A 55,844-nucleotide genomic window follows, 5' to 3' on the forward strand; every position below is an offset into this window, starting at 1 on the left:
ACACTCTGTTTGTCATGCAGTTTTCAAGGTTCAACTATATCTGAAATGCATTTTTGCAATTCATTTAAAAACCTTTCATTTTAGACTTGACTTTTAATAGTTAGTCTTTCGCGGCGCAGTGCGTCATCATGTTGACCGTGTTTGCTCCGGTGCTATTATCCGCTGCCGGAGCGCATTTTTTCGTTGCGGCAGACCCCCAGCAGAGAGCCGGGGAACTGGTGGTAATAGCGGCAGGAGCCGCAGTCAATACTCAACGGGTCATCATCCACCATTTCCGCATGGGGGCAGGCGTCCTCAAAAGTCAAAAGAACAGGACGGCCTGACGGGGTATGACCGGGCTGTTTGCAGTAGTCCTCCACCTCTCTTTGGAGATGGTCGTCCCAATATACGGGGACTTTAATCACTTCGCCCTCAAATTCATAGCGATTGACCTTGCTCATATCCGCCTCCCACATTTCCCGCACTTTCCGTTTTGGCGGTGATAAATGCCCGCAGGGAAGCGCGCATTGCGTTTAACTGTAACTGCAAATATTCCTCGTCCTCAAACAGCGCGTAATGCACGCAGGCGCGGACAAACAGATAGGTCATGCCCTGGATAAAATCAGCGGGCATCCCCAGCTTGCCGGAAAGCAGCTCGGCATATTTGCGGTAACGGATATTCACGCCGCTGAAAAACGTCTTGCCGTGTTCCCGGTATTTTGGGCTTGCATACACCTGATACATGAAGCGGTACTTTGCCCCATGGAGTTTTGCGGTGAGATAGGGAATCTCCCGCAGGAAACGCTCAATGTCCGCAAAGCTCGTCGGAGCATTTGCCATAAAGTCATCCTCCACCTTTGCCATACAATGGGCGGTGGCCTCGATGATGATACCGTCCTTACTGCCGAAGTAATACAGCAGGTTTCCGCCAGCATTTTCAGGCTGGTGTTTTCAAGCCCGTTTTCGCAGAAAACATCAAAGCAGGTTTCCAGAAATGCGATGCGCCGTTCTGGAATCCCTCTGTCATTCAACGCAGATCACCTCCCATTTGCTTGATTGACCGGGCGGTAAATCCTGCGTGAAAAAAATTTTGCGCCGCCCGCAGAACAACGCAAAAAAGGCGTACCCCACCCGTATAAAAACGGGCGGAATACGCCTTGAAAAATATGCAGTTCTTCTCTTGACAGAAAAAAAGGGCAGACTTACACTATGCTTGCTTGCTTGCTTGCTTGCTTGCTTGCTTGCTTGCTTGCTTGCTTGCTTGCTTAGTCATTTTCCCGCCTTTCATTTCCATTGTCAAGACCTCTTTCCGCAAAATTATACACGAATATCTTACCACAAAATCCGCTGTTTTTCAAGCAGTCAAAGCAAAATTCTGTAAATGCGCGCTCCACAGTTTTTGCGCCATTTTCGGGGCTTGCACGAAACGGCAAGCAGGGCAGGTGTGCCCACACCTGCTATTTTTGCGTGGCCGGGGGCCCCGCAAAAATGCTTGTTGGGGAGCTCCCCAAACCCGCCGGACTTCTGGACACTTTGTCCAGAAGTCCTTGTTGTCTGCGGCCCCGGCGCTATCGCTCCTGGGCCTTGTTCCGCTCGTCCGTGTGGCCGAGCAGACAGTCGATGTTCCCCTTGACCGCCACGGCCTCCCGCATATCCGCCTGGGCCTTGCGGTATTCCGCATAGAGGGCTTTTTTCTTTTCCGCCAGCTCCCGCCGCTGCTTTTTCAGCGCGTCCATCTTCGGGAGCTTTGCCCCGCCCAGCAGGTCGCTCATAGCGGCCTTTGCCGCCCGGTAGTCAGAAAGCTCCGCCTCATGCTGGGCCAGATATTTTTTAGAATACCGGGCCGCCTTGTAGCCGTCAAACACGGGGCGCGTCTTTGCGTACTGCACCACCGCCCCCATGAGCTGGGCTGTGTGGGAGAGCGCCGCCTCGGTGTCCCGCAGCTCCCCTGCCAGCTTGTGAGCCAGATCCACCGCCGCCTCGGTGCTGGCCGACAGCGCCGCATAGTCCGTCAGCCCATGCTCCCGGAGATACAGGAGCGCGGCGGCCATCTGCTTTAGGTTATAGACCTTGCCCCACCGCTCGTAGGCCGGGCCCTTGCCCTGGGCCAGACGGTTTTGAATGTCGATGATGAGATCGACACGCCGGGGTGAGGACGGGCCCTCCTGGGGCAGCTCCGGGATCGAACGCTCCCCGGCGATCACCGCCCGGATGTCCTCCGGGTCAAAGCCGGGGCCCAGGGTGGACGAGCGCAGGCGGGTGGGCTTATCCTGCCCAGGGGCAAGAAAGGAAATGACACCGCCCCGACCACGCTTCACCGCAAAGCCGGACTCCTCCATAAGCCGCAGGAACGCCGCAAAGTCGGCGGGGCGTTTCCCCAGGGCTTCCACGATAGCCAGCCGCACGCGCTGTTTGGCCGAGGGCGGGCGCTCCCCGATCCATTGTCCATAGTGGAGAAAGCGGCCCTTGCTGTGGAGCTTCGGGTCTTGAATCACCGACAGGTCATGCTCCAGGCATACCCGGTCAGAGAGCCGCCGCAGGGCTGCCGCCGATCTGAAAAAATCCCGGAATTTCCCGGTATAGTCCAGAGTGGTGGAATTGTAATAAATATGATTGTGGATGTGCTGGCGGTCTGTGTGGGTGGCGACAAAAAAGGCGTGCTTTCCCTTTGTCCAGCGCATGGCCGTTTCATAGCCCACCCGGTTTGCCTCCTCCGGGGTGATCTCCCCAGGGCGAAAGGACTGCCGGATCTGATAGCACAGCACATCCGCATCCCGCCGCTGTTCCCGGCCCGTGACAGCCTTGTACTTTGCCTTTGCCAGAAGAAACTCGGCGTCGGCGGTACGGTGGTCGCACTCATAGGCGGAAATCAATTCGCCGCCCTGGGTTTTCTCCGGGTTCTGTCCGTAGTCAAAACGGTCTTTCAGCGATTGGGCAACGGTTTCCCCCTTGCTGATATGATGGGTCATTAACCGCGTTGTGGCCGTATGCTCACCTCCTCCCCATAAACGAAAATCGGACGGTTGGGATTTTCCCAGCCGCCCGGCACTTCTGGACAAAGTGTCCAGAGGTCATCAGCTCACCATAAAATCCTGCAAGGCGTATTTTGCCCCGTACAGACGATCCAGCAGCCAAAGCCCGATGGCCGGGAGCCCAAAGGGGGAAACAAGGAACGCCAGCACCAGAGCCGCAATACACCCGGTATGCAGCCCTGCGAAAAAGGCGCAGGCCGCCAGCAGGACGAAAACCGTACACGCCAGCCAGCACACCGCCCCCGCTATGCAGGAGAGGAACGAGAGCACCGCCACGACGAGCATCAGCGCCAGAACAACGGGAGCCGCGATGATTTTCAAAATGATACGCATGGTTCATACCTCCTACAAAAGTTTGATACTTGCCTCTATATGTATATTATAACTCCGCAGGAGGGGGCCAACAAGGATGACTCCGGCCCGGCGCTTACCGGCCTATATTCTGATTTCCCGCACCTCCCGTCCTATGGAGTGAGCATACCGCATGGTGAACAATGTCCCGCCGCGCTCCCGCCCGTCATACACGGCGATCACCCGCTGGGACTCCCCGGCCATGTAACGGTTGCGCTGCATAAAGCATGAGGGGGCATATTCCTGACACACCACCTTAACGCCCTTGCAGGCCCGCAGCAGTTTTTGAAACTGCTGATTTTTTGTTTTTAAGCGGCCCGCATAGGGGATAGCCGCCTCCAGGAACAGCTCCGGGCGGCGCTCCATCTGTTCCACCACGATAGCCGCAAACATGAGATCGACCCCCTCGGCAAAACCGGAAATAAACCGGGTATAGCCCTCCGCAATCGCTTCTTCCACTTCACGCCGGAACTCCTGCTCCACATAGGCGATCCGCGCCTCTGGAATATCCCGGTGCCCTGTAACACAACAAGTTTTTTCAGCCATAAAAAGCCTCTCCTTTCTGCAATATTTAAGCCTGTGCACACCCCAAAGATAAAGGATTTAATATCGTATGTCAAGGAACACACAGGATGGCATATCGTATTTTCCGGGTAAGCACGATATACAATAATGCGAGAAGGGAGGGTTGTTCCCGTGTACGAGGAATTTACTCAAAACCGTATCGCACAGTTGCGGATGCAAAAGAATGTTTCGGCCCGTGATATGTCGTTGTCGCTGGGCCAGAACAACAGCTATATCAATCAGATCGAGAACAAGAAAGCCCTGCCGTCTTTACAGGGTTTGTTCTATATCTGTGAATACTTTGGTATCACGCCACAGCAATTTTTTGATGATGGCAGCGCCTATCCCGTTCAGCTTGCCGATCTGGTTGAGGATATGAAAAAGCTGGACGCCGCCTCGCTGGAGCATATCGCGGCGATTGTGAACGAAATGGTAGGCAATAAATAATCTCATGTGCGATGCAAGAAAGCAGGGACAAAACGGAGAGCAGCCCTCCGTCTTGTCCCCATTTTTTTGCGCCCACTTCTGGACAAAGTGTCCAGAAGCCGGGGCAGCCGGGGAGCTTGGCGCTCCCCGGCAAGGGTTAAAGCTCCACCACCGCCGACAGCTTTTTGAGCAGATCGGACAGCGGTTCCCACAGGGTTTCATAGTCCCGCTGCAACGCCTTGATCTCCTCCGGGTAAATACCGCCGTAGGTGTTGGCCTGGATCGCCACCTGATTTAGATTGTTAGAGCACCGCCGCTGGAGCGATACCAGCTCCCGCACGTCGGAAAGGTCAACATGGAGCACATAGCCGTTGAGGGCCATTTTCCGCACATAGGCCCCCAGGTTGTGGACGCCCGCCTCGGCCATGCGCTCCCGGATCAGCGCCAGCTCCTCCTCGGACACCATGACGTGCAGGTGGATGGGGCGGCGGCGCTTCTTCTTGTTCACCGCTCCTCACGCTCCCGGCTCCGATAGGGGCGGGGCGGCTCCTTTACTTTGTCCAGCGGCTTTTCCTGTTCCGGGGGCGGGGCCTGGTTATTCAGTACCCCGTCCAGCATATTGTAGTTGTGCTCGGTGGCGATCTCCGCGCTTTTCATAGGGTTATATTTTTCTTCCATAGAATCCTCCTTGTCCTAAATAGCCCGTCACCTCTGGACAAAGTGTCCAGAAGTGACGGTTTAAGATGTGGAAAGCATTGGGGCAAAACGGGGGCAGGCCATATCAAACTACGGCCTACCCCGAAAGCGGCCCCGGAAAGCCTTGTAATATGGGCATTTTCCGGGGCCTAATTTTCCACACATCACCTCCGTTTTTTTCGCATATACTCCCGCTTTTGCCGCCGCAGGGCGATCCGGGCACAGGACTCGGAGCAGTAGGCCAACCGCCCATCCATAGGGACGGGCCCGCCGCAGATGGGGCAGGGCTTAAATTCCGGCCTGGGCCCCTCGGTCAAAAGGGCGGCCTCCAACGCCGGATTGAGGGGCAGGACGGCCTCCCGGAAATAGCGGCAGTAAGCGCCCGTCCAACATTTGCCGAACATATAGCACTCACACTCCAGGGGCAGGCATCCATATTCCTTGTCATAGTTGGCGCACCATTTTGTCACCAGAGTGCGGATTTTCTTTTTTTCCTCGCGTGTCAGTTCACGGGACACGGCTTCACCTCCCGCCAGAGGTTTTCAAAAGTTCCCGGTAACAGGACACACAGCCGATCCCCCGCCAGTAGGGACACCCGGAACACCGGGAGCCCCTGGGCGCTTTCGGGACAGAAGGAGCCATGGGCCGCGGGCGCTGCTTCATCATTTTTTCATAGGGGCTGTTTGTGAAATTCATTCCTCGTCCTCCTCGCTGTTTTCTTCGTCCTCGTCCCAGGGCGGGCCATCGTCCTCATAGTCCTCCTCGCCGTAGTCATCCTCCGGCTCGCCAGCCTGCTGTTGTTTGGGGCGCAGCACCTTGAAATAAAACGCCGCTCCGCCGCCCACCAGGGCCACGGCCAGCACCGCCAGGAGCATCCCCGCGTTGCCGCCCGTTTCCGGCTCGGCCTCCTCCGGGGCGGGCTCCTCGGTTTCTGTGGGCTCCGGCTCAATGCCCACGCACTTGCTTATATTGACAGAGCAGACAGCACAATCCGTATTGACGGCCCCCGCCGCGCATTTTTCAGAGCAGGAGCACACCGCTTGTTCCACCCCGGCAGCCTCCGCCGCAGCCAGCAGGTCGGCCTCGTCCACCACATTCAGAAAATAGGTTTCGTATTGCTCGCCCTCTTCGTCCACGGGCTTATCATAGTCAATGACGATATAGAACGTGTTGCCGCCGCTGGTCTGGACGGTAATGAACTGCTTGTTGGTGTGCTCGTCATAGAGCAGATCGCGGGTCACAAGGTTGCCCTCTTCGGAAAAGCCCTCGCCGGGCTCAATGGTGGGCTCCGGGGCGGGAGTTTCCTCTGTCATGGTGGGATCGCCGTAGTCCGCGCCCTCGCCGCCGTCCGCGTAAGCATACGCCGGGACGCTAAAACCGCATAAAAGAACGACGGCGCAAAGCGCCGCCGTCAAAGACTTCCATCGTTTCATATTCAATTTTCCTCCTTTTCCGCAGGCTCCGACTTCTGGACACTTTGTCCAGAGGTGCCGCCGTCCCGGAGCCGCTGGAGTACCAGGGGCAGCTCCTCCAGGGAAACGCTCATGCCCCGCACAATGTCCACGATCTCCTCGTTTTCCGCCTCCCGGTGCTTTTGTTCCAGCTCTTTCAGCCGGGCCTGCTGTTCGCTGATTTTGACCTTGACCTTATCAATCTCGGCCTGGATTTTTTGGCTCTTGCTTGCCGCCATAGAATACCTCCAATCATGGTAAACGCCCGTAGGCGTAAAAATGAGATTGCCAGTAGCTTGTGTTCAGGTTCGCGTAACTGATGGGATCACCACAATGGATCATCATATTGTCCCCAACATAAATCCCACAATGGGACACGCCCGCCGTGTCATAGGTGCCGACAAAGAACACCAGATCGCCGGGGCGAGGTGCGCTGGTGGGGGTGCAGATGTTATAGAGCCCCTGGGCTCCCAGGCGGCCTACATTCCAGCCGGAATGATTGATCACCCAGGACACAAAGCCGGAGCAGTCAAAAGACGTGGCCGGAGAGCTGCCGCCCCACACATAGGGATAGCCCAGGTATTTCTCCGCCTCGCCCAAAATGGCCGCAAAGGTTTCATCGTCCAGATATTCCTTCGGCACGTCATAGTCAGCGGGCGGGTTTGTGATGTATTTTCCCACATAGGCTGACTCCGGGAACAGATCGGGTCTGTTCCCCAGGGTGGACATATAGAGGGAGTACCGGGCCATCTGTTCCTCGCCCATTATTTCCAGGGGCAGATGGGAAAGGTTTTTGTTTTCCAGCGTGACATAGCAGATGTAGTAATTGTAGGGCACCTCCACTGTGTAGGAATTGCCCTCACTGTCCGTCCGGCTTTCTGTCCGATACCGAACCTCCACCACCACATCCTCGGTGAGAATGTACTGGCGGTCAAAGAGGGTTTCCAGGGTGCCCTGTACCTCGTCCACCGTCCACGCCCCCTCATGGAGCACCGACAGAATGGAGATCAGCACATAGGGATCGTGCTCAATTTCGTCCAGGTCAAAATGGTACTCGTCATAGTCGTGGGTGCTTTCGTAGCTGTCCAGATAGTTTTGCAGCTCGGCCTCCATGCCGGAATAGGCCGCCTCCGCCGCCAGCATTTCCTCGTCCTGGGACGGGTAGGTGGTCGCTCCCACTGCACCCGCCCCAGCGTTGCCAAGCGTCACCAGAGAGGACGAACAGGACTGCATCATAAAGAGCAGGAGCACACAGGCCAGGGCCAACAGCACCCCCACGGGATGCCGCTTCACAAAGCCCGCGATCTTTACCCCGGCCTTTTCCGTGGCGGCGGCGGTCTTTTTGGCGGCGCTTGCCGCTCCCGTCTTTGCCGCCTCCCGCGCCCGCTTTTGATACTGCTTTTTCAGGCGGTGCTTGCGCCACATCTGGGAAACAGAATTGCCGGACATTTCCGGGTGCTCCTGGGCGGCCATGCGGAAGTGATAGTCCGCCGTAGCCTTAACATACTTGGACTCGGCCCGCTGGACAGCCTTTGCCGGGTGCTGCCGGATTTTCTTTTGCACAAACCGTTTGCCATGCCGCAGGCCGGACTCACCCACCAGCTCGGAGCGGTGGGCCCCCTCGGTGCCGACGTTCTCCTGCTCCACTTCAAAAATTTTCCCGTGTACGAAGCCATGGACGGCCCCGCCAGCGGCCCGGCCTATCCGCCGCACCGGGCCGGGCTTTTTGGGGGGCTTCTGTTTTGCCAGCTTATCCTTTGCCCGTTCCAGCTTTTCCCTGCGCTTTTCCATGCGGAGCTTGGACGCAGCGGCCTGCTCCTGTTTGCTTTTCTGCCGGAACTTTGACTTATGGACACTTTGTCCAGAAGTGCCGCTGTCCGCAGCCCCGGCACCCCCTGGGGAGCCGCCCCCAGCAGCCCCGCCGGGATCGGCGGCGCTCTCCCAGGAGCCGGGGCGCTCCCTGGGCTCCTGTTTGGGCTTATTCGGTTTTCGCTTCATTCTTCAAATCCTCCGGGCGGGTAGTCAGCAGGTTATAAATCTCACCTTTGGGGAACCGATCCACAAAGGGGATGGTCACATCTCCATAGAACAGCAGGCCCTCGCCGGAATTGCTGTGGGTAATGTAGGAGAGCTGGTGCTCCGAAATGCCGAGCTGCTTTGCCAGAATTGCCCGGTCACTTTGGGCCTGGGACAGCAGGATCATAAAATCCGTGTTGTCCAGAATGGCCTCGATCTCCCGGCTGGCCAAAAGGTCTTTGACGTTCTGCGTCAGGGCCGAGGGGACGCAACCCTTTTTGCGGAGCATCTTCCACACGGCCACAAAGTAGCTGGCGGTAAGCGCGTCCCGGAGCAGAATATGAAACTCGTCAAAATAGCACCAGGTAGAAATGCCGTTATGGAAGTTCACATTGACCGCCGAAGTGACAAAATCGTTGGTGATGTGCATGGCAATCTTCCGCAGGTTTTCCCCCAGCCCTTTCAACACGATACACACCACACGGGCGGTCAAGTCCACGTTGGTGGGGTGGTTAAAGAGGTTGAGGGAGCCGGTGCAGTAGAGCTCCAGGGCGGTTGCCACACGGCGGGCCTCCGGCTCCGGCTGCTTCAAAAGCTCCTCGTACAAGTCCTGGAGCAAGGGCGGCTTGCCGTCCCCGATCCCCAGGGCCATATCCCGGTAAATGAGCCGCACACAGCGGTCAATCACGGTTTTTTCGATGGGCTGCAAGCCGTCCTTGCCGCCTACCACCAGCTCACACAGGGACAACAAAAAATCCGCTTTCATGGAAAGCGGGCTTTCGTCCTCGTCCAGATCAAGCTGGATGTCCATGGGGTTGATATGGCTGGGAGAGCCGGGGGCGATCTCGATCACCTGCCCGCCCAGCCGCCGCACCAGCGGCGCATATTCGCCCATGGGATCGACAATCAGAATCCGATCCTTGGGAATGGTGAGGAACACGTTTAAGAGCTCCCGTTTTGCCGCAAAGGATTTTCCCGATCCGGTTGAGCCAAGATACAGACCGTTGGCTGATTTCAGCTTTTTGCGGTCAGCCATGATGACGTTATGGGAAAGGGCGTTCATGCCGTAGTAGAGGGACGGCCCGGCCATGCGGAGTTCCCGGGTCATAAAGGGAATGAAGATGGCCGTGGAGCTGGTTGTCATGCCCCGCTGGATCTCCACCTCGTTATAGCCCAGGGCCAGGGAAGAAACGAAGCCCTGCTCCTGCTGCCAATCCAGCCGCTTCAAGGCACAGTTATATTTCTGCGCGATACCGCCCACGGTAAACACATCGTTTTCCAGCCGCTGCCGGGTGGGGGCAAGGTTTACTACCGTAAAGGTCAGCAGGAACATCCGCTCATTGCGGGACTGGAGATCAGCCAGGAGCTCCGCCGCGTCCTTGCTGAATGTGATGAGGTCAGGCGGGAGAATGTCGGGATCGTACCCGGCCCGTACCGCCTTTCGCTGTTCCTCCACTTTCATTTTGCCGATGTCGGAGAGTTTTCCCTTGACGGTCTTGATGGCTTTGAGCTGATCCACCGTCTGAACGTGCATGGTGACAGTCAGCTCCGCATCCAGCTCCAGAATTTCCGCCAGCAGCTTATCCGAGAGCTCGGACGCCAAAATCTGCAAATAGGACGCAGCGCCCCAATACTGGCCCACACGGAACGTCCGGGACTGCCGGAAGTCGAAGCTGTCCGGGGCGATATAGTCCTTTGTGCCCATGCCCGTTTTGGGAATGTCCTGCCAGGAGAAACGGAACGGCTCCCGGCTGCCGGGGTGCATCTGCCCATGGAGCAGGGCCAGCCGCGCCTGCCCATCCATAGCCTCCGAGGGCACCCCCAGCCGTTTCAGATTGCCGGTCACATCGGCCTCCACCCGTTCCAGGCGGGGCCGGGCCTCCGCGATCCCCTCGGCGGGCAGGCCGAATGTGATATACTTGGAACGCTCAATGCCGTTGTTGCTTTTGGCGATCTGATTTTTCAGCATCCCGGTAAACTCGGCCCGGACGCTGTTGAAATTGTCCTGGGCCGGGGGGATGTTCACCCGGTACTTACTCCGGGAACGGGAACGCCGGTTAATAAAGGAAAGCTGGAACGGCAACGAGGTATCAAAGTAGTTGAGGAATGAGCTCCAGCCTCCGAAAATGGCCGTCTGATCCTCGGTAGAAGCCACGGAATAATTGATGTCCTCGTATTCCACCGTCTTTGTGTAGAGCCCACCGGGGAGCTGGCACACCCCGTCCGGGTGCATCACCAGATAGGGGATCGTCTGCTGGGCAGACAACGCAGCTTTCCGTTTAGCGGCCTTTCCGGGGCCGCGCTTTTGGTCTTTTGCCGTTTTCAATCGCATCCTCCTTTCCCGCAGCGCCTCGCTGGGTAAACGGGGCGTAAATATTCTGCGTCTGATAGGGCCTGATCCCAGGCCGCAGGAAACGGGCCCGGATAATGTTTCCCACCACCTTTTCCAGCGGGAGCCCGTCTTTTTCATACATCGCCAGCAAAAACGCCGGGAGCGCCACGGCCATCATCAGGAACATGGCCCCGGTATTGCCGATGGTGCTCCGGGCCAGCAGATAGGTGGGGACGCCCACCGCCGCCGCGATCCCGAAGCACACAAGCTGGCGTTTCGTCAGGTTAAAGGCCAGTTTTGTCTTGACCTTTGACAAATCGTTTGGGACATTTACATAGGGAATTTTGCTCACTTCCTTTCCAGCCCGGCCACTTCTGGACAAAGTGTCCAGAAGTCCGGGGTATCTCAGCGCAGCACTTCCGCGATCCCTGCCATAATGTACTCCGCACAGGGTAAGGCGATGGCGTTGCCCAGGGCTTTATAGCGGCTGGCGGCGCTGATCTCTTTGCCGTCCGCGCCGTATTTTGTCCAGCCCTCCGGCAAGCCCATCAGCCGCTCACACTCCAATTCTGTGGGAAAACGCACACAGCCGCCTGCCGGATCGTCCTCATACCAAAAGGCAAAGGGCGTTACTGTTCCAGCCAGCAGGGTGGGAAAAGGGTCAGTTGGCAGTCCAAAGCTGTTTCGGAACGCGGTGTGCTGCCCGCCTTTTGCGGCTCCCCGCATACGGAATCCTTGAAAGGGTCGGACGATGGGTATTCGCCCCCCTGCTTCAAGAAAAGGGCCTCGATCTCCGCCGGGGGCGGGCACCCGGCTTTCTCCGCCAGACGGAGAAAGTGGCTGCATTGACCGGGGCTTAAACAATATTTCGAGAGCACGTCGCCCTCTAAAATCTGCCACGAGAAAGACGCGCTGCCGCCGGGCCAGCCGGGGCCTTGCCCAGTGTTGGGCATCCATGAGCCGCCATGCGAGATCGGGACATCCCCCTCGCACCATTCCGGCGTTTGCCCATCTTCCCGAAGCAGGCATTGGAATTTCGGCGTCTGTGAAAGCGGATAACACGGCTCTAAAGTCCATCCGGTCATTTGAAGAAAACGCTCCCATGACGTTTTCCCAAATAGTGATAACTGGATATAGATCATTGGTGGCCTTTCTCATTTCTTGAATGATACGGATTGCGTGAAAGAACAGGCCGGATTTGGCCCCATCCAGCCCCTCCCGCCTGCCGATCTGTGAAAGATTTTGGCAGGGTGAGCCAAAGGTCAGCACATGGACAGGCGGGACGGCCCCGCCGTCCAGTTTGGTGATGTCCCCCAAGTGGGCCATGTCCGGGAAGTGCCGCCGGGTGATGGAGATAGGGGCAGCCTCGATCTCGCTGGCCCACAGTGGGCGGATACCGCACCGCGACGCTGCCAGGGGGAAAACGCCGATCCCATCGAACAGGCTCCCCAGAGTAATCGCGCTCACAGGCCCACCTCTGGACACTTTGTCCAGAAGTCCGGGACGGTGCTTTCCACCTCGTTCCCCCACACATCCCAGCCAGGCGGGGACTGCCGGGCGAACAGCTCCACCCTGGGCACATCGCCCATGAGGGCAACGATCTTATCACGGGCCTCGTCCGGCTTTTTGCTGTGGGCTTCAATGGGGGAAATGATAAATTGATGGATATTCGCCGCCTGCCGTTTCGGGTGTCCTCGCGTTGCCAGCAGGCAGATCTCCGCGTTTCCCCTCGTCCAAAAGCCCAGGCCATAGAACCAACTGTCGGCCTTTCGGTTTTTCTTGAGCCACACAAACGCCACGCTTTTGTAGGTAAAGCCCCACGCCTGGATCAGCCGCAGGGCTTCCGGGAGCTGCGGGAATGTGGCCCACAAAAAAAGCGCGCTGTTCGGGGCCGCAAGATCGGCCACAGGCAACGCGCAAAGCTCGTCGATCCCCATGGTGGGATAATGGTTTTCCGCCGCCCCCTGTACCTTTTTTGCGGAATACCGCCAGGGCGGGTCGGCGTAAATGATAGAATACTTCTCGATAGTTACACTCCTTTCTCCCCGGCCTCCACCGCCGCCTGCGCCAGACGGACGCGCTCTGTGGCGGCGGCATAGTAGGCCGGGACAGTTTCAAAACAAATAAAGCGGCGGCCTGTATTGAGGGCGGCAACCGCTGTTGTGGCAGAGCCCGCGCAGATGTCCGCCACCACCTCGCCGGGCCGGGTATAGGTCTTGATGAAATACTCGCACAGCTCCACCGGCTTTTGCGTGGGGTGGACGGTGCGCTGGACGGCTGGAAAGGCCAGCACGTTTCCGGGAAAGCGCAGGCCGTCCTCCGAGCCGCTGCCGGAACGGGTGAACTTTCCGTAGTTGGTGCTGTTCCCGTTATTGCCCGCAATTTTCTTGTAGGGCTTGCCCTGCTCAAACTGCGGATTGTAAAGCGGGAGCTTCTGATAAAACACCAGAATATTCTCCGTCTTTTTCAGCGGAGCGCGGCGGGCATTGAGAAAGCCTGTGCAGCGGCTTTTGTACCATATCCACTCATAGCGGAGCATTGGGAGATTGGACGCGCCCAGCACCTTGTCATAGGGGCATTGTGCAAAGAACAGCACGGCGCCGTCCGGCTTGACAGCCCACTTGACCGCCTCCCACAGCTCCGGGAGCGGTAGGGGTACATCCCAAAAGTTCCGTGTGGTGCCGTAGGGCGGATCGGTCAAGAGCATATCCACCGAATGACGGGGCAGGGAGCGCAGGCCCTCGATGCCATCCATAAGGAACAGGCCCTCCGGGAGCTCCGGGGACTTCTGGACACTTTGTCCAGAGGTGCCCTTATCGGTCATCCCTGGCCTCCTTGCCCTTTACCGGGGCGGGCCGGGCGGCGTTTTCACGGGCGGCCTGCGCCCGCCCCTCGGCTAACTGCTGGGCTATCGTTTTTGCAGCGACCCTGCCGCCCAGCAATTCACGCTTTTGCAAAACGTCCTCCGTTTCTGCCATAAAGCGGTACACATCCGCCTCGGTAAATTCCTCCGGGGCTTTTCCATTCCACAGGGCCGTTCCATCCGGCCCATATCTTCTCGGCATATAACACCCCTTTCTCAATGTGCGTTAAAGATACTGCGGGCAATCGAGCCCGTTTTGAACAACATAAAGCAGAGCAGGACGGTATATCCTACAATGCCCCAAATCGCGCCGATGGGGTCGCCGCTTGTGGCAATCCCCTGAATCAGCACCGCATAAATGGCAACACACACCAGAATGAGCAGCCCCTGGAAGCCCACGGCAAACAGGGAGCGCAGATAATTCTGGCCCATTTGCCCAACCTCCCGATGGGAGATCGTCGCCATGGGGATGGGAGCCAAACTGGTGAGCAAATATATTTCCAGCATTCTGCCATACACCAACACAAAAATGACAATGCCCAGCGCCCACATGGTAACGCCGATAAGCGAGGATTGGAGCCACAGGCCCAAAAGCGGCCCTAAATCCATCCCCTCCAGGGTGGTTTCCAGCTCTGTCAGCATATCCGGCGTGATGTCCGTAGAGCCCTGGATGAGCCCGCCCGCCTGGGCGATCACCGTCTGCGACACGTCAAAAACGGCCATCACAATGTTAAAGGTGTTGGACAGAATGAGGATGGCACAAGCGGTTTTGAACATCCATTTATAGATATTCGCCACGTCAAACTCGTGCATATTGTTTTTTTCCAATAGCATCTGTATCAGCTCATAGGTGGCAACAAAGGTCAGCACCAGACCGGCTATCGGTAAGATCACCGTTTCGGAAAGCTGGCGTATAAGGGAGAAAACCCCGGCGTTCCACGCCGCCGGGGTAGTCCCCACTTGTACCGCGATCTCCCCGACCTGGGCGTTGACGTAATCGGTGAGCCCCTCAAGGTTCCCCATGATCCCGCCAATCAGCAGCTCCTTGAGCCAGTCTGTGAGCCAGTCGGTGAGAAAATCCATAAGCCACTACCTTAAAACAGGCCGGACAGCAGAGGGATCAGGGTAGTGCCCAGCAGGATGATGCCGCCGCCCGCCATGAGCTGTTTTATCCCCAATTAGGTGTAAAACTCTGCTCGATGGCGGGCGGCGGCGTACAAAAAATCTATATGGTATTTTTAAGAGAACCGTCCCGGCGGGACAGGTCAGGCAGTGACCTGTTCCACCTCTGGGATGGGTTTGAGATTAAAATGAATTTCGATAGAAATGTGTCTTGTTTTATCTTCGTCAATGCGCTCATGCACGACGATTTCTTTGATTAAGCGGTTGAGGGTGGCTGCGTCCAGCTCTGTGATGTTGGCGTATTCCTGAATGGCTTCCACCCATTGTTTTGCGTCATTGGCAAGCTGGACTTCATCGGACAGCCGCTTTCTGCCCTCGGACACTTTTGTTTTAAGCTCCGTCTGCTCGGTCTGTGTCTTTTCCAGCATGGTGTTGAAATTCTGCTCACTGATACGCCCTGCAATCATATCCTCATAAAGCCGCATGACCATTTTGTCCAGAACCTCAATCCGTTCCTCGTCCCTTGTAAGGGAGCGTTCCATTGCTTCCCGCTGTTCCCGCTGCTCGGCTTCACAGGTATTGGTCAGGCGGTTTGCAACCGCTTCCCCATCCATCAGGGCGGCTCTGGCACATTCCCGGATTTTCCGCAGCACATGGCTGTAAAGGGTATCATAATCAATCCGGTGCTGGGTGCAGTGGTTCTTCCCAAAGGCATTGTAGGTCTTGCAGGAGTAAATCCGCTGGGGATGTTTGGCGTTTGTGTAGCGTATCGTCAGTGACTTCCCACACTCGCCGCATTTTATCAGTCCGGCAAACAGGCTGATTTCATTGGTCTGTCCCGGACGCTGGCGGGATTTCAGCTTGTTCTGCACAATGTCAAAGCTCATGCGGTCAATCAGCGGTTCATGCTGTCCCTCCACCACAATCCAGTCCTCCGGTTTCTTTTCCCCAATCGTGCCGATTTTGAAGCGGTAGTCCTTTTTCTGGGAAGCAATCGCCCCGGTGTAGACGGGATTCATCAAAAGGTCTTTGATAACGGAGAAGTCCCACATATACCGCCCGTTTTCCGGGTCTTTCTTTTCCCATTTGGTGCGGGTATTGCGAAGCCCCCGTTCCCGATTCCACCATGTGGGGCAGGGGATTTTTTCTTCCTCCAGCCGTCTGCGGATATAGTTCGGACCATGACCGTTTAGGGCATATCCGAAAATCAACCGCACAATTGGGGCGGTTTCCTCGTCAATGAGCAGATGGTTTTTGTCCTCCGGGTCTTTCCGATACCCAAACGGGGCAAGACACCCGGTAAACTGTCCTTTCTGCGCTTTCAGAAGATAAGAGGAATGGACTTTCTTGGAAATATCCTTGCTGTACATCTCGTTCAGGATATTCTTGAATGGGGCAATGTCGTTGTTATCCCGCAGGGTGTCGATACCGTCATTCATGGCGATATAGCGGACACCGTTTCTTGGGAAAAAGTCCTCAATCAAATGCCCGGTTTGCAGATAGTTACGCCCCAGTCGGCTGAGGTCTTTCGTGATAACAAGGTTGATTTGCCTGCGCTCAATGGCTCTCAACATTCTCTGTAAATCAGGACGCTCCATATTAAGACCTGTGAAGCCATCGTCCTGATAGACTGCCACAACCTCCCATCCCTGCTTTTCGCAGTATTTTTCCAGCATATCACGCTGGTTTGCGATACTGGCACTTTCGCCTTGCAGGTCATCGTCCTTTGACAGCCTGCAATAGACCGCTGCACGATAGCCCCCAGCAAGTGCATTTCCGATTGTTCTATATTCCATTTCGTTCATCATAGCCATTTACCCACACAATCCAGACGGTATCTGGCTCTTTTGAACCTCATCTTCATTATACCTCAAATCTTTCTTTTTAGCAAGATATTCTTTTGTATTTGATTTACCGTATTTCTGAGAAATCAGGCTGACGAACACATCGGTTGCGTCCAGCTCCCCGTCAAACACTGTTGTAACATGAATCTCTGTTTTGTTTTTTGCCATAGGCAGTTATCCTCCATACATGAAAATAGCCAGACAGAGGGTGTCGGCAACGAAGTCCGGCAACAGGCTTCAAAAGACCTTGCAAACAATCTCAATCTGGCGGTGGTTACTATTTATACTTTTCTTTTATTTTTCTGTTGTTTTGGTTGTCATAGGGGAGAAAATCCCGGAAATAAGGGATTTTCCCCGGCAACCGGCTCGGCAACGGGATAGCAATAGGGGGTGCAACGGGCTGTCATTTTCAGAATGGAAGCTCCATCTGTTCTGTGACCTCCACAAAACCGTCCATCGTTTTTTCAGACGGGTTGCCGGAATCCGTTGCCGGGTTTTCACGCTCCCAGCCCTTTTGTCTGCCATATTCGGAAAACATTCTTGGGTTTTGGAAGTACCGCCAGCGGTCAATGCACTGGTTCATAATCTCGTTGATTTCCCGGATTTCCCATTGCTTCGGCTCGTCAAAAGCATGGTTCAAGGCTTCCTTGTAGAGCTGCTTGGAGCAGACCATGCTCCCGGTGTACTTATCAAGATACGCCTGTATCATTCCGGCTTTGGTGTCCTCCGGCATAAAATCCCGCTGGTGTTCTTTGAGATACCGCTGCATGGCAGGGCTGAAAGCCAGCTTGAACCTGCCGCTTCGGTAAATCTCCATCGCTTCTGCCCACATCTGCTCGATATAGGCTCTGGAAGCGGCTTCGTCCTCCAAAATGTGAACCTCGGCTTGCTCCGGGTACACCATGACGGGGATAAAGCGGCGGTTGCCGGAACGGTCAAGGGGCAGGAAGTCAAGGGCATTGGAAGTGCCGCCAAACACGCACTGACGGGGGCGGTCTGCCGGGTGGGTTTCATAAGGTATCTTGTAGACCTCTTTCTGTCGGCTTAAAAATGACTTGATTTCCTCAATGCTCTTGGCGTTGGCGGTTGCCATCATTTCCGACATTTCGATAATCCAGTGACCTTGCAGCTTGCGGTACACATTGTCATCGTCCAGCTTCCGCAAATCATCGGAGAACCACTCGTCCCGGACTGCCAGCAGACGGAAGAAAGTGGACTTGCCAGCCCCCTGACCGCCTACCAGGCAGAGCATGATTTCAAACTTGCACCCCGGCTGAAAGGCTCGTGAGATTGCACCCAGCAGGAACAGCTTCAATGCTTCATAGGTGTAATCGTCTGCGTCAGCCCCCAGAAAGTGCCGCAGACAGAAACGGATTCGTTCTGTCCCGTCCCACACAAGGGTATTGAGATAGTCCCGGATGGGATGGTACTTGTTTTCATTCGCCACAATCCCAATGGCGTTATCAATCTTTTTCTCATTGGTAAGCCCGTAGGTTTCTTCCAGATAGAGAAGAAGATACTTCATATCCGTATCATTCAGGGCGGTGCTTTCCCTGTGGAAGCCGATGGGCTTTATGATGTCCTTGCGGTCAGTCAGGATGTTGTATGCGATAGCCCCGGAAAGCAGCGGGTCACGCTGGAATACGGTCAGGCAGTTCCGTATGCTCTGACGGACACCGCCTTTCTCGGTAGTTTCCAGCCCCGCCTTGATTTCCTCAATGCTCTGGGGCGGCTGCATGGCGTTCATGGTGTTTTTTAGTTCTTGCTGCGTTTGCGGCGGCAAGCTCTGCCATTCGCTTTTCAAGCTGTATCACATCCTTTCCGTAGTCCGTAATCAAAGCTGCTTTTTCCTCTGTCTCCCCAAAGAGCAGCACATCCAGCAGATATTCCACTTGGTCTTGCTTCTGTAAGGCTTCCACAAACCGTGGATGAAAGGCTTCCTCCGGGGAGTGCGGGGCATAATCCTTTCTCCATGCCCGAAGCAAGTGAAGATAATCGGCAAGAATACGGAAGCAGCGGCTCTTTGCTTCCTGAAACTGTTCCTCCTGGGATTTCTGCCGGGGCTTGGGCTTTTTTACCTTCCCCGGCGGTTTCCAGTCCTCATAGGAAAGCCCGAAGTCCTGTGCCAGTTGTACGGCGGCTTCTTTCTTTCCCAGCCCATACAGGGCGGCGGTAAAATCAATTACATCCCCATCCGCACCGCAGCCGAAGCAGTGGTAACGCCTATCCAGCTTCATGCTTGGGGTTTTATCGTGATGGAACGGGCAGCAAGCCATCCCGTTCCGACCTATATGGATTCCATAATGCTCCGCAGCCTGTCTGGTTGTGACGGACTGCTTCACAGCTTCAAATAAATTCAAATCTATCCCTCCTTAAAAAGAAAAAAGCACCTGACATTCTCTGCTTGAAAATGGCAAGTGCCTGTTAAAGTTCCATATCCTGTTGTCTGTGTTTCGTCTGTTCCGGGGCGGTTCTTTGTGCTTTTTTCTCGTCTGCCTTATCCTGCAAGACTTCCTTGATAGGCTGCTTCTTGGGCAGCTCTTTGCTTTCCTCTGTGCCGGGTGTGGCTTTCCGTACCCAGTAGCGGATGTCCCGCAGCTTCTTCAAATCCTCCTGTACCTCGGTCAGCGGTGTTTTCAGAGCTGCAATTTCTTCCAGAAGTGTTTCCTGCTCCTGTTGCAGTTCCTTTTGAGTGCTGTCCTTATCGTCCGGGTGCTTGGCAAGGTAGGCGGCGGCTTTCTCATACCGGGCAACCTCCGGGTGTTCCTGTTTGAATTTTTCCTTTGTTTTCTTAAAAAATATCTTCTGGTACTTCTCATAGACAGCCTTACATTCTTTGCAGTCTGTCCGGCTGGCAAGAATCCCGTCAATCACTTTGCTTCGGGCTTCCTTTGGCTTCATCTGATTGCGGTAATCTGCGGCTGATTTCCCGGAGGATTCCAGAAATGCTTCTAAGTCCTCCACAGTGGAAAGCCCCTTTTGCCGGAGATAGGACAGGGCTTCGCTGACTGCCTTTAAGTCCTGTGAAGTCCCCCGGTTCTGTCCAGCCCTTGTCCAGTCCTTCCGTTCTTCCTTTCGTATCGCCATATACTTCATCAGCAGATTGGGAAGAAGTGTTGCTTCCTCCGCCGCCTTTTGTGCAAGCAGCTCTTTCCGTTTTTCGCCCAGCTCGGTAATCCAGCCTTTGAGGTTTTGGATAAGCTGCCGGATGGACTTCATCAGATTGTTGGCAGCTCTGATTTCCCGGTTCAGGTTTCCGATATTCGTCTGGATACCCCGCTTTTCCATCTGCCGGACAGCAGCTCCCTCATGGACAGTAGGGACTATATCAAGCCCCTGTCTGGCATAGGAACGCAAGTCCACACGCTCCGGGCGGTCATTGGCTTCCAGATAGCGGTTCTGGATGACCTCCCATTCATGCCGCCAGATTTGACAATACTTCTGGTCGTTCCAGTCAACCGTATCCTCCTTGTGGCTTTTCCACCTGCCGGATGGCAGCTTTATCCGTTCCCCGTTCTCGTCAAGGTCATAAACTTTGCGGCTCTTGGGAAGCCATTTTCCATGTTCGTCCATTGCCCTCATAGTGAGCAGGACATGGGCGTGGGGATTGTGTCCCGGCGGATGGGGGTCATGGATTGCAAAATCAGCAATCATGCCTTTGGAAACAAACTGCTGCTCACAAAACTCCCGTACAAGGACAGCGTACTGGTCAGGCGGTATCTCTCTGGGGATGGTAAGCACCCACCGCCTTGCAAGCTGGGAGTTCCATTGTTTCTCCACCGCTTCGGCGGCGTTCCATAGGGTATTGCGGTCTGCATATTTCTGTGGGGCATTTGCCGGGAGCAGGATTTCATTGTGGACGATACCACGCTTTTCCGGGTAGTGCTTCACTTGCTGGTCGTATTCACAGAACAGCTTTTCGCCGCTCTGGTAAGCAGCGGCGGCAATCGCAGACTGCTGTTGGCTGCGCTGCACAATAGAAATTTCGTTATGCGGACAGGGCATTTCGTGTCACTCCTTTCTGTGATTGGCGGATGGGGTGGCGTTTTACCACCTCATTTTGGGCAGAAAAAAAGCAGGAGACCTTTTTCAGATTTCCTGCTCGGTGTGCCGCTGTGTGGGCGGCGGGTATTTAGTTGTAAAAGTTCGGGGCAAGTTGACCCGATGTGAAGCTGATAAACTGGAAGTTGTCTGATTAGCAATTATCTTTTGCAATTTATAACTGCATCAAAAAGAATACCAGTACACTCAAGAGTATTGTTACTGTCCCCATTATAATAAACATCATGGAAGTAAAACTTTTTGAAATTGGTCTATCAACATAACACTTTTTAGGATTGTTTGGATTATAATAAACTGCCATCTTACTGTTTATAGGCCACAACTGCTCCGCGAGTTGACGCAAATTCGCAATAGCTCCAGTTTTTACATGTAGCCACCCTTTTTCATCTTCATAGACTTCTGATTTCACCGGTACAGGTACTCCTGATAGTTGCGTTGTTTTAACTCCTCGAAATTTTTTCTTTGCTTTATAACAAATTCCATTCACAAAGTACTCAACGATTGGGTACACTCTTCCATTTCCAGGAAACCCATATTGTTTAATAATACCATCTGTCTTTTTTGTACACAATTTATTCTGTCTTTTTACAATGATATTGAAAGTAACTCCTAGTAGAACCAATATTACACCAAGACCTCCAACTGTCATCAATTCTAACCATGCAATTTGTATTTCAGTCATAGTTTCATCACCTCAAATTCTAATTTGTTGTCATCTTCATTATACTTCATCGACTATCGAAAAGATAGCATATTTTATGAAACTTGTCGGCTGGGAACAGCTTGCAACGCAAGGTGTCCCCAGATGGCAAGTACACAAAAGGGTAGCTGGCGGCAGCCAGCGCAGGGGAAGCGTAGCGTCCCCTGTATGATTTGGAGCAGACCATGAATGCGGAAAATCACAGCCCTCCGGCGAGGAGCCTTCGGAGAACGCAATGCACCAACCTCTGGGTGGTGTATAATTGCGCCCTTAGTAAACTAAGGGGTTTCTGGCTTCTTCCGTTCCAGCAGTTTTTTCAATAATTCCTGCGTGTCCTGTCTGTGAAAAATGAGTTTCAACAACAGCATGACATCATCATCTGTCAGGCGTTCCGGCTCTTGCAGAAAACTTTCCAGCATACCGCCACGGGTACAGAGCCGGTGCGTCCGTTCCTTTCGGGTAAGCTGTTTCAACTGGTGCTGCAATGCCTTTTCATCATTGATGGCTTTCCGCAGTTTCTTTTCGTTTTTTTCCAACTCCCGATTGAGTTTTTCCAGCTTTGAGGTATCAGGCAAGGGCAGCGTCCTCCTTTCCCGGTATCAGCACATAAATCCTGTTTGGTTCTCCAATGCCCTGACGCACCCGCATGATAAGTCCGGCGGTTTCCAGTTCATTCAGAGAACGCTTGACCGTCATGGGGCTGCGGGACAGGACTGCGGCAATGGCTGTGACAGGGAAGCAGACAAACAGGATTCCGTTCTCGTCCTCCTGCCCTTTGGTGAGCGTAGCGTCTAACATCCGGCAGTACATGACCTTTGCGGTGCTGCTGACTGGAAATCCTGTCAACGCTCTGGGAAAGGGCATACAGGGCGGCAATGGTGTGTCTATGGTCATAAATTCAAAATTCATTCGGTGAGTCCCTCCTTTTTCTTGGTTCGTTTGGATAAATAACGGGGGCAGTCAACCACAACCGCCCGGAAGCTCTGCTTGCACCCATGCTGGCATTTCCGGCATAATTCGTTGTAAGTGACACGCCCCCGGTCATTGAGGTAAAAGGAAAGCTCATGCTTCCTCTTTTTGCTCATTCTCGGCATATTGCGCTTCCTTCCGTTTTAGTGTATGGTTTCGGGGTGATTTTCGGCAAAATTACGGTCATAGAGCCGCTTAAAATCTCCCGAAGTATCAGCGATAGGGTAGACTATCCCCCTATCAGATTGTCGTGTTTCGGTATCATTTCGGTGTCAGTTCGCCAGTTCTCCCCGGTGTCGTTCCTCCCCTGAATTTCACAGCGGCGTATCGCTCCCTTTGGTACGCTCGTTTCGGTCAGGGTTCCTCCACATCCCTGCCAAAAGTCATGGCACTACATCGCCGGGGAAGCATATCCCACATAGGCTGGTCATTCGATTGGAATAATCCATCGATGAACTACCTGTATCATAGAACATTTTTGTGCCCTGTGCCGTATGTCCACAAAGTAGGAATTCGGGGTAAAAATCAGAAATTTCCACGATTGCGGAATTGATATGGTATAATCAATTCAACGGTTATAAATGTCGTTAGAAAGGGGGAACTGCTTCAATGAACGGAGCTACTACAATACAGGAACGGCTAAAAGATTTACGATTAAACAAAGGATTAAAACTGGAAGAACTGGCTGAGCAAACGGGTATTTCAAAATCGGCTCTTGGCAGTTATGAAAAAGATGACTATAAGGAAATCAATCATGGCAACCTTATCCTGCTGGCAGATTTTTATGGGGTGTCCCTCGATTATCTCTTTTGCCGGACAGAGAACCGGGCGGAGATCAACACGCCATTAAGGGAGCTGCATTTGAGTGATGAGATGGTAGCACTTCTGAAAAGCGGTCGGATTAACAACCGTCTGCTCTGCGAACTTGCCACCCATAAGGACTTTATCAAGTTTCTTGCGGACATTGAGATTTATGTGGATGGGATTGCCACCATGCAGATTCAAAACCTCAACGCCATTGTCGATACTGTCCGGCATGAAATCATTGAACGGTATCGCCCTGGCGAAGACGACCCGCATTTGAAGGTGCTGCAAGCTACCCATATCAGTGATGATGAGTATTTCAGTCACATGGTTCTGGATGACCTCAACCTGATTATCCGGGATATTCGGGAAGCCCACAAAAAGGACAGTGAGAGTGCGCCCCAAACTACCGTTGCTGATGAACTGAAAGAAAATCTGGAAGCGGTCGAAAATTTCAAGGGCAGCCGGGATGAAAAGCTCGTTGTACTTTACTGCAAGCAGCTCGGTATCAACTATGAAAATCTGTCAGACGAAGAATTTCGCTGGCTCATTCGTATTCTCAAAAAGTCAAAGAAAATGGGAACGCCTATCAGCCAGAGGAAAAAACGGTAAAGAAAAACCGCTGTTGCATGGTTTGTTAGCTTCCATGTAGCAGCGGTTCGTGCTGTGATTATTCAGTTAGAATTTCTGAAAGACAAGCTGGAAGTTATCTAAAAAATAGGAGGGAAACCCCCTCCTATTTTAGCTTTTTTATTAAACATATTTTTATTAATTATATCTTTTAATTAGCTTATTATTAAACAATTTTTATATTTTTTGAACACAATGTCAATTTAATTTTGCAGCTTTATCAAATTCTCTCGTCGCTAGTATATTGTCATTGTCATCCAAGCGATTCACAATGGTGAATACATAATAAGCAAGATTTAAGTTAATACTTCCAAACAAAGGATTCACCCAATCTCCTTCAAGTGGAGAATTCCATATAAAATGCAGGATAACCGGTGCCAAAATTAAGCAAAGTGCTTTAAGCCTTGGTACTGCAGGCACATTTTTAATAACGGCTATAAGTCCAACACCGAATACTATTCCAAAAGCCATATGACTGCCAAGAGCATTTGACACTCTCTCGAAAGCTATTGAAAATCCACTGTTTGTTTCTCCAAAAGTAGCTTGAGAAATATACGCCCAATCCTCCAAAACCTGAAAACCGAATCCAGAAATCATGCCTGACACAAATGCTTCCTTTAATGAAATTCCTCTGCATAGTAAATATACTAAAAGTACAACTAAACCTTTTGCAATCTCTTCTGTAAATGGTGCTGTTAAAGCAGCTCCCCAACTATCAATCACAGCTCTTGGAACACTTGTCGAAAATAAAACCTGTGAAATTAGAGCGTTCCCCTCACCACCTAGATACAGCGGTATTGTAAATCCTAGTATAAAGCTTAGCAAAACAACCTTACGTGAAACATTTAATCTGTTAACCAAATGGCGTACAAAGAATGCAGTCGGCACAGCATACAATAGTACCAGACTCGAAGCAGTCAAAAACGCTGGAAACAGCGCTACGGATTTATCCTTCTCCGCAAACTGACTAAAAAAGTCACGAAAACCTACAAATACCAACGCTACAGTTATGATAACCAGCAATTTGTATCCATAATTGTCAAAAAATTTCCTCATATAAACCCCTCCAATTTTTTAAGAATATAGATATACGATTATATCAATACTATCCAAATATAATATATCTGATAAATTTACTATATAGTTAACATATATATTTTTTTTGAAAATTTAGTATAGTATATCATAATAAAGTTGGAAAAGTCAATTTTTCATATCAATCATCTTTTTTACTATGATTTTTTTGTATGTAACAGCCTATAAGACCCCCAATTACCAAACCAATAAGTCCCCCTAATGTGTCACTTAAAATTTTTCCAATAACATATCCAACTACAGCCCATATATACCATTTACACATGATATCTGATACCTTCAAATCATTCATGATAATTTTCCTCCCCAAATTTCGATTTATCATAATTATTCTACCATATCGTTATGAATAAATCATCTCATGCAAAACAATTTCTTCTGCCCGGTTGTGAATGTTATTGCAATGCTGCACCCATTCCATTTGACAGGTACGCTTTAATTCCTCGGTCACGCCCTCGGCAGCTTTCATCTGCTCCATGATGGTATCTAACCGTTCCTGTGCCTGTTCGTTCAGGTCTGCAAGATATGTCCACAATTCTCCGGTCAGTATCAATGTATTCAATCTGACTGGGTGGACTTCCCTTAAATATTCCCTGTGCATCCGTCCGTACTTTCCAATAGGGCGGTGTTCCTTCGGCAGTTTCAAGTCCGGGATGTAGTAATCTCCGACAAGGATATAATCAATTCCGTTTTCCGTTATTCTTGGTTTCAATTCGCTCATGTTCCTTACCTCCTGTGGAAGCAGGCTCGTCTGGTACTAACTCAATCACATCGGTAATCTCACAATTCAGCGTTTCGCAGATACGGGCTAATGTGTCCATGCTGATGTGCTTTCCCTCTTTGCTCATGTTGGCAATCATATTCGTTGTCATACCGGCGGCAAGCCTTAAATCTTCTTTTCTCATATCACGCTCTAACAGTGTATGCCAGAGTGGTTTATAGCTGATGTGCATATTGCTTTCCTGCCTTCCTATCCATACCACCAGGGCGGCTGCCCCGGCAGGAACTTTTCTCTTATTATAGCACCAATCTTGTGTAATCACAATTTATTCTTGTAGACTGCCGCTGATACCGTCTGGATTGTGCTTTTCCTTTCTTTTTGTTCCCTTTAATTAGCCATGAACTGCTTCATGCCCTGGCTTTTTACTGATGTGCGATAAAGAAGTAATAGAAGTGTAAAAAATTTTGCCGTTCCTATCCGGCACTTAGCTCTTGTGTCGGATAGGTCGGGCGGTTATTCGGGCAAGTCCACCTTGCCAACAAAAGAATAATAAATCTCAATGTCCTGTCTGCGGGTCTTGTTCTCGTCATAGCTGCACTCATGCACAACGATTTTCTCTACAAACTCCCGCAGCAGAGTAGGGGTAAGTTCTTCAAAGCTGGTATGCCGCCGAACAACATTCATAAACTTTTCTGCGTTCACGGTGGCTTCCTGTGCTTTGGAAAGCTCCGCTTGGATAGCGGCGGCTCTTTCTTTCAGTTCCCGTTGCTCTGCTTCATAGTCTGCCGACAGCTCTGTGAAACGCTCGTCTGATATGCGCCCGGTCACGCTGTCCTCATACAGCCGCTTGAAGATAGCGGATAACTCGGCTATGCGTTTCTCGGCGGCTTCCAGTTCCTTTTTCTTGGCGGCGTTCCTGCGCTTGCCCCCGTCCTCGTTCTGCTCAATCAAGAGCTTCATAAACCGGGCTTCATGCTTTGCCGCATAGCTTGTCACTTTCCGCAGATTGGAGAGTACACCAGCGGTCAAGAGGTCGGTGCGGATAAAGTGCGCCGTACAGTCATGGGTGCGTTTCTTGTAGTTGCCGCAGATATAACAGTCCTGCTTGCGCTTGTCTGTCTGGTATCGCTGCTGATACATGACGCTGCCGCAGTCCGCACAGAACAGTATGCCGGAGAACAAGCCCACTTCATCATAGCGGTTGGGGCGTTTGCGCTGCTTGCGAAGCTCCTGCACCCGTTCCCATGTTTGCGTGTCTATGATAGGCTCGTGGTGGTTCTCGAAAATCACTTGCTTTTCCGGGGAATTTTCTACACTGTGCTTGACTTTGTAAGAAAGTTTTTCTGTCTTGAAGTTTACCAGACAGCCCGTGTATTCCCGGTTTTCAAGGATATGCACAACGGTATTGGTCGCCCACTTGCACTCATAGCCGGGGTGGTAGCGGCGGGTGCTGCCCGTCCTGCGGTATTCCAGCGTTCCCGGCGTGGGGATTTGCTGCTCTGTGAGCATACGGGCTATCTTGGTCGGACCATTCCCGGCAAGGCAGAAATTGTATATCTGCTTGACTACGGGTGCAGCTTCCTCGTCAATGATGAAATTTTCGTCCTCGTCCATGAGGTAGCCATACACAGGCTTGCTTGTGATAGGCTTGCCACTCATGCCTTTTGAGCGTTTCACTGCTTTGATTTTCTTGCTCGTATCTCTCACCAGCCATTCGTTAAAGATATTCCGCAGCGGGGCAAAATCATTGTCGCCCTGTGCGCTGTCCACTCCGTCATTGATAGCGATGAAGCGGACACCTTTCTGTGGGAAAATCATTTCCGTGTACATTCCCACTTGCAGGTAGTTTCGCCCTAACCTCGACATATCCTTTACGATAACTGTCCCGACTTTTCCGGCTTCAATGTCCGCAAGCATGGCTTGAAAACCGGGTCTTTGAAAGTTCGCACCAGAATAACCGTCGTCCGTGTACCAGCGCAGATTGGAAAAGCCGTTCTGCTTTGCATAGGTTTCAAGGATACGCTTCTGATTGGAAATGGAATTGCTCTCGCCTTGCAGCTCGTCCTCATGGGAAAGTCTTGGGTAAAGGGCGGTAATTGGTTGTTGGTTGGTCTGTCTTAACATAAAATCCTCCGTTTCCGACAGCCAGCCCCACTATTCCGTACCTTGATTGTACCACATGGGGCGGCTGTCTGTATAGCGGCAAAAGCGTCAAATCTGCTTCTTTATGGTCGGTCAAATCGCCGTTTTTTGTGTAGCAGCTTCCGCTTCCAGCACTTTCATCATCTTGTCGGCTGCGGTGTCGGTTGCGCCCTGCTTGAAGAAGCCGGAAACGGTAAGGACGGAGTTGCCCATGCGGATTTCCGTTACACAGTCCGGGCGGCGGTCTGTTTTGGTGGTGCTTGTCTGTTTGGTTTCTGTCATAGGCTCTCCTTTCGCTGCTTCATCAGTTGCTTTAAGCGTTCCAGCTTTTCCTGTGCGGTTTCCTTTCGGAAGTTGCTGCCCGTGAAGCGGACGGGGGCGCACATGGAAGTCAGCCTGTCATAGATACGGGCGTGGGGCGTGTCCTGCGGGTGCTGCAATTCCTCCAGCGTGAGGTTGGTCGTGGCGATCAGCGGCTTGCCGCTTCGGTAACGGCTGTCAATCACGCTGTAAACCTGTTCCAGCCCGTATTCTGTCCCTCGCTCCATACCGAAATCATCAAGTATCAGCAGGGGGTAGCTGCAAAGGCGGGAAATATACTCATTCCTGCCCTCAAAGCTGGCGGCAAGGTCATTGAGTATTGTTGCAAAGTTTGTCATGCAGACGGCAACCTCTTTTTCCATAAGGGCGTTGGCGATACAGGCGGCAAGGTAGCTTTTTCCTGTCCCCACGCCGCCCCAAAACAGGTAGCCGATATTTTCAGCCTGCATGGTTTCCCAGCTCTCCACATAAAAACGGGCGGTTTCGGTCTGCGGGTTTCTGCCGTTGTCATGCTCAAATGTCCAGTTCCGCATAGCAGGGTCGGTAAAGCCCCGGCGTTTCAAGTCCTCCACTGTTTCAAGGTGCTTCTGTCTGCTTTCGGCGGCTTCCCGTTTTTCACGGGTTGCCCGCTGGCAGTCGCAGTCTGTTGGGTGGCGGTCACGCCCGAAACAGGTCTTTCCCTCTGCAAAGTAGGCTTCTTTGGGCGTATGGCACTTGCCACAGTATAAAAGCCCGTCCTCGCCTGTGTAGTCCTCCGCTTCGGCGGTAGTGGTTGTAATATCCATAATCATAGCTTCAATCTTGTTTTTCATAAGCTCTCGCCCTCCTTGCATGAATAATCGGGTATGCCCTGTATCGGGGCAGCCTTGCCTTTGGCAGCGTCCTCCTGCGCCCACTTGTAAATGGTGGCTGCATGGCTATGGTACTGCTTTCCGGTGGAAGCGATATGGCAGGAAAGCCGGTCAATATAATACTCCCACTTGTCGGGCAGCTCTGTTTTCAGCCCGGAAAGCTCCGTATCGGTCAGTATCACATTGTTGTATCTGCCATAAGCGGCGGGGGCGGGGTGTCCCGTTTCTCCCTCTCTCTCTTTTTCTATCTCTATCTCTTTCTCTAACTCTATCTCTATCTCTGGTGGACGAATGTCGGACAAATGTCCGCCTTTTGTCCGGGGCGGTAAAAGTGCCTTGTTTTCCAGCCTTGCAGCCCGTTTTCTCTCGGCTTCGGTAGAGGATTGTCCTATCATCAGCTCAATGTCGGTCATATAGAAAGCCCCGCTGTCAAGCTGCTCCACAAGCCCCAACTGCCGGAAAATCTCCAAAGCTCTCTCAACCGTCCCTATCTGGTGGCGGGTCAGTGTCGCTATCATCTGTGCTGTGTAGGGGATATGCTCGTCAAGCTGCAACTTCCCGCCGTTTTTCAGCGATTTTAAGTACAGTTTCAAGAGAATATTGGAATATAAAATCCCGTCTTTCATATCTTCCAGCAGCACAATGGAGTCGCTGTCAAAAAAGTTCTCTTTCAGCTTGAGGTAGTAATACTTGCGGTTATCTGCCATTGTCCCTGTCCTCCTTTTTCCGGCGTTTGGAGTAGTAGCGGGGGCAGAGTATGATAACCGCCCGGAAGCTCTGCTTGCAGCTATGGGTACAGCCCCGGCAGAGGTCGTTGTATGTGATACGGTCGCAGGTGGTATTCCCGACTTTCACTTGCCGCAGGAAAAAAGACCATTCCAGCCGCCGTTTCTTGCTCATTCTTGGCATGGGTGCGCTCCTTTCTGCCGTTTCCGCTGGTGTGGCGGTATCGGCGGTAATTCTGTATCATCTCGGTATCATTTTCGGGGTTTTTCTGCCCTGTAAGCCCGTTAAAAAATCCTTTGGTATTGCGGATAGGGTACGGGGCAGCCCCCTTGTTCTGTATGGGTTCGGGTACATTTTGGGGTGGTTTTTATCGCTCCTGTTCCTGCCTTTTCACAGGCTTGCGCTCCCGGCGTAAAATCTGGTCGATATTGCCTTTGACCGTCTGTAAGCGGCGGTATTCCTCCCGTTTTGCCCGGTAATCGTTGTAGCCGCTGTTTTTCTCTTTGATAAGGCTTTCAATCTCTGCTTGCAGGGTTTTATAGCTCGGCAGCTTGGAAATGCCGTTCTCCCTGAAATAGCGGGCGGCTGCGTCTGCTATGATAAAGTCGCTTTCGTGCTTCTGACGGTAGGCTGCTTTTGCTTTGGCGTTTTTCTGCTGTTTCAGCCCGTCCCGGACAGGGCGGGTCTTGGAATAGGCAAGCACCTGCCGTTGCAGCTCCTTTTTTCCGTTCAGCGTCTTTTCCACCTGCTTCAGCTCTGTAAGGCTTTCCTGCATGGCGGCATAGGCGGCAGAACAGGCTTCGTCCAGTTCCTCCGGGGAAGAAAAGCCGTACTGCTGGTAGGCGGTAACGGTAGCTGCCATTTGCTTTAGGTTGTGCTTTGCCGCCCAGCGGTCATAGCCCACGCCCTTGCCCTCGGCTCGCTTGGCTTCCCGGTCAACCATGCGCTGCAAGGTGTTGTCTGCCGGGGTGGTTTTTGTGGTTTTTTCCCCTTGTGACGGCTTTTTAACTGCGGCAGGGTATTCGGGTATGGCTTTGGTCTGTTCGGCGGCTCTGTGGGCGTTCTGCGTGAGCAGGGCAAGGACAGCAGCTTTGTCAAAATCGTCCCCCAGCTTCCGGGCTGTGATAGGCTTTGTCCTGTCCGGCGTGAGGTAGGAAAGCCGCCCTCGGCTCTCCTTGACGGTCACACCCTCCCGCAGCAAAAGGGAAGAAAACTCGTCAAAGCTGGCGGCTTGGGAAAGTGACTGCCGTATCGTCCGGCGCAGCTTCGCCTTGTCCGTTTCAAACTTTGTGGGCTTGGTCGGCTGTCCGGCGGCTTCTCTGGCGGCGTTCTCTTTATCAAGGGCAAGCTGCCCTTTCTTTGCCGCCCAGTATTCCCGTTCCGTTATCCGTTCCTTGCTGCCGTTCAAGAGGTCGATTTGATAAAGCCTCTCCCGGTGGCACATCTCCATGACTTCACTCTTGAAATATTCCATAGCGGCGTTGGTGCAGCGGTGCTTGCAGCCCTCCCTTGTGTCGGCTGGTCTGTCCATGTAGGGCAGAAGCGGGACTTCATAAATCCGCAGGGAGTTGATGACGATATGCACATGGATATTGCCGCTGTGGTTATGCCCGTCCGGGTGGGTGCATACAAGGGCTTGGTGTCCGGGGAAATGTGCCTTGCAGAACTGCTCGCCCAGCTCCTGCGCCCAGTCTACGGTCAATCCGTTATCTGTCCCGTCCCGTGGGTCAAAGCTGATGATATAGTGGTGGCTTTTCACATCTTCTCGTTTTTGGTTTTTCTCATAGCGGAGATTCGCCCGCATACAGGCAACGGCGAAATCCTCGCCCCCGCAGTTAAGGGAAGAAATGCGGTAATCCTCCCTCGGTATCAGCCGCCCGTTTTCATCAAGGGTGGGCTTCATGGTAAACTCGTCATGCTCAAATGTGAGGTAGGATTCCGCTGCGCCATAGTCGGCATTTTTAGAGCTGATATGTTTGAATGTTGCCAACAGCGTCACCCACTTTCTGCAAGACTTCAAACTTTAGGGCAGCAAGGTCGGAAACCGCCGCCCGTACCTCCCCGGCAAGCTGCGGGTAGGGGCTGTGCCACTCGTTCAGCGTCCGGGCTATCTGGTTTAAGTTGCCGCCGATCCTGCCGTATTCGGCGGTCAGCTTCCCAACAGCGGCAAGCAGCTCGTCATTGACGGGGGAAACGGTTATGATGGGGCGTATGGCTGCCCCGGTTATGGCTTGCCGGATAAACTCGGCTTGGCTCATGTTGCAGGCAGAAAGCCTTTCCGCAAACTCGGCATATTCTTCCTCGGTCATGCGTGTCTTGACTACCCGGCTGCGGTGCGGCGTGTTGTATCGTTTTCGCATGGTAAAACCTCCTTTCTGTGCGTGGTGTCCTCTCACTAATAGGAGAAAAACGGGGTGTAAAGCGGAACTGTTTTTGAAAAATCCGAAAAATTATTTTGAGGGATTTTTAAGCGGCGTAAGCCGCATAAGCAGGGTTTGGGGAAGGCACTCCCCAACAGGATTCCAGCAGGGGCAAAATGAGCGAAAAGCGAATTTTGGTACTGCGGTAGAATCTTGCTCTAAGAAACTGCCGGACTGCCGTTCACTTGCTACTGCCACTTTTTCGGGAAATCTATAACCAGTTTTTTTATAAAAGGCAGCGGGCTGGCATTCTCCCCCTTACTCCCTACAACACCGCAAAAAGCAAAAATGACGGACTTTCCGGCAAGAACTTTTCCGGCAGCTCGGTCTTTCCCGACAATAAGGCGTTTTGGAAACGGTGTTTTGCCCGCTGTCTGAAAAAAACGGCAACCTTTTTTGGCTTCACTGTCTAATACGGAACTTTTGGAAATTTGCCAAAAATGGGCGCAAAAAAGCAGCAAATCTTTTTCGGATTTACTGCTTTGTGTGCCGCTGCGAGGCGGCGGGATATTCAGTTTTTATGTTATCGGTCAAGCCGGAACTTGAACAGGCTTTCAATCAGCTTTGTTCTGATGTAGTCCTCCATATCAGAGTTATAATAGCCGTTCATTTTGGAAAAGTAGCGGATATATCCGGCGTAGCGGTCAAGGACAGCGTGTATCGCTATGGGGTCGCCCTCATGTGCCTTTATAATCGTGTCATAGGGGAGAAGTCGGTTACTCATAGGACAGCACCTCCATTTCCTCTTTCAGCCGCTTCAAGGCAAGCTGAATATGCCGCCCGATTGTGCTGCGTGTCCAGCCGCTTTGTTCTCCGATTTCTTTCTGTGTCAAGTGCTGGAAGTAATACAAAAAGATTTCCTCCTGTGTCTGTTCCGGCAATCGGGCAAGAGCAGCCGCAAGAGAACAGCTATCTAAAAGTATCGTCTGCCCTCGGACAGAAAACGGATAAGTTTCGCCATAGTCCGGCACTTGAAAATACTCGTCTGTGGTGCTTAATGGGACAAACTTTTCTTCGGTCAAGTATTCAAGGGAGATTTCCCGTCTCCACCTCGCTGCCAGCATACGGGCAGCGTCAAAGGACGCATGGCGAATAACAATCCGGCAATAGGTATCATGGGTATAGCGGATATGTTCTTGATAGGCTTCCTGTTCGGTCATGGAAAATCCCCCTTTCTTCAATTATGGGAAAGGGCGGCAGCACTTTTTGCTGTCGCCCCTTGATTACCCACCAGCAAGGACAGTCGGGGCTGTCAACGGTGGGCGAAGCTCATTCACTTGCCGTTGACTGGCTCGGCTGGATTTGCTATTCTGCTACTGTGTTATCAAACTATATCCCGATTTTTATATACTGCTGCTGCAATCCGATATGAGATAAAAAACCACACAATAGAGATTACAAGCACGATATTAAAAGCCAACTGGATATTGTCTTTTACAGGAATAAAGAGGTTTGTGAGAAGTACAAGCCCAACAATAACACCTGTCGATGCCATAAAGGACATCATAAAAACAATTTGGGATTTTTCCGGATCAAACAAATAGGCACATGGTAAGCTAATGCCGCCCGCCAATAAAGTGGCACTCATACCGATAGCGGCATATAAGCACAAAGAATGAACTGTTATATCTGCTCCCGCTAACATAAGCACAATACATGGAATAAGTGCTGTAATTAGACCGACTACCGCAAGCAAGATATAAAAGATAAATTTCTCTCTGATAATCTGATTTCTTGATACGGGCATGGTAATCACATTTTTATTCCATTTTGAGCCTGCGTCACTTGTGATACTGATAAAAACCGCTGTTGTGGAAGCTACCGGGGCTAAAATCAGAAGTGCGCTTGTTTCCAGTAAAAAAGACAATCCAAAACCTAAAACAATCAAGCTGACGATAGTTACAAAGATATTGCTCTTTGCAATATAGAGGTCTTTTAGTAAAACGCCTTTCATCATCTTTCCCCCTTTACATAGAGAAGCATAATTTCATCAATCGTAGCGGGTACAATCAATGCTTTTGGATATTTTTTCTGCATTTTATCCCGTTCAGAAACTAAAATCTGCCATTCGTAATCCATTTTTCTGTATGTGATAATATCCGATTTATCCAATGCGTCAAATTGTGCTGCTCCGCATTTTATAACGCCATATTGTTCAATCAGTTCATCTTTCGGTTTGGAAAAAACAACTTTTCCCTCATGGATAAAAACAATGTAATCGGCAATTTTTTCTAAATCGCTGGTAATGTGGGAAGATACCAGTATGGAGTGTTCTTCGTCCTGCACAAAATCCAAAAGCATGTCCAGAATATCGTCCCGGATAACAGGGTCAAGCCCGCTGGTTGCTTCGTCCAAAATCAGCAGCTTAGAATGGTGTGAAAGGGCTACGGAAATAGCCAGCTTCATTTTCATACCTTTGGAAAACTGTTTAATCTGCTTATCAAGGGGCAAGGAAAATTGTTTCAGCAGCCGAAAATAGGCTTGCTCGTCCCATGAGCCATAGATATTTTTCATTATCTGGTTGATTTTCTTGGGAGAAAGAATTTCCGGATAGTTGCTTCCGTCAAATACTACTCCAATCTGTTCTTTTGTTTCATTGTCCAGATCATCTTTTCCCAATACCGAAACATGACCGGCTTCTTTATGGATAAGCCCCAAAGCCGCATTTATTGTTGTGCTCTTTCCTGCGCCATTTTCTCCAATCAGTCCGACAATAGACCCACTTGGAACGCTAAAAGAAACATTGTCCAAAACAAAATCTTTATATGTTTTGGTAAGACCCGAAATAGTCAAAGCATTGTTCATTGTCAATCCTCCTTATACAATAGTGTCAACAAATTCAGTAATTTATTAAGTGGTATTCCACTTGTACGGGCAATTTCAATGGCTTCGTTAAAGTGTTCCTCGATTTTCTTTTGCTGTTCTTCAAGATAGAAGTCTTGATTTTGTACTGATACATAACAACCTTTTCCGGCTGTCGTTTCGATAAAACCGTCTGATTGAAGCAGGTCGTATGCCTTTTGAACAGTCAAAACACTTATCTGCAAGGATTTTGCAAGAGAACGGATAGAGGGAAGTGCTTCCCCAGCTTTCAGTTCACCATTCATAATCTGTGATTTAATTTGCGTTGAAATTTGCTCATACAAAGGGCGACTTGTTTTGTTACTCACAACAATTTCCAAAGTCCCACCGCCTTTCTGTCTTTAACTGTATTGATTTAACAAGTACAGTATAATACGATATATGGCGGCTGTCAAGAATGTAATATAAAAAAAGCAGAGCAAACGGCTATGCTTGTCCTGCTTTTTGATATTATGGGGTTTGGAATAGTAGGTGGCTATCTATCAAAGCTATGTGTTACTTTACCGCACATGAGCATTGGAGCCGGGATTATCGCTGCCGTACCCCTCCAGGAGATTGACAACGCCCCACACGCCCAGGCCAGCGCCGAGAGCCACAACAAGGGTCTGCAAAGTATCAATAGCGGAAGAAAAGAACTGCATATAGCCTCCATTTCTCCGGGGTTTTCCCCGGCCATAAAAAAAGCCGCCCATACAGGCGGCAGGTTACGACCTCTGGACACTTTGTCCAGAAGTGGGATTTATACAAAGGCGTCCGGGTCGTCCACATCGTCATAATTGAGGATGTCCTCGTCCTCGCTTATGGGCGCTGCATCTGTCCCGTCCGCCTCGTACACTTCACAAACCTCGTTCAGCCCAGGCCGCCTGCGGCGGTTGATGAGCTTATCCAGGTCAAAAGCGTTTTTGACTCTATCGGCCTCAGCCGTATATTTGTAGTTCGGGTGCTGCTTCAAATCGTATTTTGGGGAATAGAACGGGGGCAGGCCCCGGAGCTGCAAGATACACCTGTCACCGGGCATGGTAGCAAGCTCGGCAGGGGTCATCAGTTCCCGGCCCAGCCGCTGGGTGTTTTGGTTGTAGCTTTCCGACTGGCCTTTGGAGCGCCCGTCCGTCTGCATATAGATGGTTGCTTTTCCCAGCCAGTTCTCGGAAATCTCCTTGATGGTGGAGCTTTCCCGTCCGCCCAGGAAAATCACGCTGTCCATGTTGCCTAAAATCGTTTCCGCGTGCTTGTCATAAATGGCCTTGCACTGCGCCATTTGCTGGTAAAAGAGTGTCAGCGATATTTCACGGGAACGAATGACGGCCACCAGCTTTTCAAGCTGGGGCACCTGGCCCGTATTGGCCGCCTCGTCCCACAGCACCCGCACATGATGGGGCAGGCGGCCCCCGTGAACATTGTCCGCCCGTTCACACAACAGATTGAACATCTGCGAAAAGGCCAGAGCCACCAGAAAGTTATAGGTGGGCGTGGTGTCGGAAATCGTGAAGAAAACCGCTGTTTTCCGATCCCCGATACGGTCAAGCTGCAATTCATCGTAGGCCATGATCTCACGGAGCTGGGGGATGTCAAAGGGGGCCAGACGGGAGCCGCAGGAAATCAAAATGCTTTTTGCCGTCTTGCCGCTGGCAAGTTTGTACTTTTTATACTGCTTGACCGCGAAGCAATCCGGCTTTCGCTTTTCCAGCCCCTTAAACATATAGTCAACCGCGTTCATAAAGTTTTCGTTGTCCTCTTTGACCTCCATGCCGGAAATCATATCCACCAATGTATTCATATTCCGATCCTCGGCGGGGCCCTCGAAAATGATATAGGCAATCAGGGCGCAATACAAAAGCGTTTCCGCCTTCGTCCAAAATGGATCGCCCTCTTTGCCCTCTCCCTTTGTGTTGCTGATTAAAGCGTCCACAAATTTCAAAATGTCGGCCTCGCTGCGGATATACGCCAACGGGTTATAGTGCATGGATTTTGAAAAATCAATGCTGTTAAAAACCTTGATCTTATACCCCCTGCGTTGTAGAAAGGCTCCCACCTGGGAGAGCACCCCGCCTTTGGGATCGACCACCACATAGCTGCATCCGTCCTTTTTCTTCGCGCTGGCCTGCAAAATCTGTGGGGTGAGCCAGAACCGGGTTTTGCCGGAGCCGGACGAGCCGATCACACAGGCATTGAGATTGCGGGCGTTGGCCGGGTTTTTCGGGCAGGTGTTCATGGTGAGAAGCTCCGTCCCGGTAAGAATAACATTGTTTTCAAAGACGGGATCGACGAATGGGGCTATATCTTTCGGCCCGCCCCATCTGGCCGACCCGTATTCTTCATCCCGCCTGTATTTTTTTGCCTTTTTGCTTTTGGCATAAATAAGCAGGCGGAATCCCACCGCGCCCACAATGCCGATGAGCCAATCGAGGGGATCAAGCCCCGGCGCAAAGTCGGCAAAAGCCGGGCCTATCGTTTGCCCCAGGCCCATGAGCTTATGGGGCAGATCCACGCCGGGGGCCAGCCGGTAGGCCGTCCCCAGTTTCAGACAGGCCCAGCCAATGAACAGGTACGGGATGTTTGGTATTACATATTTCTTGACGCTATCTGTCCTCATGCACCGCCTCCTTTGCGCGTTCTTTCTGGCGGGACGGCTGGCGGGCCAGTTCAGCGGCGGCCTCTTTGAGCTGCTGCCGGATCGGTGCTTTTGTGGATTTTGTGCGCTTTAGCAGCCGTTTGGAATACTCGGAGAAACAAGCGGTGATCGCGTCGGCCTGCCCCGCCTTGAAAAACAGCAGGTGTTTATCCGGCGCGACCTGATAAAAGGCATAGTCCACATTCCATTTCCGGGCTACCCGGTCAAAGAGGGCGGGGGCCTCTACTTCAATACTGTTTGTGGCGGCCCCGTGGCCCATGAGCTGGCGCACCGTCTGCCTGCCGTGGGGCGTCTGTTTGGCCCGGTGGTGTTTGCCAATCTTCCGGGCAATCGCTCCCAGCACATAGGCAAGCCCCCGCGCCGTGAGTTTGCTTGCCTTGATCGATACCGCTATGGTTCTTCTGGAAATATCTTCATCTACCAGCCAAATCCCTCCCTTCCATGAAAAAAGCACTTCTGGACAAAGTGTCCAAAAGTGCCGCTATCGGTCTGTATGGCTTTGCTCCGGGTGTGGGCGTTCCGCCGCCTGGGGAAAACGGTCAATGACTTCTTTATAAGCCGCCATCTGTTCCCGGATGGAGAGCTGTGGATAGGCAAAAACCTTGTGTTCGTCGGGAATGTCCTCCCGCCCGTGGTAGTATTCGATAAACTGGCTGCCGTTGGGAAGAAGAAAACCGCCTTTGACAAAGCTGCCATCTTCATTGATCCGCATATCCCGGCCATACGCCTCATAATCGAAATAGTCCCGCAGGTTTTCGGGAATGTCGATCATTTCCATGTCCTCCGCATAAATGCGGCCCAGGGTTTCATCATCGGACACGCCGATATAGAAATCGTAACAATCCAGATTTTCCGCAAGGTTTATGAGGTCGCCCGCGCCGGAGGTATGCTCGCCGCTGGCAACAACTGCCTCAAACTTCTCCAAATCACTTTTATCCAGCTCGGAGAGCAGACAGGCCAAGTGGTTGAGTTCGTCAATGCTTTCATATTCCCCCAGGCAGGCGTTAAGCTCCGACAGGTCGCCGTCATAATCGGCAATAAAAATCTCCTCATAGCGGATATTATCAATGCCGATCTGTTTTAGGACTTCCTGCACCGCCTCTCTGGTGGTGGGGAATTTCAGAAGTGCGCTTGCCAGCTCGCCCTCGTTATATTTCCCCAGGTTGGTTACATACGCCTCAATTACTGCCATGTCAGCGCCTCTGGCCTTTGACGGTCAGGATGCCCTCCAAGGTGGTGGCGGTGATCCCCAGCCGCTGGGCAACGGCGATGTCATTCTTCACTGCTTCATTGACATAATTCCCGCACACCACCAGCACACGGGAACGCCGGAGCAGATCGCGCCCCATATCAATACCGCTTTTATGTTCTTCCGGCACTGCGTCATTGAGGAACAACGGCAGGTAGAGCATAGGGCAGATGGGGGAATAGCCTGCGTCATAAACAATGCGGCAGTATTTAGCTGCCTGTTCCGTAACCTCGCACGCATCGCCGCGCCATGCAGCGGTCACATACGCAAGGGGTCGTTTCATAATCAAAACCTCCGTTTCTTTTCCCTATATAATAAGGTAGGGTCAACCCTATCCCCCCGCCCTTTCCCATTCATGGGAAAGGGGGCGGCTCTGGAGGATATACCCCCCGCCGCCTTGCCGGGAATAGCACAGCCGGGGCAGGCCGTAAAGGGCAAGCCGCCGCATAATACGGCGGGCGTTCCGCCCCTTGACGGCCCGTTCCCGGCTGTACTAAAAAATACCCGGCGACGGGGGATATATCACCACCGAGCCCATCCCAAACGGGGAGCGTTTACCTCTGGACAAAGTGTCCAGAAGCGGGGCTCGGTCACTTGTCGAGCTCGTTCTTTTTCTCCGGCTTTGCCAATTCGGGCGGCTGTTTCTCTTTCCACTCGTCCAGCAGGGCCATGATCTGTTCTTTCATTTTGGCAGGAGTGACCTCCTTGCCGAAATACTTGTTGAGTTCATCGGTGCTGATAATCACGTTGTCAACCTCCCTTTTTTCTTCGCTCAAAATACCATCAATGACATCGCCGTTGAGCAATCCCTCCTGATCCAGCTCCCGGAGCCGCTTTGCCTGCTTGACCGAGGGCGAGGACTGCTCCCCGTCAATGGACACGGCAATCAGCCGCTGGTTTTCCGGCTTGATATACGACAGCTCCACGGCGGGCATAAAGCCCATGTTTTTTGCGTCCACCTTTTCCAGAAGTTCCGGGACAAGATGGTTGAGCCGGACATAACGGAGCACCTTTTTATAGTTCATGTCATGCTCCTTGCCCACAATCTCCACCGAGAGCTTACCCAGGGCCTCCGCCTCCTTGTCATTTTTGGGCCGGGCTCCCTGGCGTTTAATGGCCTCCAGCTCCAAATCCAACAGCTTTGCCAGTTCGCTGGGGAGAGGGTCGCCGCGCTGCTTGTTGCTGTTCCGCATTTCCCGGACAGCTTCAAGATCGGTCATCTCCCGGACGATACAGGGCATTTCCTCCAGCCCGGCCCGTGTGCCGCCATGGTGTCGGCGGTGGCCCGCGATAATCTCATAGCCCTTGCCGTCTTTTTCCGGGCGGACGGTGGCGGGGGTCATAATGCCGTGTTCCTTGATCGTCCCCACCAGATCGTCCATCGCCTTATCGTCCTGCACCTTGTAGGGGTGCTCTCGGAATGTGTGAAACGGATGAAGCTCCGTCATTTTCAGATAGACGATTTTTCCCTCTTCCACAGGACGGGGCGGGACTTCCGGCGTGGGCGGCAGTTTGATCTCTGGCATCGGAACGGCGGCAGCCTCCTTGACAGGGGCGGCCTTGCCCGGCTTTACAGCCTTAGCAGATTTAGACGCAGGCGCACCGCCGGAGCCCGTTTCTTTGCCCTTGTCTGCTTTCTTACCTCTGGACACTTTGTCCAGAACAGAGGGCGGAGCCTCCTCACGGGCCGCCTTGTCAACCTTGGACGGGCGGCCTGCGCGGGGCTCCGCTACTTTCTCCTTTTTTCCCGCAGGCACCCCGGCTTGCTCTTTCGGGGGACGGCCCCGGCGCTTTTTCGGCTGTTCTGCCTCCGGCGCTTTCTTTTCCGGGGCGGGGGCAGGAGCCTCCTTGCCGCCCTTATCAGCGGCCTGGATGTCCGAGAGGTTGATCACCTTGCCGGACGGGGCGGGTGTATCTTCGCCCATGCCGGGAAGAACAGTCTGCTGTGTGTGCTTGTCGGCAGACGGCGGATCGGGCTCCACATGATCGGGGGCCGCTTTATCTTCGCCAGAAACAGCAGGTGTATTATTTTCCTCCAGCGGGGGCAACTCACCCTGGCCGGGTGGGGATAGGGTTTCCTGGGCCTTGTTTTCCTCCGGGCCCATATTCACTTTTTCATCGGCCATTTGCTAACCTCCTTTTTTATGAGATGAAAAAAGGCCAGACCTCCCGGCCCGGCCAGCTTAAAAATATTCCCCCCTTTCTCAGTCCGGGCCATAAAAAAACGTCGCTTTTCACAAAGAAATAGCGACGTTTTAGTGTAGGTTGGCTCGGTTTTGTTGTGTTTTATGATTATGCCCTTGTATAAAAACCTAAAAGAAATTTAAAAACAACCTCGTACTGGACGGCATTGATCTCACTATTGAAAAAGGTGATATCATTGGTATCATCGGGCCATCGGGAACTGGTAAATCCACCTTACTTCGTTCCATTAACCGGCTTGTAAAACCAGAATCCGGTTCAATTGTATTGAGTGATGGAAATGAGATTGATCTGGTCACTGCCAAGGGAAAGGATTTACTTACATTAAACCAGTTTACGGGAATGGTTTTTCAAAACTTTAATCTTTTTAACCGGAAAACGGCGTTGGAAAATGTGATGGAAGGACTTTCGGTAGTCAAGAAGATGGACAAAGAACAGGCAAGAGAAACTGCGCTTAAGCGATTGGCGGATGTTGGACTTTTTGACTGGCAAAACCATTATCCAAAGCATTTATCCGGTGGACAGCAGCAGCGTGTGGCAATTGCGAGAGCACTTGCAATGCAGCCGGAACTGTTGTTGCTGGATGAGCCAACGTCCGCATTGGATCCCGAATTTGTGGGGGAAGTATTGGATATTATAAGGAAAGCAACAAAAGAAGGATATACTATGCTGTTAGTATCCCATGAGATGAGCTTTATCCGGAATGTGGCTACAAAAGTAGTTTTTTTGGATGGTGGAAAAATACTGGAACAGGGAACGCCCAAGGAAGTATTCGATCATCCCAAGCATGACAGAGTGAGAGAATTTTTTAAAAAGATGAACAGGCTGGAGGATCCGGAATATTATATTTAACAAATTTGAGATATGACTGAGAAAGAGAGTGTTTTACATGGGCATTGAATATAGGGAAGAAAGAAGTGGAAGTAAGATTCAGCTTTTTTCATATTGTGATAAAAAGAAGACAGGAGCAATCTGTGCGCTGTCTGACGGATATGATTGGGCATTGATTTGTGATGTATGGGCTGATAAGGTGGAAACGGAAAAGAAACTTATCCGTGAAATGATTTTAAAACTGCAGGGACAGGAAATTTTTGTGACAGCCACGCCGGATAAACTGGATTTGTATGAAGAAATTGGTTTTCGGCGCTCCAAAAATTCTTTTACATATGTAGGAAAAGCGTTAAGTGATGCACAGGAAAAAGAACTGACTGAAAGTGGATTATACCTGCCAATCGGGTATCGGTATGAAACGGAATTTGAGCCTTTTACTGGGATGTTTCCGGTCGGGAAGAAATCGGATAAACAAAAATTTAAGGTTTTTTATTCCGATAAATCTGACCGTGCCGATTATCATCAGGTAAATGCGCTGTTAGAAAAAGCTTTTGGAGGGAAACGAAACGAACATGTGACAAAAGACACATTTTCTAAAAGTCAGTATGTACAGTATGCATACGATAACGAAACATTAATCGGCTGTGCGAGAGCAATTTCCGATGGAGCGTATGCACTGATTTTAAATGTGGCTGTTGATCCTGATTATCAGGGACTTCATTTAGGATGGAATGTTGTGGACAAGCTCTCGCGTCAAATGAAAGATCAAAATATTTTTTTGAATACACATCCCGGTGGAGTCGGATTTTATAATCAAAAAGGGTTCCGAAGGAATAAAACCGCTTTATTGCTGCCAGCACATGAAATGCCTGATGAGATAAAAAAAGGCTTCTGTCTGCCGAGAGGCTATCGGTTTCTAGATGAAGAATGATACTTATAAAACCGATATGCAAGAATGCACAAAATAATTTGAGCCATCGAAGAAATAGGAGTTCCCAAACCAATGTGGAACAGGGAGGCCCCCTCTATCTGACTCATCAGATAAACCACAGGGATTCTTACGCAAAAGGCGCCGACCACACCCTGTACCATGACAAATATGGTTTTCCCGCAACCGTTAAAATATCCAACAAAGCAAAAGAGAACAGCAGTCAGCAGACAATCGATGGCGTAGGCTTTCAAATAATCGTGGGCGAAGGCAATCACTTCTCCTTCACCGGAGAAAATGGAAGACAACAAACCGCCCGCAAAAAATGCAATAATTCCCATGACGAAACCAGCAATCAATGCTGTCTTGATACCATAGAACAAAGCTTTGCGAGAGCGTTCAAATTCTCCTGCGCCATTGTTCTGTGCCACGAAGGCAGAAATGGAATGCATATAGGCGGATGCCACCAGCATCAGAAAAACGCAGACCTTCTCCGCAACGCCAACAGCGGCAGATTCCATGACACCCATACGGTTGACCACCACCTGAATAAAGAGGAAGGAAAACTGCACCAGCATTTCCTGCAAAGCAATGGGTACCCCCACCAACAGGATCTTTTTTAAGCAGGCAGGGTCAAACCGAATGTATTTTTTTGAAAATGTAAATGGCAGATTCTTTTTACGAATAAAATAAAGAGAAAATATGACGCTGATGGCTTGGGCAAATACTGTTGCAATTGCAGCACCGGCAGCACCCATGTCAAAGCCTGCCACCAACAGCAAATCGCCAAAAATATTAATAACGCAGGCAATGGCTACCGTAATCAGAGGTGTTTTGGAATCACCAATCCCACGAAAAATAGCACCGATCACATTATATGCGATAATGAAAATGGTACCGATACCACAGATTCGAACATAGCCGCTGGTTTGAGCAAAAGCCTCTGATGGAGCATGCAGAAAGATAGACAGATTGTCACTGAATGGAACCACCAAAGCGGTTATCACAACTGCCAGCACCGCAAAAATGGAAATGCCGGTGCCAACACCCCGTCCGGCTTTATCCGGCTTACCGCCACCGATGCAATCACCCACAAAGACCGTCATACCCATAGTCAATCCGGTGATAACCATGGTAATCATGTTAAAAAGTTGACTGCCGGATGCCACACCGGACTGTTCATAGGTATTCGCAAACCGCCCTACAATAATCAGGTCGGCTGCACCGTACATGGCCTGCAAAAAAAGTGTCAGCAGGACTGGAAGTGCAAAGGAAATCAGAGATTTCAAAATATTTCCCTGAATCAAATTTTGTTCTTTTGTCTGGTTCATAATACTCTCCTTTGTCGAAAAAAATAGAGCCGGATAAGAGAAGCAGGAATTTCACCTGCCATCTTATCCGGCTCACAACCTCATAAGTGTTGCTCACCCTCCGATGAACCGTTTATTTATAACATGTTTTAAGTTTCTTGTCAACACCCATCCAAAAGTAATGATCTAAAAATATATGGCAATTAAGTGTTGTGCAAATACGGAGTAATGTTTCCGTAATATTTTTTGACACAACCGTCGAACCGTCTGGATTGTGCTTTTCCTTCACGTTCCTTTTTATATCACCAATCCCCCATTTCCCTTACTATAAAATATTCAGTAAGGGAAATGGGGAGACAAATATTTGAGAAGAGAGCGAGAAAAGAATCGCAAGTTAGTAATTTTGACCTATGTAGAAGAAAAAGTAAATTATTTATGCCGATAATAAAATACGGCAACCTGTGTTCTGTCGCGCAGATTAAGTTTATCCAGAATGGAACTCAGATAATTCCGAACAGTTCCTTCACTGAGAAAAAGGTGTGAGGCAATCTCCTTGTTGCTGAGACCATCGGCAATGAGACGGATAATCTCCAGTTCTCGCTCACTGATATTGTAGTCTTCAAAATCAAACCCAGAATCAGCTTGGAGCAGTTCAGGAATTTTGGAAATGATCTCATTGCCAAAAACAGTCTGGCCGGAGTAAACTGCATGGAGTGCCGGAACGAGGCTTTCGTAATCCTGTTTTAGAAGATATCCCTTAGCACCAAGCTTTAATGCTCGTACAATATACTCATCATCAGAGAAGGTGGTGAGAAGGAGAATTTTTGCATCAGGAAATTCGGCAAGTATCTCAGCGGACGCGTCAAGTCCGCTGAGTTCTTTCATTCTAATGTCCATAAGAAGCACATCAGGTCTATATGTTCTAAATAATTTCACAGCGTCTTTCCCATCTGTTCCAGTGGCGGAAACGGTAATGTCGCCGCTAGCTTCCAAAATGGTTTTTAATGCGCCAGAGACAAAAATATCATCATCAATAATTACAATATTCATAGTGTTAATTCTCCTGTTCTTTTGGAATAGTAATAAAAAGTCGAAATCCTTGTTGTACGGTAATCTGCAGGTTGCCGTTTAGAACTTTGAGCCGTTCTCTCATATTGGAAAGACCAATTCCTTTGTTGGAAAAGTGCGTGTTACTGCCATGCGTTGAAATAGTCATGTTTTCTGACAGCGTGCCATTGTCCTCAATACAGAGTTGATATAGAGCAGGATGTTCCCGCATGGTAATCTGTACGAGAGTGGCATTACTGTGTCGAGTTACATTAGAAAGTGCCTCCTTTATGATACTGATAAAACAGTATTTAATTTCCCGAGGAACTTCAAATCCCATGTCATAATCAAGGGTTACAGGGCAGAAAGTAAATTCGGAGGTTAAACTTTCTGAAACTTCTTTCAGATTCAGGGATTCATCATGAAGATCATGTACGCTGGTGCGGATACTTGTCATAGCCTGATTCAGCGAATGATCCAGATTATCCAGAACCGGCGAAAGTGTTTCCGAGGTATTAATAGCTTTTGCAGCACCTGTTATCAAAATGGAGCGGGAGAGTAGATGACCTACATTATCATGAATTTCTCGGGCAATTCTATTTCTTTCTTTCAGTGTGGCTGCATAGATTTCATAATTTTGTTTTTCTGCAAGCATACGATTTTTCTCCTCAAGAAGGAGATTTTTTTCTGTGCTGTCATCCCGGAGTTTCATAAAGCTTTGCTCTAGTTGTTCAGTCGTTTCAGTACGGTTTTGCAGACAAAAAGCAAAGATAAAAAGCAATGCTCCCCAAAAGACAAAAAGAGAAGTATGTTCTCCTTTGATCCATATGTTATAAAAATAAAGAAAACCACATGCAGAGGCAAAAATATAATGCTGATCCAAAATGAGTACATAAAATATAGCAGGAAAAAACACAATCATCCTGGGGATTAGAAAAGAACCCATAATAAATGCAATACATAAAAATAGATGAAGTTTTTTGGATTCCGAAAAATAATTTGCACAGCACAGACTCAGACAAAGGAGAAAGGAGCATATAAAAAAATAATCCGGTTTTATGTAAAATAGGAAAAAGAAACTAGATAATATTAATAATCCTGTATTTTCAAGATGACGCATAGTACAAATTCTCCTGATAAAATAGATTTAGCTCGAAATACAGCCGGTTACATAAAGAGGACTGTTTTGGATAATTTTAGTATAATACAAAATAAGAAGTGGGGCAAAGAAAAAAACAAAAGAGAAAAAAGAAAGTGACATTTGTCATATGGGTAAGTGACAGAATTCACTACCAAAAAGAAAGTAGAAAGTCTATAATTTTCATATAAGATCCGGCGAAAGAAAATAATAGAAATTCGTTCGGAAGGAGGAGAAATATATGAGTGGAACAGAGAATTTTGAAAAAAATGGAATTGTACATATAGAAAATCTTGTAAAGAGGTACGGTTCTTTAGTTGCATTGGATCACTTGAATTTAGATATTCAAGAAGGTGAGATTTTTGGACTTTTGGGACCGAATGGATCCGGTAAGACAACAGCAATCAACTGCATGTTGGCGCTTTTGAAATATGACAAGGGAAGTATACAGATATTTGGACAGGAAATGAGGCCGGATAATTATGAGGTGAAAAATCAGATTGGCATCATACTTCAGAATGTGGCAGTTTTTGATGAGTTGACAGTATATGAAAATATTGATTATTTCTGTGGACTTTATATCAGGGATAAGAAAAAAAGAAAAAGCCTTGTAGAGGAGGTAATTAACTTTGTGGGACTTGAAGATTATCGGAAGACAAGGCCAAAGAAATTGTCTGGTGGGTTGCTTAGAAGATTGAATATTGCTTGTGGCATTGCACATAAGCCTAGACTGATTATTTTGGATGAACCTACTGTGGCGGTGGACCCTCAGAGCAGAAATAGGATACTTGAGGGGATTCAAGAACTAAACAAACAGGGAGCAACCATTATTTACACCTCTCATTATATGGAAGAGGTAGAGCAGATTTGCAGCAGGATTGCCATTATGGATCATGGAAGGAGTGTTGCTGTCGGTACAAAGGAACAGCTTACAGGAATGATTAAAATAGGTGAAAAGGTGACAATTGAGGCTGTTGTGCTGAGGGAGGAACAGATTGCAAGAATCAGAGAGCTACCGCATGTATTTAGCGTGAATTATCAAAATAATACGCTTGCACTACAGTGTACAGAAGCGAAACATAATCTTGTGAGGATTCTTCATTGTCTGGAAGAACAAGGTGCGACTTTTGGAAGAGTTTATTCTGAGTTACCAACTCTGAATGATGTATTTCTTGAAATTACAGGAAAACAACTTCGTGATTAGAGGAGGAGAGAGATGTTTCATTTGATAAAATACAGTGTAATCAGAAAAGTAAAAAATTTTAGTATTTTATTTTGGCCCTTCGTTTTTCCGCTGATTCTCGGAACGCTGTTTTATTTTGCGTTTGGAAACATTTCAGAGTCAGACTTTGAGACGGTTCAGGCAGCTTTTGTAAAAGAGAATCAGGGTGATTCTGCATTTCCGGCATTTCTAGAAGAAGTCAGTAAAGAAGGAACTCTGATCCATGTGGAAACAATGACAGAAAAAGAAGCACTTCAGAAGCTTGAGGATCAGAAAATCTCTGGAATTTTTTATGGAACAGAAACGCCTTATCTGAAGGTGGGAAAAAACGGACTTGCTCAAAGTATTATGCAAAGCCTTCTGGAAAGCTATCTGAATGGAAAGGATACACTGGAAACAGTGGCAGATGTACATCCGGAAAATATGGAAAAGGCGGTTGCCGCAATGTCAGATTATCGGGAGCTGGTAGAGAATGTTTCCGCAGGCGGTAGGACGACCAACGGAAACATGGGATTCTTTTATGCGCTGGTTGCGATGGCGTGCCTGTATGGCTGTTTTGTCGGGCTTGGCTCTGCGATGTGGCTGCAGGCAAATTTAAGCGCTTTGGCTGCGAGACAATGTGTATCTCCAATACACAGATTGAAAATGATACTTACGGAACTGTTTTCTTCTTTTATACTTCATTTTTTGAATGTAATGATTTTAATTGTTTACTGCAAATATGTACTTCAAATGGAATTTCAGGGAAGTATGGGGGAAATGGTTCTGATTGTGATGGCAGGCTGTGTGATCGGAGTGAGTATGGGAATTCTGGTGTGCAGTATCGGAAAATTCAGCGAGGGGATAAAGATTGGAATCATGCTTGGAATTTCTATGGTAACCAGTGTACTGGCTGGGCTTGTAAATGTACAGATAAAATATGCTGTTGACCGTGCATTACCCCTTGTGAATAAACTGAATCCGGCGGCGGTAATCTCAGATGCTTTTTACTGTATTAATGTGTATGACGATTCGGTACGGTTCAGAAATGATATTCTTACATTATTTATAATGTGCGGAGTAATTCTTGCAGTTTCATTTTTGGTTGTGAGGAGGGAACGTTATGACAGTATTTAAGGGATATATGAAGATTATCGGACAGAATAAAATGTTAATACTGCTATATGTTGCTATTTTTTTTGGATGTACGATTCTGTTTCAGTCCACAGCGGGAAAGACAGAAACAAGCTATCAGGCGGAAAAGTTGAATATTGGAATTGTCGATGAGGATGGAGGAAGTCTTGCAGAGTCTCTGACAGAGTATCTTGGAAATCTGCATCATCTGATTCCTGTAGAAAATGACGTTTCTGAAATACAGGAAAAGCTGTATTACAGGGAAGTGGATTATGTGGTCAGAATCCCAAAGAATTTTTATAAGAAATGTATTGAGGGGGACGAAAAACTTTCTGTGACGAAGATTCCGGATACATATTCGGGAAGTTATGTGGATCAGCAGATTAATAGCTTTCTTAATAATGCCAGAACGTATCAGGCATCAGGGTTTACGGAGGCAGAATCAGCGAGCGCTCTTGAGAAAACACAGAGCGTGAAGGTAACGTTTTCAAATGATGAAAAAAGTATAGAAGATGCTCCGTATGTATATTATTTTCGATATATGCCGTATTTATTTTTGGCATTGTTTGGGTTTGTGATGGGAAATATTCTGATTGTTTTTCAGAATCCGAATTTGAAAAAAAGGATGGCGGCATCCCCTGTTTCAGGAAGAAGACAGAGTTTGGAAGGAATTTTGTGCCTGAGCCTTGCAGGGCTTACGCTGTGGATATTTGTAATAGTGATTGGAATTTTATTTTATGGAAGAGATTTTTATACATCTGAAAATTTTGTGTATTATCTGCTGAATTCGGCGTCGATGCTTTTCGTAGACATTGCACTGGCATATCTGATGGGAACAATTGCTCCGAACAGAGATGCGTTGACTGGAATTGCGAATATTATTTCTCTTGGAATGTGCTTCTTGGGAGGGGTGTTTGTACCTCTTGAGTTTATGGGAAGTCATGTAAAAGCTGTAAGTCATTTTCTTCCGGTATACTGGTACGAAAAAGCGAACGATCTTCTCGCTAATTTTGCACATATGACGGTCTCGGCACGAGAGCAATTTTTTAAGGCAGTTATCATACAGCTTGTTTTCGTAGGAGCATTCATCTGTCTCACACTTGTGATTGAGAAGTATAAAAGAGTTGAGAAATAAAGTAAAAAATTAAAAAAGAGAAAACTAAAGGGAGATACACGATGATATCTCCCTTGTTGTCATATCAAGGCTCAATCGTTCGAGCCATACAGTTATTTACAATTTGTTATAAACCATCTCAAGCAGATCAACAATCTCATCAACGGTAAATGAACTTGTGTCTATGCTCAGATCATAAGTGTTCATCTCATCCCAGCTTTGGTCGGTGTAGTAGTTGAAATAGTAGCTTCTGTCCTTATCCATCTTGCGCACTAAGGAGTGAGCGCCCTTTTCATCTAGATGGTATCGCTCCATAATGGTTGAGATACGGACATCTAAAGGGGCGTACAGATAAATATTTTTACATCTTTCTTCATCGCGGAGTACATAATTACCGCAGCGTCCAACAATAATGCAGTCTTCTTTTGAAGCCACTTCTTTGATAATCTTTGATTGCAGGTTGAACAGAATCTCATCAATGTGACCGTAACGATAGTGACGATCGATATTGCTGTTTTCGTCTACTTGATACCGCCAAGGTTTTTCTCTTTTTTCGTCTACCAGTTTCAGTTGGTCATATGGAATATCTGTGTGTTCTGAGGCAAGTTTGATTAGATCCTTGTCATAACAGTTGATTCCGAGACGTTCTGCCAACGCAATCCCGATTAGACGTCCGTTACTTCCAAATTGTCTTCCGATTGTAATAATTCGTTTACTCATAAAAACAACCCCTTTCCAGATTTATTTGATATCCCTATTATACCACAATAAGTTGTTATTGCGGGAAATATAGAAATAATTTATAATACAAAATAGATTTTAAGTTACATACTGTGGAGGAAAAGAAAATGAGATTTAGAAAAAGGCTGTTATCGGGTCTGATTGCCGGCATTTTAGTGATGGGAACCGTGGGAATGAATGTGGATGCAGCAAAGATACAGGTAGACCAGCAGATTCCGGCGGAAGAAGTAGACAGTGTCTATAATCAGGAAGTGGATTCGAATGCGCTAGCCGGATGGCCTGTCGGACCGAATATTTACAGCGAATCGGGAATTGTAATGGATATGGATAGTGGCGCCATTCTCTATGCAAAGAAAATAGATGATCAGCATTATCCGGCGAGCATTACAAAGATTTTGACTGCATTGGTCGCTTTGGAGAACAGCCAGTTGACAGATCGGGTGAAATTCACACAGAATTGTATTGATTTTCTTGAATATGGAGATGCACATATTGGAATGAAAGTTGGCGAAGAGATTTCGATGGAAGATGCCTTGTATGGAATGCTTCTTGCTTCGGCGAACGAGGTGTCTTATGCCATTGCAAACAGTGTAAATGGCGGATACGATAATTTTATCAATATGATGAATGCGAAAGTGACTGAACTGGGAGGCACAAATTCACATTTTGTAAATGCAAACGGACTTCATAATGATGAACATTATACTTCGGCACATGATATGGCTTTGATCGGATCTGCCGCATTTAAATATGAAGAGTTTCGAAAAATAACAGGTACTCGTCAATACACAATTGGACCGACTGCGCTTACGAGCGAATCAAGAACATTTCAGCAGAATCATAAGATGCTGTTTCAGGGAAACCGCAATTATTATGAGTACTGTGTAGGAGGAAAGACAGGATATACAGATCAGGCATTGACGACACTTGTAACATTTGCGACAAAGGATGATAAGAATCTTGTGGCGGTTACTCTCAGGGTTCACGGAGGCGGACAGAATGCATATGTAGATACGAGAGCAATGCTGGATTATGCGTTTGATAATTTTTCAAAGGTTCCGGTAACGAAAGAGTGTGTGACAGAAGATGATGTAGAGTCTGTGGAAGAAAGTTCTTATGTGATGCTTCCATCAGGAGTTACGTTAGACAAGCTAGATGTTGCCTTGCAAAAGCCAGTAGAGCTTGGAGATAAGAAAGGATATTTGACCTATTTTTATGAAGGACAGGAAGTCGGAAAAGTTCCAGTGATGGTTACTGAGAAGTGCTATAATAAAATACACGGAATTGAGGGAAAAAATCTGAAGAAAGAAACGCCAAAGAGTGAAAAGGGAATACCAATAGTTGTTAAAATTGTATTGATTACGGCAGTAGTAATAATTCTTTTGGTAACTATATTAATAAGTGTATTGACGCATAAGAGAAAGAAGAGAATAGAGCAACGCAAAAGAGCTCGTATGAGACGGCGCAGAAGAAAGGCAGAGCAGAGAAATCATTAAAAATCTCTTAAAATGTTCGTAATTTTGGACAGAATGTGATATAATCATTGAGTTTAAATGAAGCAAAATGTGAAACATGCGAAAGAGGATTCATTAAATGAGTAGAAAAAGAAGAAATCAAGAGCAAAGAGAGGCGTTTGAAGAATTACAGCAGAGAAAAAAAAGAAAACTAGAAATTGAAAGAGAACGTCAGGATTTAGATGGAGATGCGAGAACAAGAACTAGAGGGCGTAAAGGGAATGGAAATAGAAAAAATGTAAGACGCAGAGGAAGAGCAAAGCCACATAAAGTTGGATTGTCTCTTGTGGTCATTCAGGCAATTGTATCTATGATATTTGTTGGAATGCTCCAAATTATTGGAATTATTCCATTGAAGTACATGGCTGTAATCGTAATTATCTTATTATTATTGTTTGGACTCACGTTATTTACACAATTGAATAGAAGGAAGAAGGCAATCGGTGGAAAGATTTTAAGTGGGATTTTGATTGTAGTAATTAGTTTTAGTACATTTTATATTGGAAAGGCAAATGGAGCATTAGAAAAGATTTCTGGTGGCAATTATAAGATCGACAATATGGTGGTGGCTGTTTTAAAAGATGATCCAGCAAAAGATATTGAGGATACAAAGAATTATACATTTGGGGTTCAGTATAAGATGGGAAGATCAGATATGGAAGCAGCAGTCCAGATGGTCTCAGAAAAGCTTGGAACAGATATAGATGTAGTTGAATATGAAGATCTTCAGAAACAGGCTGAGGCATTACATGATAAAAAAGTAGATGCAATTATTTACAATGAAGGCTATACAGATAATATTTCAGAATCCTTTGTAGGATATAAAAAGAGTGTTCGTATTATTTATGAGCACAAGATTAAGAAAGAACTTGCCAGCACGTCAGTGGATGCGAGCATACAAGAGCCGTTCAGCGTATATATCAGTGGTATTGACGTATATGGTGAGATCCAACAGACAAGCCGAAGTGATGTGAATATCATTGCCACAGTGAATCCAAAGACACACCAGATTCTTTTGGTCACTACACCGCGAGATTACTATGTGCCGATTCCGGGAGTTTCCGGGGGAAAAGACGATAAGCTGACACATGCAGGTACGTATGGTGTAGATGTCTCAATGGAAACATTAGAGGATCTATATGAGACAGAGATTCCATTCTTTGCTAGAATTAATTTTACATCTTTGATTGATATTGTTGATCATTTGGGTGGCGTGGATGTATATTCTGAGTATGCATTTACGACAAGTAAGAACTCAGAACATGTCATGGATGTACAGCAGGGAATCAATCATTTTGACGGAGAAGAAGCATTAGCATTTTCAAGAGAACGTGAGAATGTACCTGGTGGAGATAATCAGAGAGGAAAGAACCAGCAGGCGGTAATCACTGCGATGATTAAAAAAATGATTTCGCCTCAGATGCTTATGAAAGCAAATTCAATTATTGACGATGTAAGTGGAAATGTAGAGACGAACATGTCTCAGGAACAGATTCAATCTTTGATCAAAACACAATTGAATAGAGGCGGAAGCTGGAATATTTATTCAGTAGCGGCAGAAGGAACTGGTGGAAAAGATATATGTTACTCTGCAGCTAGCTCAGGTCCACTCTATGTCACATATCCGGATGAGGAATCGGTTGCAAATATTCAGGACTTGATCAATCGTGTGGAAGCAGGAGAAGTGATTGAAGGCTCAGAAGTGGCAAAATAAGAGAAAAAATAGAGAAACCCTTGACGAACCAAGGGTTTCTTTTTATAATGTTAGTGGTATATGAAAAAACGTTGACGAAGACAGTAGGATATATTTCAAAGTCAAAGAGAGTCAGGGATGGTGAGAGCCTGATACGAGTAGAGTATATTTGAAGATCACTTCTGAGTTGCAGTGGCTGAACGAAATGATCCAATAGGCACTGCCGGGATTCCACCGTTAGCAGGAACGCATATGTCAGTATGGTGTAATAGGTGGTATAACGAAGGTTTTACAGCTCTCGTCCTGATTACAGGATGGGAGTTTTTTTGTATCAAAATTCAAAAAGGGACAGGGCATGTGTCAATTAGGGACGTAGTAAAATTGAAAAATACTACGTCCCCAAATAAGAAGGAGGAAGAAGAAATGTATCAGAAAGTATCCACAGATTTAAAGTTTGTAGATCGTGAAAAGAAGACAGAAAAGTTTTGGGCTGATAACAAGATTTTTGAGAAGAGTATGGAAAATCGCAAGGAGGGGGAGACATATACGTTTTATGACGGACCTCCGACAGCGAACGGGAAACCGCATATCGGCCACGTGTTGACTCGTGTTATCAAGGATATGATTCCGAGATACCGTACAATGAAAGGGTACATGGTACCTAGAAAAGCAGGATGGGATACACACGGACTTCCGGTAGAGCTTGAAGTGGAAAAGATGCTTGGCTTAGACGGAAAAGAACAGATTGAAGAGTATGGTTTGGAGCCATTTATCGCACACTGTAAAGAGAGTGTCTGGAAATACAAAGGGATGTGGGAAGACTTCTCTGCGACTGTTGGTTTCTGGGCAGATATGGAAAATCCATATGTAACTTACCACAATGATTTCATTGAATCAGAATGGTGGGCACTAAAACAGATCTGGGATAAAGGATTGTTATATAAAGGATACAAGATTGTACCTTACTGTCCGCGTTGTGGAACTCCGCTTTCCAGCCACGAAGTAGCGCAGGGTTACAAAGATGTCAAAGAGAAATCCGCAATCGTAAGATTTAAAGTAAAAGACGAAGACGCTTATATTCTGGCATGGACAACAACACCTTGGACATTGCCGTCAAACGTGGCCCTCTGTGTGAACCCAGATGAGACTTATGTAAAAGTAAAAGCAGCAGACGGATTCACATACTATATGGCAGAGGCATTGCTTGACACTGTACTTGGAAATCTTGCAGAAGAGGGAACTCTTGCATACGAAGTATTGGAAAGCTATGTCGGTACAGATTTAGAAGGAAAAGAATACGAACCGTTATTCCCATTTGTGGAACTGAATAAAAAAGCATACTATGTGACATGTGACACATACGTAACATTGACAGACGGTACAGGTGTCGTTCATATTGCTCCTGCATTTGGTGAGGATGATGCTCAGGTAGGACGTAAATATGACCTTCCATTTTTACAGTTAGTAGATGAAAAAGGTGAGATGACAGAAGAGACACCTTGGGCAGGAACATTCTGTAAAAAAGCAGACCCATTTGTATTAGAAGATCTGGAGAAGAGAAATCTTTTATTTGATGCTCCGAACTTCGAGCACAGCTACCCACACTGTTGGCGTTGTGATACACCGCTTATCTACTATGCACGTGAGTCATGGTTCATCAAGATGGCAGCGGTAAAAGAGGATTTGATCAGAAACAACAACAAGATTAACTGGATTCCGGAGAGTATCGGAAAAGGACGTTTCGGCGATTGGCTTGAAAATGTTCAGGATTGGGGAATCAGCCGTAACCGTTACTGGGGAACTCCGTTAAATGTATGGGAATGTGAATGTGGACATATGCATTCAATTGGAAGTATTGCAGAATTAAAAGAGATGTCCGACAACTGTCCGGATGACATAGAACTTCACCGCCCATTTATCGATGCTGTGACAATCAAGTGTCCGCACTGTGGAAAAGAGATGCACCGTGTTCCGGAAGTAATCGACTGCTGGTTTGACAGTGGAGCAATGCCATTTGCACAGCACCACTATCCATTTGAAAACAAAGAATTATTTGAGCAGCAGTTCCCGGCAAACTTTATTTCAGAGGCGGTTGACCAGACTCGTGGATGGTTCTACTCATTGCTTGCGA

General features: G+C 49.1%; 63 protein-coding genes and 2 pseudogenes (1 of these 65 running past the window's edge). 10 read left to right on the forward strand and 55 right to left on the reverse strand.

Annotation, left to right across the window (positions count from 1 at the left end; translation table 11 throughout):
• Positions 1-155: 155 nt before the first annotated feature.
• The 5 genes from ACTQXY_RS07370 to ACTQXY_RS07390 form a co-directional block, all read right to left on the reverse strand.
• Positions 156-440, reverse strand: a complete 285-nt coding sequence (locus tag ACTQXY_RS07370) for a hypothetical protein (protein WP_441658957.1) — start codon at positions 438-440, stop codon at positions 156-158.
• Positions 418-819 carry a hypothetical protein gene (locus ACTQXY_RS07375; RefSeq protein ID WP_441658958.1) on the reverse strand — a complete coding sequence of 134 codons (402 nt, stop codon included), beginning with the start codon at positions 817-819 and terminating at the stop codon, positions 418-420. The genes ACTQXY_RS07370 and ACTQXY_RS07375 overlap by 23 nt, the downstream gene beginning before the upstream one ends.
• 728 nt (positions 820-1,547) lie before the next feature.
• Positions 1,548-2,948 carry a relaxase/mobilization nuclease domain-containing protein gene (locus ACTQXY_RS07380; protein ID WP_441658959.1) on the reverse strand — a complete coding sequence of 467 codons (1,401 nt, stop codon included), beginning with the start codon at positions 2,946-2,948 and terminating at the stop codon, positions 1,548-1,550.
• A gap of 105 nt (positions 2,949-3,053) precedes the next feature.
• Positions 3,054-3,344 (reverse strand): CD1845 family protein, encoded by a 291-nt coding sequence (locus ACTQXY_RS07385; protein WP_441657200.1) that lies wholly within the window; start codon positions 3,342-3,344, stop codon positions 3,054-3,056.
• A gap of 102 nt (positions 3,345-3,446) precedes the next feature.
• Positions 3,447-3,908 carry an SLOG family protein gene (locus tag ACTQXY_RS07390; protein ID WP_441658960.1) on the reverse strand — a complete coding sequence of 154 codons (462 nt, stop codon included), beginning with the start codon at positions 3,906-3,908 and terminating at the stop codon, positions 3,447-3,449.
• Positions 3,909-4,058: 150 nt separating this feature from the next.
• Here ACTQXY_RS07390 and ACTQXY_RS07395 point away from each other — a divergent pair, with 150 nt between their 5' ends.
• Positions 4,059-4,373, forward strand: coding sequence for a helix-turn-helix domain-containing protein (locus tag ACTQXY_RS07395; RefSeq protein ID WP_441658961.1), 315 nt, complete (start codon positions 4,059-4,061; stop codon positions 4,371-4,373).
• A gap of 136 nt (positions 4,374-4,509) precedes the next feature.
• Here the strand turns inward: ACTQXY_RS07395 and ACTQXY_RS07400 are convergent, their stop codons facing one another.
• The 23 genes and pseudogenes from ACTQXY_RS07400 to ACTQXY_RS07510 all read right to left on the reverse strand — a co-directional run bounded on the left by ACTQXY_RS07400 (position 4,510) and on the right by ACTQXY_RS07510 (position 22,532).
• Complete coding sequence (locus ACTQXY_RS07400) at positions 4,510-4,860, reverse strand: plasmid mobilization protein (RefSeq protein ID WP_441657202.1); 351 nt, start codon at positions 4,858-4,860, stop codon at positions 4,510-4,512.
• The gene (locus ACTQXY_RS07405; RefSeq protein ID WP_441657203.1) at positions 4,857-5,030 is read right to left on the reverse strand and encodes a DUF4316 domain-containing protein; all 174 of its coding nucleotides are present in this window, start codon (positions 5,028-5,030) and stop codon (positions 4,857-4,859) included. The genes ACTQXY_RS07400 and ACTQXY_RS07405 overlap by 4 nt, the downstream gene beginning before the upstream one ends.
• A 182-nt stretch (positions 5,031-5,212) precedes the next feature.
• Positions 5,213-5,566 (reverse strand): cysteine-rich VLP protein, encoded by a 354-nt coding sequence (locus tag ACTQXY_RS07410; RefSeq protein ID WP_441658962.1) that lies wholly within the window; start codon positions 5,564-5,566, stop codon positions 5,213-5,215.
• A gap of 174 nt (positions 5,567-5,740) precedes the next feature.
• Positions 5,741-6,481, reverse strand: coding sequence for a DUF4366 domain-containing protein (locus ACTQXY_RS07415; RefSeq protein ID WP_441657205.1), 741 nt, complete (start codon positions 6,479-6,481; stop codon positions 5,741-5,743).
• Between the two features lie 2 nt (positions 6,482-6,483).
• A complete protein-coding gene (locus ACTQXY_RS07420) occupies positions 6,484-6,738 on the reverse strand; it encodes a DUF4315 family protein (RefSeq protein WP_347161009.1) in 255 nt (84 codons plus the stop codon).
• Positions 6,739-6,751: 13 nt separating this feature from the next.
• On the reverse strand, positions 6,752-8,497 hold the full coding sequence (locus tag ACTQXY_RS07425; protein ID WP_441658963.1) for a CD1108 family mobile element protein: 1,746 nt from the start codon (positions 8,495-8,497) through the stop codon (positions 6,752-6,754).
• The gene (locus tag ACTQXY_RS07430) at positions 8,478-10,847 is read right to left on the reverse strand and encodes a VirB4-like conjugal transfer ATPase, CD1110 family (protein ID WP_441658964.1); all 2,370 of its coding nucleotides are present in this window, start codon (positions 10,845-10,847) and stop codon (positions 8,478-8,480) included. The genes ACTQXY_RS07425 and ACTQXY_RS07430 overlap by 20 nt, the downstream gene beginning before the upstream one ends.
• Positions 10,795-11,190 (reverse strand): PrgI family protein, encoded by a 396-nt coding sequence (locus tag ACTQXY_RS07435; RefSeq protein WP_195560263.1) that lies wholly within the window; start codon positions 11,188-11,190, stop codon positions 10,795-10,797. Before ACTQXY_RS07435 ends, ACTQXY_RS07430 begins: the two co-directional genes overlap by 53 nt.
• Positions 11,191-11,252: 62 nt before the next feature.
• Complete coding sequence (locus tag ACTQXY_RS07440) at positions 11,253-12,314, reverse strand: DNA cytosine methyltransferase (RefSeq protein ID WP_441658965.1); 1,062 nt, start codon at positions 12,312-12,314, stop codon at positions 11,253-11,255.
• A complete protein-coding gene (locus tag ACTQXY_RS07445; RefSeq protein ID WP_441658992.1) occupies positions 12,311-12,874 on the reverse strand; it encodes an MT-A70 family methyltransferase in 564 nt (187 codons plus the stop codon). The genes ACTQXY_RS07440 and ACTQXY_RS07445 overlap by 4 nt, the downstream gene beginning before the upstream one ends.
• Before the next feature lie 2 nt (positions 12,875-12,876).
• Positions 12,877-13,671, reverse strand: coding sequence for a DNA methyltransferase (locus tag ACTQXY_RS07450; RefSeq protein WP_441658966.1), 795 nt, complete (start codon positions 13,669-13,671; stop codon positions 12,877-12,879).
• On the reverse strand, positions 13,661-13,912 hold the full coding sequence (locus ACTQXY_RS07455; protein ID WP_441658967.1) for a hypothetical protein: 252 nt from the start codon (positions 13,910-13,912) through the stop codon (positions 13,661-13,663). Before ACTQXY_RS07455 ends, ACTQXY_RS07450 begins: the two co-directional genes overlap by 11 nt.
• Positions 13,913-13,926: 14 nt before the next feature.
• A complete protein-coding gene (locus tag ACTQXY_RS07460; RefSeq protein WP_441657212.1) occupies positions 13,927-14,793 on the reverse strand; it encodes a VirB6/TrbL-like conjugal transfer protein, CD1112 family in 867 nt (288 codons plus the stop codon).
• An 11-nt stretch (positions 14,794-14,804) separates the two neighbouring features.
• A pseudogene (locus ACTQXY_RS07465) lies at positions 14,805-14,885 on the reverse strand (Maff2 family mobile element protein); the annotation flags it as partial.
• 90 nt (positions 14,886-14,975) lie between these two features.
• Positions 14,976-16,646, reverse strand: coding sequence for a recombinase family protein (locus tag ACTQXY_RS07470; protein ID WP_441658968.1), 1,671 nt, complete (start codon positions 16,644-16,646; stop codon positions 14,976-14,978).
• A complete protein-coding gene (locus ACTQXY_RS07475) occupies positions 16,647-16,844 on the reverse strand; it encodes a hypothetical protein (protein ID WP_441658969.1) in 198 nt (65 codons plus the stop codon).
• Between the two features lie 241 nt (positions 16,845-17,085).
• Complete coding sequence (locus tag ACTQXY_RS07480; RefSeq protein ID WP_441658993.1) at positions 17,086-18,423, reverse strand: VapE domain-containing protein; 1,338 nt, start codon at positions 18,421-18,423, stop codon at positions 17,086-17,088.
• On the reverse strand, positions 18,392-19,036 hold the full coding sequence (locus tag ACTQXY_RS07485; protein WP_154557417.1) for a CHC2 zinc finger domain-containing protein: 645 nt from the start codon (positions 19,034-19,036) through the stop codon (positions 18,392-18,394). The genes ACTQXY_RS07480 and ACTQXY_RS07485 overlap by 32 nt, the downstream gene beginning before the upstream one ends.
• A gap of 64 nt (positions 19,037-19,100) precedes the next feature.
• Entirely contained in the window at positions 19,101-20,681 is a 1,581-nt protein-coding gene (gene mobQ / locus ACTQXY_RS07490; protein WP_154557416.1) for a MobQ family relaxase, read from the reverse strand.
• A 211-nt stretch (positions 20,682-20,892) separates the two neighbouring features.
• Positions 20,893-21,420: a hypothetical protein gene (locus ACTQXY_RS07495; RefSeq protein WP_154557415.1), complete on the reverse strand. Its 528-nt coding sequence runs from the start codon at positions 21,418-21,420 to the stop codon at positions 20,893-20,895.
• A gap of 296 nt (positions 21,421-21,716) precedes the next feature.
• Positions 21,717-22,013, reverse strand: coding sequence for a DUF3847 domain-containing protein (locus ACTQXY_RS07500; protein ID WP_118773048.1), 297 nt, complete (start codon positions 22,011-22,013; stop codon positions 21,717-21,719).
• A complete protein-coding gene (locus tag ACTQXY_RS07505) occupies positions 22,006-22,347 on the reverse strand; it encodes a replication initiator protein A (RefSeq protein ID WP_154557414.1) in 342 nt (113 codons plus the stop codon). The genes ACTQXY_RS07500 and ACTQXY_RS07505 overlap by 8 nt, the downstream gene beginning before the upstream one ends.
• On the reverse strand, positions 22,344-22,532 hold the full coding sequence (locus ACTQXY_RS07510; protein ID WP_154557413.1) for a hypothetical protein: 189 nt from the start codon (positions 22,530-22,532) through the stop codon (positions 22,344-22,346). The genes ACTQXY_RS07505 and ACTQXY_RS07510 overlap by 4 nt, the downstream gene beginning before the upstream one ends.
• 484 nt (positions 22,533-23,016) lie before the next feature.
• Here ACTQXY_RS07510 and ACTQXY_RS07515 point away from each other — a divergent pair, with 484 nt between their 5' ends.
• On the forward strand, positions 23,017-23,823 hold the full coding sequence (locus tag ACTQXY_RS07515) for a helix-turn-helix domain-containing protein (RefSeq protein WP_154557412.1): 807 nt from the start codon (positions 23,017-23,019) through the stop codon (positions 23,821-23,823).
• A gap of 216 nt (positions 23,824-24,039) precedes the next feature.
• Here ACTQXY_RS07515 and ACTQXY_RS07520 read toward each other — a convergent pair whose 3' ends face one another.
• The 23 genes and pseudogenes from ACTQXY_RS07520 to ACTQXY_RS07630 form a co-directional block, all read right to left on the reverse strand.
• Positions 24,040-24,897 (reverse strand): PrsW family glutamic-type intramembrane protease, encoded by an 858-nt coding sequence (locus ACTQXY_RS07520; RefSeq protein WP_154557411.1) that lies wholly within the window; start codon positions 24,895-24,897, stop codon positions 24,040-24,042.
• A 160-nt stretch (positions 24,898-25,057) separates the two neighbouring features.
• On the reverse strand, positions 25,058-25,228 hold the full coding sequence (locus tag ACTQXY_RS07525) for a hypothetical protein (protein WP_154557410.1): 171 nt from the start codon (positions 25,226-25,228) through the stop codon (positions 25,058-25,060).
• Positions 25,229-25,279: 51 nt separating this feature from the next.
• Positions 25,280-25,657, reverse strand: a complete 378-nt coding sequence (locus ACTQXY_RS07530) for a TnpV protein (protein WP_154557409.1) — start codon at positions 25,655-25,657, stop codon at positions 25,280-25,282.
• On the reverse strand, positions 25,617-25,889 hold the full coding sequence (locus tag ACTQXY_RS07535) for a helix-turn-helix domain-containing protein (protein WP_002593556.1): 273 nt from the start codon (positions 25,887-25,889) through the stop codon (positions 25,617-25,619). Before ACTQXY_RS07535 ends, ACTQXY_RS07530 begins: the two co-directional genes overlap by 41 nt.
• A gap of 161 nt (positions 25,890-26,050) precedes the next feature.
• Positions 26,051-26,134 (reverse strand): annotated as a pseudogene (locus ACTQXY_RS07540) (Maff2 family mobile element protein); the annotation flags it as partial.
• Between the two features lie 36 nt (positions 26,135-26,170).
• On the reverse strand, positions 26,171-27,781 hold the full coding sequence (locus ACTQXY_RS07545; RefSeq protein WP_005921270.1) for a recombinase family protein: 1,611 nt from the start codon (positions 27,779-27,781) through the stop codon (positions 26,171-26,173).
• A 111-nt stretch (positions 27,782-27,892) separates the two neighbouring features.
• Entirely contained in the window at positions 27,893-28,081 is a 189-nt protein-coding gene (locus ACTQXY_RS07550) for a transposon-encoded TnpW family protein (protein ID WP_002569233.1), read from the reverse strand.
• Positions 28,078-28,932, reverse strand: a complete 855-nt coding sequence (locus ACTQXY_RS07555; protein ID WP_441658970.1) for an ATP-binding protein — start codon at positions 28,930-28,932, stop codon at positions 28,078-28,080. The genes ACTQXY_RS07550 and ACTQXY_RS07555 overlap by 4 nt, the downstream gene beginning before the upstream one ends.
• Positions 28,929-29,678: a phage replisome organizer N-terminal domain-containing protein gene (locus tag ACTQXY_RS07560; protein WP_441658971.1), complete on the reverse strand. Its 750-nt coding sequence runs from the start codon at positions 29,676-29,678 to the stop codon at positions 28,929-28,931. The genes ACTQXY_RS07555 and ACTQXY_RS07560 overlap by 4 nt, the downstream gene beginning before the upstream one ends.
• Complete coding sequence (locus ACTQXY_RS07565) at positions 29,668-29,880, reverse strand: hypothetical protein (RefSeq protein WP_005927784.1); 213 nt, start codon at positions 29,878-29,880, stop codon at positions 29,668-29,670. Before ACTQXY_RS07565 ends, ACTQXY_RS07560 begins: the two co-directional genes overlap by 11 nt.
• A gap of 184 nt (positions 29,881-30,064) precedes the next feature.
• Complete coding sequence (locus ACTQXY_RS07570) at positions 30,065-31,687, reverse strand: relaxase/mobilization nuclease domain-containing protein (protein WP_441658972.1); 1,623 nt, start codon at positions 31,685-31,687, stop codon at positions 30,065-30,067.
• On the reverse strand, positions 31,659-32,057 hold the full coding sequence (locus ACTQXY_RS07575; protein WP_034479871.1) for a plasmid mobilization protein: 399 nt from the start codon (positions 32,055-32,057) through the stop codon (positions 31,659-31,661). The genes ACTQXY_RS07570 and ACTQXY_RS07575 overlap by 29 nt, the downstream gene beginning before the upstream one ends.
• A 583-nt stretch (positions 32,058-32,640) precedes the next feature.
• Positions 32,641-32,841, reverse strand: a complete 201-nt coding sequence (locus ACTQXY_RS07580) for a helix-turn-helix domain-containing protein (RefSeq protein ID WP_441658973.1) — start codon at positions 32,839-32,841, stop codon at positions 32,641-32,643.
• On the reverse strand, positions 32,834-33,277 hold the full coding sequence (locus ACTQXY_RS07585; RefSeq protein ID WP_441658974.1) for a sigma-70 family RNA polymerase sigma factor: 444 nt from the start codon (positions 33,275-33,277) through the stop codon (positions 32,834-32,836). Before ACTQXY_RS07585 ends, ACTQXY_RS07580 begins: the two co-directional genes overlap by 8 nt.
• A 164-nt stretch (positions 33,278-33,441) precedes the next feature.
• A complete protein-coding gene (locus ACTQXY_RS07590; protein WP_441658975.1) occupies positions 33,442-34,074 on the reverse strand; it encodes an ABC-2 transporter permease in 633 nt (210 codons plus the stop codon).
• The gene (locus ACTQXY_RS07595) at positions 34,071-34,922 is read right to left on the reverse strand and encodes an ATP-binding cassette domain-containing protein (protein WP_441658976.1); all 852 of its coding nucleotides are present in this window, start codon (positions 34,920-34,922) and stop codon (positions 34,071-34,073) included. The genes ACTQXY_RS07590 and ACTQXY_RS07595 overlap by 4 nt, the downstream gene beginning before the upstream one ends.
• A 2-nt stretch (positions 34,923-34,924) precedes the next feature.
• Complete coding sequence (locus ACTQXY_RS07600; protein WP_441658977.1) at positions 34,925-35,299, reverse strand: GntR family transcriptional regulator; 375 nt, start codon at positions 35,297-35,299, stop codon at positions 34,925-34,927.
• Between the two features lie 180 nt (positions 35,300-35,479).
• On the reverse strand, positions 35,480-35,620 hold the full coding sequence (locus tag ACTQXY_RS07605; RefSeq protein ID WP_006575326.1) for a Maff2 family mobile element protein: 141 nt from the start codon (positions 35,618-35,620) through the stop codon (positions 35,480-35,482).
• Between the two features lie 98 nt (positions 35,621-35,718).
• Positions 35,719-37,572 (reverse strand): VirD4-like conjugal transfer protein, CD1115 family, encoded by a 1,854-nt coding sequence (locus ACTQXY_RS07610; RefSeq protein WP_441658978.1) that lies wholly within the window; start codon positions 37,570-37,572, stop codon positions 35,719-35,721.
• The gene (locus ACTQXY_RS07615) at positions 37,559-38,065 is read right to left on the reverse strand and encodes a DUF3801 domain-containing protein (RefSeq protein WP_441658979.1); all 507 of its coding nucleotides are present in this window, start codon (positions 38,063-38,065) and stop codon (positions 37,559-37,561) included. Before ACTQXY_RS07615 ends, ACTQXY_RS07610 begins: the two co-directional genes overlap by 14 nt.
• 27 nt (positions 38,066-38,092) lie before the next feature.
• Positions 38,093-38,803 (reverse strand): antirestriction protein ArdA, encoded by a 711-nt coding sequence (locus ACTQXY_RS07620; RefSeq protein ID WP_441658980.1) that lies wholly within the window; start codon positions 38,801-38,803, stop codon positions 38,093-38,095.
• Between the two features lies 1 nt (position 38,804).
• Positions 38,805-39,143: a DUF7768 domain-containing protein gene (locus tag ACTQXY_RS07625; RefSeq protein WP_155151149.1), complete on the reverse strand. Its 339-nt coding sequence runs from the start codon at positions 39,141-39,143 to the stop codon at positions 38,805-38,807.
• Positions 39,144-39,450: 307 nt separating this feature from the next.
• Positions 39,451-40,986, reverse strand: coding sequence for a ParB/RepB/Spo0J family partition protein (locus ACTQXY_RS07630; protein WP_155151152.1), 1,536 nt, complete (start codon positions 40,984-40,986; stop codon positions 39,451-39,453).
• Between the two features lie 223 nt (positions 40,987-41,209).
• Between ACTQXY_RS07630 and ACTQXY_RS07635 the strand changes: the two genes are divergently transcribed.
• Positions 41,210-41,914 (forward strand): ATP-binding cassette domain-containing protein, encoded by a 705-nt coding sequence (locus ACTQXY_RS07635; RefSeq protein ID WP_441658994.1) that lies wholly within the window; start codon positions 41,210-41,212, stop codon positions 41,912-41,914.
• Positions 41,915-41,951: 37 nt separating this feature from the next.
• Positions 41,952-42,824: a GNAT family N-acetyltransferase gene (locus ACTQXY_RS07640; RefSeq protein ID WP_441658981.1), complete on the forward strand. Its 873-nt coding sequence runs from the start codon at positions 41,952-41,954 to the stop codon at positions 42,822-42,824.
• Here ACTQXY_RS07640 and ACTQXY_RS07645 read toward each other — a convergent pair.
• The 3 genes from ACTQXY_RS07645 to ACTQXY_RS07655 form a co-directional block, all read right to left on the reverse strand.
• A complete protein-coding gene (locus ACTQXY_RS07645) occupies positions 42,800-44,152 on the reverse strand; it encodes an MATE family efflux transporter (protein ID WP_441658982.1) in 1,353 nt (450 codons plus the stop codon). The genes ACTQXY_RS07640 and ACTQXY_RS07645 overlap by 25 nt on opposite strands.
• A gap of 408 nt (positions 44,153-44,560) precedes the next feature.
• A complete protein-coding gene (locus tag ACTQXY_RS07650) occupies positions 44,561-45,181 on the reverse strand; it encodes a response regulator (RefSeq protein ID WP_441658983.1) in 621 nt (206 codons plus the stop codon).
• 4 nt (positions 45,182-45,185) lie between these two features.
• Complete coding sequence (locus ACTQXY_RS07655) at positions 45,186-45,833, reverse strand: histidine kinase (RefSeq protein WP_441658984.1); 648 nt, start codon at positions 45,831-45,833, stop codon at positions 45,186-45,188.
• 757 nt (positions 45,834-46,590) lie between these two features.
• On the opposite strand from ACTQXY_RS07655, the gene ACTQXY_RS07660 reads away from it, so the two are divergent.
• Genes ACTQXY_RS07660 through ACTQXY_RS07670 form a run of 3 tightly spaced genes read left to right on the forward strand, consistent with a single transcriptional unit; the run spans position 46,591 to position 49,786 of the window.
• Complete coding sequence (locus ACTQXY_RS07660) at positions 46,591-47,520, forward strand: ATP-binding cassette domain-containing protein (RefSeq protein ID WP_441658995.1); 930 nt, start codon at positions 46,591-46,593, stop codon at positions 47,518-47,520.
• Positions 47,521-47,532: 12 nt separating this feature from the next.
• Positions 47,533-48,654 carry an ABC transporter permease gene (locus ACTQXY_RS07665; protein WP_441658985.1) on the forward strand — a complete coding sequence of 374 codons (1,122 nt, stop codon included), beginning with the start codon at positions 47,533-47,535 and terminating at the stop codon, positions 48,652-48,654.
• Positions 48,641-49,786, forward strand: coding sequence for an ABC transporter permease (locus ACTQXY_RS07670; protein ID WP_441658986.1), 1,146 nt, complete (start codon positions 48,641-48,643; stop codon positions 49,784-49,786). The genes ACTQXY_RS07665 and ACTQXY_RS07670 overlap by 14 nt, the downstream gene beginning before the upstream one ends.
• Positions 49,787-49,882: 96 nt before the next feature.
• On the opposite strand, the gene ACTQXY_RS07675 is transcribed toward ACTQXY_RS07670, so the two are convergent.
• The gene (locus ACTQXY_RS07675) at positions 49,883-50,485 is read right to left on the reverse strand and encodes a cytidylate kinase-like family protein (RefSeq protein WP_441658987.1); all 603 of its coding nucleotides are present in this window, start codon (positions 50,483-50,485) and stop codon (positions 49,883-49,885) included.
• Between the two features lie 128 nt (positions 50,486-50,613).
• On the opposite strand from ACTQXY_RS07675, the gene ACTQXY_RS07680 reads away from it, so the two are divergent.
• From ACTQXY_RS07680 to ileS, 3 genes are all read left to right on the forward strand, one after another.
• Positions 50,614-52,002 (forward strand): D-alanyl-D-alanine carboxypeptidase family protein, encoded by a 1,389-nt coding sequence (locus ACTQXY_RS07680; RefSeq protein ID WP_441658988.1) that lies wholly within the window; start codon positions 50,614-50,616, stop codon positions 52,000-52,002.
• 97 nt (positions 52,003-52,099) lie between these two features.
• Complete coding sequence (locus ACTQXY_RS07685) at positions 52,100-53,734, forward strand: LCP family glycopolymer transferase (protein WP_441658989.1); 1,635 nt, start codon at positions 52,100-52,102, stop codon at positions 53,732-53,734.
• Positions 53,735-54,136: 402 nt separating this feature from the next.
• Positions 54,137-55,844: the 5' portion of an isoleucine--tRNA ligase gene (ileS, locus tag ACTQXY_RS07690; protein WP_441658990.1), read on the forward strand. Its footprint extends 1,424 nt past the window's final position; the window shows 1,708 of its 3,132 coding nt (coding positions 1-1,708); it begins with the start codon at positions 54,137-54,139; its stop codon lies off the right edge, out of view.

The organism is Faecalimonas sp. LCP19S3_D12 (genome assembly GCF_052121495.1).
GTDB lineage: Bacteria > Bacillota > Clostridia > Lachnospirales > Lachnospiraceae > Faecalimonas.

Bases quoted from the DNA above. Each gene is read 5' to 3' on its own strand.
- ACTQXY_RS07545 (WP_005921270.1), bottom strand. From the start codon at position 27,781: ATGTTAAGACAGACCAACCAACAACCAATTACCGCCCTTTACCCAAGA.
- ACTQXY_RS07625 (WP_155151149.1), bottom strand. From the start codon at position 39,143: ATGAAACGACCCCTTGCGTATGTGACCGCTGCATGGCGCGGCGATGCG.
- ACTQXY_RS07510 (WP_154557413.1), bottom strand. From the start codon at position 22,532: ATGCCGAGAATGAGCAAAAAGAGGAAGCATGAGCTTTCCTTTTACCTC.
- ACTQXY_RS07560 (WP_441658971.1), bottom strand. From the start codon at position 29,678: ATGGCAGATAACCGCAAGTATTACTACCTCAAGCTGAAAGAGAACTTT.
- ACTQXY_RS07580 (WP_441658973.1), bottom strand. From the start codon at position 32,841: ATGAGTAACCGACTTCTCCCCTATGACACGATTATAAAGGCACATGAG.
- ACTQXY_RS07555 (WP_441658970.1), bottom strand. From the start codon at position 28,932: ATGAAAAACAAGATTGAAGCTATGATTATGGATATTACAACCACTACC.
- ACTQXY_RS07460 (WP_441657212.1), bottom strand. From the start codon at position 14,793: ATGGATTTTCTCACCGACTGGCTCACAGACTGGCTCAAGGAGCTGCTG.
- mobQ (WP_154557416.1), bottom strand. From the start codon at position 20,681: ATGCCCTGTCCGCATAACGAAATTTCTATTGTGCAGCGCAGCCAACAG.
- ACTQXY_RS07380 (WP_441658959.1), bottom strand. From the start codon at position 2,948: ATGACCCATCATATCAGCAAGGGGGAAACCGTTGCCCAATCGCTGAAA.
- ACTQXY_RS07605 (WP_006575326.1), bottom strand. From the start codon at position 35,620: ATGCAGTTCTTTTCTTCCGCTATTGATACTTTGCAGACCCTTGTTGTG.
- ACTQXY_RS07450 (WP_441658966.1), bottom strand. From the start codon at position 13,671: ATGACCGATAAGGGCACCTCTGGACAAAGTGTCCAGAAGTCCCCGGAG.
- ACTQXY_RS07630 (WP_155151152.1), bottom strand. From the start codon at position 40,986: ATGGCCGATGAAAAAGTGAATATGGGCCCGGAGGAAAACAAGGCCCAG.
- ACTQXY_RS07425 (WP_441658963.1), bottom strand. From the start codon at position 8,497: ATGAAGCGAAAACCGAATAAGCCCAAACAGGAGCCCAGGGAGCGCCCC.
- ACTQXY_RS07575 (WP_034479871.1), bottom strand. From the start codon at position 32,057: ATGCGAAAACGATACAACACGCCGCACCGCAGCCGGGTAGTCAAGACA.
- ACTQXY_RS07620 (WP_441658980.1), bottom strand. From the start codon at position 38,803: ATGGCAGTAATTGAGGCGTATGTAACCAACCTGGGGAAATATAACGAG.
- ACTQXY_RS07480 (WP_441658993.1), bottom strand. From the start codon at position 18,423: ATGAACGCCATGCAGCCGCCCCAGAGCATTGAGGAAATCAAGGCGGGG.
- ACTQXY_RS07515 (WP_154557412.1), top strand. From the start codon at position 23,017: ATGAACGGAGCTACTACAATACAGGAACGGCTAAAAGATTTACGATTA.
- ACTQXY_RS07565 (WP_005927784.1), bottom strand. From the start codon at position 29,880: ATGCCAAGAATGAGCAAGAAACGGCGGCTGGAATGGTCTTTTTTCCTG.
- ACTQXY_RS07685 (WP_441658989.1), top strand. From the start codon at position 52,100: ATGAGTAGAAAAAGAAGAAATCAAGAGCAAAGAGAGGCGTTTGAAGAA.
- ACTQXY_RS07655 (WP_441658984.1), bottom strand. From the start codon at position 45,833: ATGCTTGCAGAAAAACAAAATTATGAAATCTATGCAGCCACACTGAAA.
- ACTQXY_RS07585 (WP_441658974.1), bottom strand. From the start codon at position 33,277: ATGACCGAACAGGAAGCCTATCAAGAACATATCCGCTATACCCATGAT.
- ACTQXY_RS07385 (WP_441657200.1), bottom strand. From the start codon at position 3,344: ATGCGTATCATTTTGAAAATCATCGCGGCTCCCGTTGTTCTGGCGCTG.
- ACTQXY_RS07495 (WP_154557415.1), bottom strand. From the start codon at position 21,420: ATGACTGAAATACAAATTGCATGGTTAGAATTGATGACAGTTGGAGGT.
- ACTQXY_RS07470 (WP_441658968.1), bottom strand. From the start codon at position 16,646: ATGGCTATGATGAACGAAATGGAATATAGAACAATCGGAAATGCACTT.
- ACTQXY_RS07680 (WP_441658988.1), top strand. From the start codon at position 50,614: ATGAGATTTAGAAAAAGGCTGTTATCGGGTCTGATTGCCGGCATTTTA.
- ACTQXY_RS07370 (WP_441658957.1), bottom strand. From the start codon at position 440: ATGAGCAAGGTCAATCGCTATGAATTTGAGGGCGAAGTGATTAAAGTC.
- ACTQXY_RS07505 (WP_154557414.1), bottom strand. From the start codon at position 22,347: ATGAATTTTGAATTTATGACCATAGACACACCATTGCCGCCCTGTATG.
- ACTQXY_RS07665 (WP_441658985.1), top strand. From the start codon at position 47,533: ATGTTTCATTTGATAAAATACAGTGTAATCAGAAAAGTAAAAAATTTT.
- ACTQXY_RS07375 (WP_441658958.1), bottom strand. From the start codon at position 819: ATGGCAAATGCTCCGACGAGCTTTGCGGACATTGAGCGTTTCCTGCGG.
- ACTQXY_RS07535 (WP_002593556.1), bottom strand. From the start codon at position 25,889: ATGCACATCAGCTATAAACCACTCTGGCATACACTGTTAGAGCGTGAT.
- ACTQXY_RS07590 (WP_441658975.1), bottom strand. From the start codon at position 34,074: ATGATGAAAGGCGTTTTACTAAAAGACCTCTATATTGCAAAGAGCAAT.
- ACTQXY_RS07645 (WP_441658982.1), bottom strand. From the start codon at position 44,152: ATGAACCAGACAAAAGAACAAAATTTGATTCAGGGAAATATTTTGAAA.
- ACTQXY_RS07675 (WP_441658987.1), bottom strand. From the start codon at position 50,485: ATGAGTAAACGAATTATTACAATCGGAAGACAATTTGGAAGTAACGGA.
- ACTQXY_RS07390 (WP_441658960.1), bottom strand. From the start codon at position 3,908: ATGGCTGAAAAAACTTGTTGTGTTACAGGGCACCGGGATATTCCAGAG.
- ACTQXY_RS07550 (WP_002569233.1), bottom strand. From the start codon at position 28,081: ATGACAGAAACCAAACAGACAAGCACCACCAAAACAGACCGCCGCCCG.
- ACTQXY_RS07595 (WP_441658976.1), bottom strand. From the start codon at position 34,922: ATGAACAATGCTTTGACTATTTCGGGTCTTACCAAAACATATAAAGAT.
- ACTQXY_RS07455 (WP_441658967.1), bottom strand. From the start codon at position 13,912: ATGCCGAGAAGATATGGGCCGGATGGAACGGCCCTGTGGAATGGAAAA.
- ACTQXY_RS07650 (WP_441658983.1), bottom strand. From the start codon at position 45,181: ATGAATATTGTAATTATTGATGATGATATTTTTGTCTCTGGCGCATTA.
- ACTQXY_RS07610 (WP_441658978.1), bottom strand. From the start codon at position 37,572: ATGAGGACAGATAGCGTCAAGAAATATGTAATACCAAACATCCCGTAC.
- ACTQXY_RS07670 (WP_441658986.1), top strand. From the start codon at position 48,641: ATGACAGTATTTAAGGGATATATGAAGATTATCGGACAGAATAAAATG.
- ACTQXY_RS07430 (WP_441658964.1), bottom strand. From the start codon at position 10,847: ATGCGATTGAAAACGGCAAAAGACCAAAAGCGCGGCCCCGGAAAGGCC.
- ACTQXY_RS07530 (WP_154557409.1), bottom strand. From the start codon at position 25,657: ATGAGCGAATTGAAACCAAGAATAACGGAAAACGGAATTGATTATATC.
- ACTQXY_RS07520 (WP_154557411.1), bottom strand. From the start codon at position 24,897: ATGAGGAAATTTTTTGACAATTATGGATACAAATTGCTGGTTATCATA.
- ACTQXY_RS07405 (WP_441657203.1), bottom strand. From the start codon at position 5,030: ATGGAAGAAAAATATAACCCTATGAAAAGCGCGGAGATCGCCACCGAG.
- ACTQXY_RS07475 (WP_441658969.1), bottom strand. From the start codon at position 16,844: ATGGCAAAAAACAAAACAGAGATTCATGTTACAACAGTGTTTGACGGG.
- ACTQXY_RS07525 (WP_154557410.1), bottom strand. From the start codon at position 25,228: ATGAATGATTTGAAGGTATCAGATATCATGTGTAAATGGTATATATGG.
- ACTQXY_RS07640 (WP_441658981.1), top strand. From the start codon at position 41,952: ATGGGCATTGAATATAGGGAAGAAAGAAGTGGAAGTAAGATTCAGCTT.
- ACTQXY_RS07415 (WP_441657205.1), bottom strand. From the start codon at position 6,481: ATGAAACGATGGAAGTCTTTGACGGCGGCGCTTTGCGCCGTCGTTCTT.
- ACTQXY_RS07420 (WP_347161009.1), bottom strand. From the start codon at position 6,738: ATGGCGGCAAGCAAGAGCCAAAAAATCCAGGCCGAGATTGATAAGGTC.